Annotated in this window: 53 protein-coding genes (1 of these 53 running past the window's edge); 22 read left to right on the top strand and 31 right to left on the bottom strand. The window is 54.1% G+C overall.

Annotated features, from left to right (window positions below; all coding sequences use genetic code 11):
- A protein-coding gene (gene msbA, locus F3J38_RS24330; protein ID WP_167143155.1) for a lipid A ABC transporter ATP-binding protein/permease MsbA crosses the window boundary here: on the top strand, nt 1-845 show its 3' portion. It extends 913 nt beyond the left edge of the window; 845 of the gene's 1758 nt are visible here — the last part of the coding sequence; the start codon falls outside the window, past its left edge; the stop codon is at nt 843-845.
- 283 nt (nt 846-1128) lie between these two features.
- On the opposite strand, the gene F3J38_RS24325 is transcribed toward msbA, so the two are convergent.
- Complete coding sequence (locus F3J38_RS24325; protein WP_167143152.1) at nt 1129-1731, bottom strand: LysE family translocator; 603 nt, start codon at nt 1729-1731, stop codon at nt 1129-1131.
- Nucleotides 1732-1791: 60 nt separating this feature from the next.
- Here F3J38_RS24325 and F3J38_RS24320 point away from each other — a divergent pair, with 60 nt between their 5' ends.
- The 3 genes from F3J38_RS24320 to F3J38_RS24310 all read left to right on the top strand — a co-directional run bounded on the left by F3J38_RS24320 (nt 1792) and on the right by F3J38_RS24310 (nt 3960).
- Nucleotides 1792-2808, top strand: coding sequence for a hydrolase (locus tag F3J38_RS24320; protein ID WP_167143150.1), 1017 nt, complete (start codon nt 1792-1794; stop codon nt 2806-2808).
- 2 nt (nt 2809-2810) lie between these two features.
- Nucleotides 2811-3029: a YheU family protein gene (locus F3J38_RS24315; RefSeq protein ID WP_167143147.1), complete on the top strand. Its 219-nt coding sequence runs from the start codon at nt 2811-2813 to the stop codon at nt 3027-3029.
- A 61-nt stretch (nt 3030-3090) separates the two neighbouring features.
- Nucleotides 3091-3960: a phosphoribulokinase gene (locus F3J38_RS24310; protein WP_167143144.1), complete on the top strand. Its 870-nt coding sequence runs from the start codon at nt 3091-3093 to the stop codon at nt 3958-3960.
- 44 nt (nt 3961-4004) lie between these two features.
- Here F3J38_RS24310 and F3J38_RS24305 read toward each other — a convergent pair whose 3' ends face one another.
- Complete coding sequence (locus tag F3J38_RS24305) at nt 4005-4409, bottom strand: OsmC family protein (RefSeq protein ID WP_167143141.1); 405 nt, start codon at nt 4407-4409, stop codon at nt 4005-4007.
- A 303-nt stretch (nt 4410-4712) separates the two neighbouring features.
- On the opposite strand from F3J38_RS24305, the gene crp reads away from it, so the two are divergent.
- The gene (gene crp, locus F3J38_RS24300; protein WP_000242758.1) at nt 4713-5345 is read left to right on the top strand and encodes a cAMP-activated global transcriptional regulator CRP; all 633 of its coding nucleotides are present in this window, start codon (nt 4713-4715) and stop codon (nt 5343-5345) included.
- A gap of 58 nt (nt 5346-5403) precedes the next feature.
- Nucleotides 5404-7479: a YccS/YhfK family putative transporter gene (locus F3J38_RS24295; RefSeq protein ID WP_167143138.1), complete on the top strand. Its 2076-nt coding sequence runs from the start codon at nt 5404-5406 to the stop codon at nt 7477-7479.
- Here F3J38_RS24295 and argD read toward each other — a convergent pair whose 3' ends face one another.
- The 5 genes from argD to ppiA form a co-directional block, all read right to left on the bottom strand.
- On the bottom strand, nt 7480-8700 hold the full coding sequence (gene argD, locus F3J38_RS24290; protein WP_167143135.1) for a bifunctional acetylornithine/succinyldiaminopimelate transaminase: 1221 nt from the start codon (nt 8698-8700) through the stop codon (nt 7480-7482).
- Nucleotides 8701-8787: 87 nt separating this feature from the next.
- Nucleotides 8788-9363: an aminodeoxychorismate synthase component II gene (locus tag F3J38_RS24285; protein WP_167143132.1), complete on the bottom strand. Its 576-nt coding sequence runs from the start codon at nt 9361-9363 to the stop codon at nt 8788-8790.
- Nucleotides 9364-9404: 41 nt separating this feature from the next.
- Nucleotides 9405-9998 carry a putative adenosine monophosphate-protein transferase Fic gene (locus F3J38_RS24280; protein WP_167143129.1) on the bottom strand — a complete coding sequence of 198 codons (594 nt, stop codon included), beginning with the start codon at nt 9996-9998 and terminating at the stop codon, nt 9405-9407.
- A complete protein-coding gene (locus F3J38_RS24275) occupies nt 9988-10152 on the bottom strand; it encodes a YhfG family protein (protein WP_167143127.1) in 165 nt (54 codons plus the stop codon). The genes F3J38_RS24280 and F3J38_RS24275 overlap by 11 nt, the downstream gene beginning before the upstream one ends.
- 98 nt (nt 10153-10250) lie before the next feature.
- On the bottom strand, nt 10251-10823 hold the full coding sequence (gene ppiA / locus F3J38_RS24270) for a peptidylprolyl isomerase A (protein WP_167143123.1): 573 nt from the start codon (nt 10821-10823) through the stop codon (nt 10251-10253).
- 262 nt (nt 10824-11085) lie between these two features.
- On the opposite strand from ppiA, the gene tsgA reads away from it, so the two are divergent.
- Nucleotides 11086-12264 carry an MFS transporter TsgA gene (tsgA, locus tag F3J38_RS24265; protein ID WP_167143120.1) on the top strand — a complete coding sequence of 393 codons (1179 nt, stop codon included), beginning with the start codon at nt 11086-11088 and terminating at the stop codon, nt 12262-12264.
- A 33-nt stretch (nt 12265-12297) separates the two neighbouring features.
- Here the strand turns inward: tsgA and F3J38_RS24260 are convergent, their stop codons facing one another.
- Nucleotides 12298-13581, bottom strand: a complete 1284-nt coding sequence (locus F3J38_RS24260; protein WP_167143117.1) for a cytosine deaminase — start codon at nt 13579-13581, stop codon at nt 12298-12300.
- A gap of 298 nt (nt 13582-13879) precedes the next feature.
- Between F3J38_RS24260 and nirB the strand changes: the two genes are divergently transcribed.
- From nirB to cysG, 3 genes are all read left to right on the top strand, one after another.
- Entirely contained in the window at nt 13880-16420 is a 2541-nt protein-coding gene (gene nirB / locus F3J38_RS24255) for a nitrite reductase large subunit NirB (protein ID WP_167143114.1), read from the top strand.
- Nucleotides 16417-16743, top strand: a complete 327-nt coding sequence (nirD, locus tag F3J38_RS24250) for a nitrite reductase small subunit NirD (protein ID WP_167143111.1) — start codon at nt 16417-16419, stop codon at nt 16741-16743. The genes nirB and nirD overlap by 4 nt, the downstream gene beginning before the upstream one ends.
- A gap of 111 nt (nt 16744-16854) precedes the next feature.
- Nucleotides 16855-18219 (top strand): siroheme synthase CysG, encoded by a 1365-nt coding sequence (cysG, locus tag F3J38_RS24245; RefSeq protein WP_167143108.1) that lies wholly within the window; start codon nt 16855-16857, stop codon nt 18217-18219.
- A 56-nt stretch (nt 18220-18275) separates the two neighbouring features.
- On the opposite strand, the gene trpS is transcribed toward cysG, so the two are convergent.
- The 12 genes from trpS to pilM form a co-directional block, all read right to left on the bottom strand.
- Complete coding sequence (gene trpS, locus F3J38_RS24240) at nt 18276-19280, bottom strand: tryptophan--tRNA ligase (RefSeq protein ID WP_167143105.1); 1005 nt, start codon at nt 19278-19280, stop codon at nt 18276-18278.
- A 15-nt stretch (nt 19281-19295) separates the two neighbouring features.
- Nucleotides 19296-19973: a phosphoglycolate phosphatase gene (locus tag F3J38_RS24235; RefSeq protein ID WP_167143102.1), complete on the bottom strand. Its 678-nt coding sequence runs from the start codon at nt 19971-19973 to the stop codon at nt 19296-19298.
- Nucleotides 19957-20640, bottom strand: a complete 684-nt coding sequence (gene rpe, locus F3J38_RS24230) for a ribulose-phosphate 3-epimerase (RefSeq protein ID WP_034819612.1) — start codon at nt 20638-20640, stop codon at nt 19957-19959. Before rpe ends, F3J38_RS24235 begins: the two co-directional genes overlap by 17 nt.
- A 65-nt stretch (nt 20641-20705) precedes the next feature.
- Nucleotides 20706-21518: an adenine-specific DNA-methyltransferase gene (gene dam, locus F3J38_RS24225; protein WP_167143099.1), complete on the bottom strand. Its 813-nt coding sequence runs from the start codon at nt 21516-21518 to the stop codon at nt 20706-20708.
- Between the two features lie 96 nt (nt 21519-21614).
- Nucleotides 21615-22673, bottom strand: a complete 1059-nt coding sequence (locus tag F3J38_RS24220) for an SPOR domain-containing protein (RefSeq protein WP_167143096.1) — start codon at nt 22671-22673, stop codon at nt 21615-21617.
- A gap of 59 nt (nt 22674-22732) precedes the next feature.
- Nucleotides 22733-23821, bottom strand: coding sequence for a 3-dehydroquinate synthase (aroB, locus tag F3J38_RS24215; protein WP_167143093.1), 1089 nt, complete (start codon nt 23819-23821; stop codon nt 22733-22735).
- Between the two features lie 39 nt (nt 23822-23860).
- Nucleotides 23861-24382, bottom strand: coding sequence for a shikimate kinase AroK (gene aroK, locus F3J38_RS24210; RefSeq protein WP_039380929.1), 522 nt, complete (start codon nt 24380-24382; stop codon nt 23861-23863).
- A gap of 481 nt (nt 24383-24863) precedes the next feature.
- Nucleotides 24864-26123 (bottom strand): DNA uptake porin HofQ, encoded by a 1260-nt coding sequence (hofQ, locus tag F3J38_RS24205; protein ID WP_167143091.1) that lies wholly within the window; start codon nt 26121-26123, stop codon nt 24864-24866.
- Complete coding sequence (locus tag F3J38_RS24200; RefSeq protein ID WP_167143088.1) at nt 26065-26445, bottom strand: HofP DNA utilization family protein; 381 nt, start codon at nt 26443-26445, stop codon at nt 26065-26067. Before F3J38_RS24200 ends, hofQ begins: the two co-directional genes overlap by 59 nt.
- A complete protein-coding gene (locus F3J38_RS24195) occupies nt 26435-26929 on the bottom strand; it encodes a HofO family protein (RefSeq protein ID WP_167143085.1) in 495 nt (164 codons plus the stop codon). Before F3J38_RS24195 ends, F3J38_RS24200 begins: the two co-directional genes overlap by 11 nt.
- Complete coding sequence (locus F3J38_RS24190; RefSeq protein ID WP_240156071.1) at nt 26922-27467, bottom strand: PilN domain-containing protein; 546 nt, start codon at nt 27465-27467, stop codon at nt 26922-26924. The genes F3J38_RS24195 and F3J38_RS24190 overlap by 8 nt, the downstream gene beginning before the upstream one ends.
- Nucleotides 27464-28273 (bottom strand): type IV pilus biogenesis protein PilM, encoded by an 810-nt coding sequence (gene pilM / locus F3J38_RS24185; RefSeq protein ID WP_167143082.1) that lies wholly within the window; start codon nt 28271-28273, stop codon nt 27464-27466. Before pilM ends, F3J38_RS24190 begins: the two co-directional genes overlap by 4 nt.
- 177 nt (nt 28274-28450) lie before the next feature.
- Here pilM and mrcA point away from each other — a divergent pair, with 177 nt between their 5' ends.
- Nucleotides 28451-31000: a peptidoglycan glycosyltransferase/peptidoglycan DD-transpeptidase MrcA gene (gene mrcA / locus F3J38_RS24180; protein ID WP_167143078.1), complete on the top strand. Its 2550-nt coding sequence runs from the start codon at nt 28451-28453 to the stop codon at nt 30998-31000.
- 48 nt (nt 31001-31048) lie between these two features.
- On the opposite strand, the gene nudE is transcribed toward mrcA, so the two are convergent.
- Nucleotides 31049-31615, bottom strand: coding sequence for an ADP compounds hydrolase NudE (nudE, locus tag F3J38_RS24175; protein WP_167143076.1), 567 nt, complete (start codon nt 31613-31615; stop codon nt 31049-31051).
- Nucleotides 31616-32012: 397 nt separating this feature from the next.
- Here nudE and F3J38_RS24170 point away from each other — a divergent pair, with 397 nt between their 5' ends.
- The 5 genes from F3J38_RS24170 (at nt 32013) to pckA (ending at nt 38076) form a co-directional block, all read left to right on the top strand.
- Nucleotides 32013-34154, top strand: coding sequence for an intracellular growth attenuator family protein (locus F3J38_RS24170; protein WP_167143073.1), 2142 nt, complete (start codon nt 32013-32015; stop codon nt 34152-34154).
- 57 nt (nt 34155-34211) lie between these two features.
- Complete coding sequence (yrfG, locus tag F3J38_RS24165; protein WP_205298393.1) at nt 34212-34907, top strand: GMP/IMP nucleotidase; 696 nt, start codon at nt 34212-34214, stop codon at nt 34905-34907.
- Nucleotides 34888-35289 (top strand): ribosome-associated heat shock protein Hsp15, encoded by a 402-nt coding sequence (hslR, locus tag F3J38_RS24160; RefSeq protein WP_167143071.1) that lies wholly within the window; start codon nt 34888-34890, stop codon nt 35287-35289. Before yrfG ends, hslR begins: the two co-directional genes overlap by 20 nt.
- A 25-nt stretch (nt 35290-35314) precedes the next feature.
- A complete protein-coding gene (gene hslO, locus F3J38_RS24155) occupies nt 35315-36187 on the top strand; it encodes an Hsp33 family molecular chaperone HslO (RefSeq protein WP_167143068.1) in 873 nt (290 codons plus the stop codon).
- Between the two features lie 269 nt (nt 36188-36456).
- Nucleotides 36457-38076 carry a phosphoenolpyruvate carboxykinase (ATP) gene (gene pckA / locus F3J38_RS24150; RefSeq protein WP_167143065.1) on the top strand — a complete coding sequence of 540 codons (1620 nt, stop codon included), beginning with the start codon at nt 36457-36459 and terminating at the stop codon, nt 38074-38076.
- Between the two features lie 96 nt (nt 38077-38172).
- Here the strand turns inward: pckA and envZ are convergent, their stop codons facing one another.
- Together envZ and ompR are read right to left on the bottom strand one after the other, a co-directional pair.
- A complete protein-coding gene (gene envZ / locus F3J38_RS24145) occupies nt 38173-39540 on the bottom strand; it encodes a two-component system sensor histidine kinase EnvZ (RefSeq protein ID WP_167143062.1) in 1368 nt (455 codons plus the stop codon).
- Nucleotides 39537-40256 (bottom strand): osmolarity response regulator transcription factor OmpR, encoded by a 720-nt coding sequence (ompR, locus tag F3J38_RS24140; RefSeq protein WP_001157751.1) that lies wholly within the window; start codon nt 40254-40256, stop codon nt 39537-39539. Before ompR ends, envZ begins: the two co-directional genes overlap by 4 nt.
- A gap of 513 nt (nt 40257-40769) precedes the next feature.
- On the opposite strand from ompR, the gene yjbE reads away from it, so the two are divergent.
- A complete protein-coding gene (gene yjbE, locus F3J38_RS24135; protein ID WP_167143059.1) occupies nt 40770-41012 on the top strand; it encodes an exopolysaccharide production protein YjbE in 243 nt (80 codons plus the stop codon).
- 122 nt (nt 41013-41134) lie between these two features.
- Here yjbE and greB read toward each other — a convergent pair whose 3' ends face one another.
- Nucleotides 41135-41623 (bottom strand): transcription elongation factor GreB, encoded by a 489-nt coding sequence (gene greB / locus F3J38_RS24130; protein ID WP_167143057.1) that lies wholly within the window; start codon nt 41621-41623, stop codon nt 41135-41137.
- Nucleotides 41624-41828: 205 nt separating this feature from the next.
- Between greB and F3J38_RS24125 the strand changes: the two genes are divergently transcribed.
- Both F3J38_RS24125 and F3J38_RS24120 read left to right on the top strand, forming a co-directional pair.
- The gene (locus tag F3J38_RS24125; RefSeq protein WP_167143258.1) at nt 41829-44159 is read left to right on the top strand and encodes a Tex family protein; all 2331 of its coding nucleotides are present in this window, start codon (nt 41829-41831) and stop codon (nt 44157-44159) included.
- A gap of 468 nt (nt 44160-44627) precedes the next feature.
- Nucleotides 44628-46316, top strand: coding sequence for an alpha-amylase family glycosyl hydrolase (locus F3J38_RS24120; protein ID WP_167143054.1), 1689 nt, complete (start codon nt 44628-44630; stop codon nt 46314-46316).
- Here the strand turns inward: F3J38_RS24120 and F3J38_RS24115 are convergent, their stop codons facing one another.
- Both F3J38_RS24115 and bioH read right to left on the bottom strand, forming a co-directional pair.
- On the bottom strand, nt 46317-46586 hold the full coding sequence (locus tag F3J38_RS24115) for a YdgH/BhsA/McbA family protein (RefSeq protein ID WP_167143051.1): 270 nt from the start codon (nt 46584-46586) through the stop codon (nt 46317-46319). It abuts the gene before it with no gap.
- Nucleotides 46587-46748: 162 nt separating this feature from the next.
- Complete coding sequence (bioH, locus tag F3J38_RS24110) at nt 46749-47513, bottom strand: pimeloyl-ACP methyl ester esterase BioH (protein ID WP_167143048.1); 765 nt, start codon at nt 47511-47513, stop codon at nt 46749-46751.
- Nucleotides 47514-47548: 35 nt separating this feature from the next.
- On the opposite strand from bioH, the gene gntX reads away from it, so the two are divergent.
- Both gntX and nfuA read left to right on the top strand, forming a co-directional pair.
- The gene (gene gntX, locus F3J38_RS24105) at nt 47549-48226 is read left to right on the top strand and encodes a DNA utilization protein GntX (protein WP_167143045.1); all 678 of its coding nucleotides are present in this window, start codon (nt 47549-47551) and stop codon (nt 48224-48226) included.
- 58 nt (nt 48227-48284) lie between these two features.
- A complete protein-coding gene (gene nfuA, locus F3J38_RS24100) occupies nt 48285-48860 on the top strand; it encodes a Fe-S biogenesis protein NfuA (protein WP_167143042.1) in 576 nt (191 codons plus the stop codon).
- Between the two features lie 37 nt (nt 48861-48897).
- Here nfuA and malQ read toward each other — a convergent pair whose 3' ends face one another.
- The 5 genes from malQ to glpE form a co-directional block, all read right to left on the bottom strand.
- On the bottom strand, nt 48898-50943 hold the full coding sequence (gene malQ / locus F3J38_RS24095) for a 4-alpha-glucanotransferase (RefSeq protein WP_167143039.1): 2046 nt from the start codon (nt 50941-50943) through the stop codon (nt 48898-48900).
- 247 nt (nt 50944-51190) lie between these two features.
- Entirely contained in the window at nt 51191-53596 is a 2406-nt protein-coding gene (gene malP, locus F3J38_RS24090; protein ID WP_167143036.1) for a maltodextrin phosphorylase, read from the bottom strand.
- A 189-nt stretch (nt 53597-53785) separates the two neighbouring features.
- Nucleotides 53786-54544 (bottom strand): DeoR/GlpR family transcriptional regulator, encoded by a 759-nt coding sequence (locus F3J38_RS24085; protein ID WP_167143033.1) that lies wholly within the window; start codon nt 54542-54544, stop codon nt 53786-53788.
- Nucleotides 54545-54584: 40 nt separating this feature from the next.
- A complete protein-coding gene (glpG, locus tag F3J38_RS24080; protein ID WP_167143031.1) occupies nt 54585-55409 on the bottom strand; it encodes a rhomboid family intramembrane serine protease GlpG in 825 nt (274 codons plus the stop codon).
- Between the two features lie 32 nt (nt 55410-55441).
- Entirely contained in the window at nt 55442-55768 is a 327-nt protein-coding gene (glpE, locus tag F3J38_RS24075) for a thiosulfate sulfurtransferase GlpE (RefSeq protein WP_205298392.1), read from the bottom strand.
- 228 nt (nt 55769-55996) lie between these two features.
- Between glpE and glpD the strand changes: the two genes are divergently transcribed.
- Entirely contained in the window at nt 55997-57505 is a 1509-nt protein-coding gene (glpD, locus tag F3J38_RS24070; RefSeq protein WP_167143025.1) for a glycerol-3-phosphate dehydrogenase, read from the top strand.
- Nucleotides 57506-57671: the final 166 nt, after the last annotated feature.

Below are 57671 nucleotides of genomic sequence, written 5' to 3'. Positions count from 1 at the left end.
TTAACGCGGGTTTTCAGCAGGGAATGACAGCATGCCATTCACTTTTCAGCCTTCTCGATATGCCAAAAGAGCGGGATGAGGGCACTCTTACTGGCGAAGGTATAAAGGGAGAAATTGAATTTCGTAACGTCAGCTTTCGGTACGAAAACTCAGAGGACTATGCCTTGCGCAACGTGAGCTTTAGAGTGCCGGCAGGTAAAACAGTTGCTCTTGTAGGTCGCTCGGGTTCCGGCAAATCGACTATGGTTAGCCTCATCCCGCGGTTTTATGACGATTACGAAGGTGAGATTCTGCTTGATGGACAGGAGCTTCGAAGCTATCGGCTGAAATCGTTGCGGGAAAAAATATCTCTTGTGTCTCAACACGTTCATCTTTTTGATGCCAGTCTGGCAGATAATATCGCCTATGCCTGCCCGGAACACACTACCCGAGAAGAGATCAGGGACGCGGCTTCTCGTGCATACGCAGATGTGTTCATCGATAAGATGCCCGATGGGCTGGATACATTAGCAGGTGAAAATGGCGTACAGCTTTCAGGCGGCCAGCGTCAAAGAATAGCCATAGCACGTGCTTTATTGAAGAAAACGCCTCTTCTCATCCTGGATGAAGCCACCTCTGCGCTGGACAACGAATCTGAGCACGCCATTAAAATGTCACTGGATGATATTAAGCAGCAATGCACAGTGCTGATTATTGCCCACAGGCTCTCAACCATTGAGGCTTGTGATGAAATCATTGTTATGGATGATGGCAGAATCAGTGAGCGCGGGCATCATAAGGAGCTTCTGCAACAAACAGGTTTGTACAGCAAGCTGCATGAGATGCAATTCGCTGCCCAACAATAGCTCACAAGTACTTAGGTGATTTAATATACACTTCCTGGCCATCATCCCTTCAGCCTTGAGGGGATAGCGCTAAAACTTGGCACAGCGGGTGAAGGTATTTCCAACTGAAGCGCACAACAAACTAAAACTTGATGTCAGATACGTTGAAGTCCGCTTTGCTTTGGTGGAATTCTTACAATCGTAAGAATTCCACCACTTATCCATTTCTCAAAGCGCAATCGAACCAGGCTGGCGGACAACATGCTGCCTTCATCATGTGCGCCTTTAAGATAATTAAGTTATCTCAACGCCAGATCAGCAGCACACAGGCCGCTGTGAGCGCACCCATCGCCAGGTTGAAGATTTTCCATGCGCGCGGACTGCGCAGCAAGCGGCCAATCAACGAACCAAAGCCCATCCAGATCACCCCGGATACCACGTTGACCAATGCCATGCCGATGCTGATAGCGATCACCGAATGCAGGTAAGCATCGCCCGCGAGGCTAAAGCTGGCCACCGCGCCCAACGCCATCAGCCAGGCTTTCGGGTTGATCAGTTGCAGCAATCCCCCTTGCCAGAAGGGCATCTGCTTCACGGTTTCATCCTCCGTTTCCAACTTCTCGTACTCGGCGGTGGCGATTTTCCACGCCAGCCATAGCAAGTAGAGGCTACCAGCAATTTTTAATACCAGATGCAGAGAGGGATAAAGCAAGATGAGGCTACCGATGCCAAATGCCACCATCAGCAACATGACTTGCATACCAATCATGATACCAATGAGCAAAGGTAGGGTCCGCAGGAAGCCAAAATTAGCACCTGAGGCGGTAAGTAACATATTATTGGGGCCTGGCGTGATGGCAGCGACCCAAAGAAAGCCCAACATTGATAAAAAAAGACTCAGTTCCATGTATATTCGGGTGCTCCTCACCCAGTAAAGCGGACAACCCATCGAAGCTATCAGCGACTTATGCATCAGACAAGCCTTTACCCAAGCTATTTTGATCGCCCTAACGGCGAGCGCTTTAAACCGCTGCGCGGATTCAGTAATGCGCATCTGCAAACATTGCTGCCGCGCATACTGCGTCGGCGCGTAACCCTGCGTCCGCACTGGCAGCGACTTGACCTGCCGGACGGCGATTTTGTCGATCTCGCGTGGAGCGAAGACCCCGCGCAGGCACGCCATAAGCCGCGTATGGTGATGTTTCATGGCCTGGAAGGCAGCTTCCGCAGCCCGTATGCGCATGGTCTGATGCAGGCGTGTCAGGCGCGTGGCTGGCTGGCGGTTGTCATGCATTTCCGTGGCTGCAGTGGCGAACCCAATCGCCTGGAGCGTATCTATCATTCCGGTGAAACCGAAGACGCGACCTTTTTCTTGCACTGGCTGCAACGCGAATGGGGCACGGTGCCGACTGCCGCAGTGGGCGTTTCACTCGGCGGCAATATGCTTGCCTATTTATTGGGCATGCAGGGGAATGATGTGCCGGTGGATGCAGCCGTCGCGATTTCGGCACCCTTTGCGCTCGAACCCTGCAGTGAAAAGCTCGATGCCGGCTTCTCTCGGTTCTATCAGCACTATTTGCTGACCAAGCTAAAACAGAATGCCACGCGCAAACTGCTGGCCTGGCCTGGCACGCTGCCGGTGGAGCTGAGTCAGCTGCGGGCATTTCGCCGTATTCGTGAGTTTGATGATGCGATTACTGCACGCGCGCACGGTTTTCTGGATGCCAACGACTATTATCGACGTGCCAGCGCCATGCCCTTGCTCACGGGCGTGCGCAAACCGTTTCTGATCATCCATGCGAAAGACGATCCCTTTATGACCGATGCGGTGATCCCGCAGCCCGAACAACTGTCGCCTTCAATTGAGTATCAGCTCACACAGCAAGGCGGTCACGTCGGCTTTGTGGGCGGTACGCTGAGGAAGCCGAAAATGTGGCTGGAACAACGTGTACCTGACTGGCTCTCAACCTATCTGGATGTGTGATAGTGATTATTCCCTGGCAAGAACTTGAAGTGACAACGCTGGAAAACCTGATTGAAAGTTTTGTACTGCGAGAAGGCACCGACTATGGCGAGCAAGAACGCAGCCTGGCGCAGAAAGTGGCGGACGTGCGCCGCCAGCTGGAGCGCGGTGAGGTGGTCTTGGTGTGGTCGGAACTGCATGAATCCGTGAATATCATGCCAAAAGGTGACTTTCGCGGTTAATGCACCGCGCGGCATTTCGTGGTAACAATGCTCATCGCCGGACTTCACAGGGAGCGCTGTTATGTCAGCCAGGCATCCAATTATTGCCGTCACCGGTTCCAGCGGTGCCGGAACCACTACCACCAGCCTCGCCTTCCGTAAAATCTTCCAGCAGCTGGATCTGCATGCTGCGGAAGTAGAAGGCGACAGCTTCCATCGCTACACCCGTCCAGAAATGGACATGGCGATCCGTAAAGCACGCGATCTGGGTCGCCACATCAGCTACTTTGGCCCAGAAGCCAATGACTTTGGCTTGTTAGAGCAAACTTTTAAACACTACGGAAAAACCGGGCTGGGTGAGTCGCGCAAATATCTGCACACTTACGACGAAGCGGTGCCGTGGAATCAGGTGCCTGGCACTTTCACCCCCTGGCAGCCACTGCCGGAAAACACCGATGTGCTGTTCTATGAGGGATTGCACGGTGGCGTCGTGACGCAGCAGCATAACGTGGCGGAGCATGTGGATCTGCTGGTCGGCGTGGTGCCGATTGTCAATCTGGAGTGGATTCAAAAGCTGGTGCGCGACACCAGCGAACGCGGTCATTCACGCGAAGCGGTGATGGACTCGGTCGTGCGTTCGATGGAAGATTACATCAACTTCATCACGCCACAGTTTTCCCGCACCCACATTAACTTCCAGCGCGTACCGACGGTAGACACCTCCAACCCGTTTGCCGCACGTGAGATTCCCTCGCTCGATGAAAGTTTTGTGGTGATTCACTTCCGTGGGCTGGAAGGCATTGCCTACCCTTATCTGCTGGCAATGATTCAGGGCTCGTTCATTTCACACATGAACACGCTGGTGGTACCGGGCGGCAAAATGGGACTGGCAATGGAGTTGATCATGACGCCGCTGGTGCAGCGTCTGATAGAAGGTAAACGGATTGAATAATCCAGATTTTCTTCAGCAGCGGCCATAGGGCCGCTGCGCTGTTTTTACAGCTCGACCACCTCATAGCTGTGCGTCATTTCCACCCCTTTGCCCAGCATAATTGCCACTGAACAATACTTCTCAGCGGATAAATCGACGGCACGCGCCACCGCTTTATCGCTCAGCGCTTTGCCGCTGACAATAAAATGTAAGTTGATATGGGTAAAAATACGTGGCGCTTCTTCACGACGTTCAGAGGTCAGTTTCACCTCGCAGTCGGCCACGTCGTTACGGCCTTTTTGCAGGATGGTGACCACGTCAATCGCACTGCAGCCGCCCGCTGCCATCAGCACCATCTCCATGGGGCTCGGCGCTTTGTCGCCGGAATTGCCGTCCATTAATACCTGATGACCGGATGAGGATTCTCCGAGAAAGGTCAGCCCTTCCACCCATTTCACTCGTGCTTGCATTATTCTTTCTCCTGAAGTGGCTGTTTTGCCGCCAGAGTACGCTTTCACTTGATAAACAGCAATCCAGACTCTTCCGCCTGTTGCTGAAGCGAGACAACAGAAGACAGCTTGCAAAAGCTGTGCTACAAACAGTGCTGAAAATATTTTCGTCATCACAGACGAAGGCGGGAAGAATCAAAAGCGTAGCTTAAGAATCACCCGGAAATAATTTTCCTTTACTGGAAACGCTCGACGATTACACCGCCTGACAGGGAAAACTGCCCCCTGTGTTTTGGGCACGATTACAACAGAGGATAATAGCGAATGGTTCTCGGCAAACCGCAAACAGACCCTACACTCGAATGGTTCCTGTCCCATTGCCATATTCACAAATATCCATCCAAAAGCACGCTCATCCATCAGGGTGAGAAAGCGGAAACGCTGTACTACATCGTGAAAGGTTCCGTTGCGGTTCTGATCAAAGATGAAGAAGGCAAAGAGATGATCCTCTCCTATCTCAACCAAGGAGATTTCATCGGCGAACTCGGCCTGTTTGAAGAAGGTCAGGAACGTAGTGCCTGGGTACGTGCGAAAACTGCCTGCGAAGTGGCTGAAATTTCCTACAAAAAATTCCGTCAGCTGATTCAGGTAAACCCGGATATTTTAATGCGACTTTCGTCGCAAATGGCGCGTCGTCTGCAAGTCACCTCCGAGAAAGTGGGCAACCTTGCCTTCCTCGATGTGACGGGCCGCATCGCGCAGACACTGCTTAATCTGGCCAAACAGCCAGATGCGATGACTCACCCCGACGGGATGCAGATTAAAATCACCCGTCAGGAGATTGGTCAGATCGTGGGTTGCTCACGCGAAACCGTGGGTCGTATCCTGAAAATGCTGGAAGATCAGAACCTGATCTCCGCACACGGTAAAACCATCGTCGTCTACGGCACCCGCTAATTTCTTATCACCCACGGCGTGATGGCAACATTGCGCCGTTTTTGTTTGCGATGAGCTGATGTGGCGCCGAATCATCTATCATCCTGAGGTCAACTACGCGCTGCGGCAAACGCTAGTGCTGTGCCTGCCTGTGGCTCTTGGCTGGCTATTTGGCGATCTGCAAAAAGGTCTGTTGTTCTCTTTGGTCCCAGCCTGTTGCAACATGGCGGGCCTAGATACACCGCATAAACGCTTCTTCAAACGTCTGATTGTGGGTGGCTCACTGTTTGCTACCGGCAGTTTCCTCATCCAGTTCCTGACCGACTACCAGATTCCGCTACCGCTGATCCTGTTTGTGTTGCCGCTGCTGATTGGTGTCACGGGGGAGATCAGTCCACTGCACGGGCGTCTACTGCCTGCAACCCTGGTCGCGGCCATCTTTAGCCTGAGCCTGGTAGGACGCATGCCCCTGTGGGCGCCGCCCCTGCTGTATATCGGCGGCACGCTGTGGTACGGCTTGTTTAACTGGTTCTGGTTTTGGCTGTGGAAAGAGCAGCCAATGCGCGAAACCCTCAGCCTGCTTTATCGCGAGTTGGCGGATTATTGCGATGCCAAATACACGCTGCTCACCCAGCTCACCGATCCGGAAAAGGCGCTTCCGCCGCTACTGGCGCGTCAGCAAAAAGCGGTCGATCTGATCACCACCTGCTATCAGCAAATGCATATGCTCTCTGCCAGCCGCGATAACAGCCACAAGCGCCTGACGCGGGCATTTCAGGTAGCGCTGGATTTGCAGGAGCACATCTCCGTGAGCTTGCACCAGCCGGAAGAAGTGCAAAAGCTGGTCGAGCAGAGTCACGCTGAAGCGGTCATCCGCTGGAACGCCAAAACCATCTCTGCTCGCTTGCGTCTGCTGGCGGATGCCATTCTCTATCATCAGTTGCCCGATCGCTTTCACATGGAGAAGCAGCTAGGCGCGCTGGAAAAGATTGCGCGTCAAAACCCTGATAACCCGGTAGGGAACTTCTGTTACTACCACTTCAGCCGTATCGCTCGCGTGCTGCGCACGCAAAAGCCGTTATACACGCGTGACCTGATGGCCGACCGCCAGCGCCGTCTCCCCGTGTTTCCCGCGCTGCGCAGCTATCTCTCCCTCAAGTCAGCCGCGTTGCGTACTGCCGCCCGCATCTCGGTGATGCTGATGTTCGGCAGCGCGCTGGCGTTGTTCTTTAATATTCCTAAGCCCTACTGGATTCTGATGACCATCATGTTCGTCAGCCAGAATGGCTACAGCGCGACGCGCGTGCGCATTCAGCACCGTGCGTTGGGAACCTTCGCCGGTTTGCTGATTGCGGCCGCCTCGCTGCGCCTGGCGGTACCCGAATCGGCCACCCTGCTGTTTATGCTGGCCATCACCCTCGCAAGCTATCTGGTGACACGCAAATATTATGGCTGGTCGATGATCGGCTTCACCGTTACCGCCGTTTATTCCCTGCAACTGCTGTCTTTGAACGGCGCCCAGTTCTTGCTGCCACGCATGATGGACACGCTGATGGGCTGTCTGATCGCCTTTGCCGGGATGATTTGGCTGTGGCCACAGTGGCAAAGCGGATTACTGCGCAGTAACGCGCACGATGCGCTGGAAGCGTATCAGGAAGCATTGAGGATGCTGTTAGGACCTGAGCAATCGCCTGAAAAGCTGGCCTATCAACGTATCAAGGTTAACCAGGCGCACAATGCGCTGTTCAACTCACTCAATCAGGCCTCAAGCGAACCGGGGTTTGATGCGCAATACCTGAAAGATATGCGCATGTGGGTAACACACAGCCAGTTTATTGTGGAGCACCTCAATGCCATGACCATTCTGGCGCGTGAGCACACCATGTTGACCCCCAAACTGGCGGAGCGTTATCTGCAATCCTGTGAAATTGCGCTGCAGCGCTGTCAGCAGCGACTGGCGTACGATGGGCCAGGTAATGACAGCAACATTTTGGAAGCGCCGGAGAATCTTAATGAGGGGCCGGTAACGATTGTCGAGCAGCATGTGAAGCGTATCTTGCAGCACCTGAACGTCATGCACACCATCTCTTCACTGGCCTGGAGCCAGCGCCCCCATCATGGTCGCTGGCTCAAGGCATTACGTCCGAAGGGCTGATTACGCCGCCAGGACCTTCTGGATAGCGGTAGCGAAACGCGCCATGCCTTCTTCGATGTCAGTAGGTTCAATCACCAGCGACGGCACAAAGCGAATCACATCGGTGCCCGCGGTCAGGATCATCAATCCCTCAGCCGCCGAGGCATTCAGAATATCGCGCGCTTTGCTAGCGTGCTGCGGCTTCAGCGCGGCACCAATCAGCAAGCCTTTACCGCGAATCTCACTGAACAGATCGAATTTGCTGTTGATCGCCTGCAACGCCTCAACGAACTGCTGACGACGGGCATCAACCCCGCTCAGCACTTCTGGGGTGTTGATGATATCCAACGCCGTTTCAGCAATGGCACAGGCCAGCGGGTTACCGCCATAGGTGGTGCCATGCACGCCGGGCGCCATCACGGAAGAAATTTCGTTGGTGGTCAGCATGGCGCTCACCGGGAAACCGCCACCCAGTGCTTTCGCCGTGGTGATGATGTCTGGCTTGATACCATAGTGTTCGTAGGCGAACAGCTTACCGCTACGGCCCATACCGCTCTGCACTTCATCGAGCACCAGTAGCGCGTTGTGCTCATCGCACAGCGCACGCAGACCCTGCATAAATTCCTGAGTGGCTGCCGTCACACCGCCTTCACCCTGAATCGGCTCGACCACGATGGCGCAGGTGTGGTCATCAATCACCGCTTTCACCGCATCCAAATCGTTAAACGGCACATGCACAATATCGGCAGGCTTTGGACCAAAACCGTCAGAGTACTTCGGCTGGCCACCGACGGAAACGGTAAACAAGGTACGACCGTGGAACGCGTTATGGAAGGCGATGATTTTGCTTTTAAATGGACTGTGTTTTTTGCAAGCGTAATAGCGCGCCAGCTTGAATGCCGCTTCGTTGGCTTCGGCACCGGAGTTACCAAAGAACACCCGATCAGCAAAGGTTGCAGCAATCAGCTTACTGGCCAGGCGCAGCGCTGGTTCATTGGTAAACACGTTGCTGGTATGCCACAGAGTTTCACCCTGGCTTTTCAGCGTTTCCACCAGCGCCGGATGGCAATGACCCAAAGCAGTCACCGCGATACCGCCGGAAAAGTCGATATACTCTTTGCCCTGCTGATCCCAGACTCGGCTACCTTTGCCTTTAACCGGCACAAACTGCGCAGGTGCATAAACAGGCAAAATTACGTTATCGAACGTTTCCCGGGTTACCGCTAGTTTTTCCGCTGCCATTGCCGACCTCATTGGGTTATTTATTTAGCTGAAGTGAAATTATAATCACAAAATATGCATAAAAAATCACACGAAGGCAAACATAAGTTACGTATTCAGGAAATTCGCCAGCAGCTGATGTCCCTGCTCGCTAAGAATGCTCTCCGGATGGAACTGTACCCCTTCTAAGGGCAGCGTACGGTGGCGGAAGCCCATGATCTCATCCGGCTCACCATTACGCAGGCTCCAGGCGGTGACTTCGAACTCAGCAGGCAGCGTATCGCGCGCCACAATCAATGAATGGTAGCGCGTCACGGTGAGAGGATTATTAAGGTCACGAAACACACCTTGATCAGTGTGCTGGATAAGGGAAGTTTTACCGTGCATCACCTGCCGCGCACGTATCACCTGTGCGCCGTACGCTTGAGCAATCGCCTGGTGGCCCAGACAAACGCCGAGGATCGGCAAGCGTCCGGCAAAATGGCGGATGGCATCCAGTGAAATACCGGATTGATCCGGCGTGCAAGGTCCCGGCGAAATCACCAGATGCGTCAGCGGCAATGCCTCCATCTCCGCAAGAGTGATAGCGTCATTGCGCACCACGCGCACATCCGCGCCCAGTTCACAGAAGTACTGGTAGAGATTCCAGGTAAAGGAGTCGTAGTTATCAATCAGCAGCAGCATAATGCCCTCAGGCCAGTAAAACCGCCGCTATTCTACGCATTTTAGCGCGCAGGGCTCACCACTTTCGCAAACTGCGCCGTTAGCGGCGCCAAATCCCCCGCCACGCCGGCAAACAGCGCGTTACGCCAGTTATCGCGATCCAGCTTATCCCATGCCAACAGATAACCTGCATGGATGGCGAGTTGTTCGAAGAAGATGCGCTGCGCCCGACCGTTGCCTGCGCGGAAAGGGTGCAAGACGAAGATCTCACAGTAGTAGTGCGCCAGCCGCGCCACAAAATCATCGTGTGGCAGATGCGCCAGATGTTGTTCATCCTCCAGCGCGCTCATCAGCGCGTTGCCCTCTTTTTCGATATATTCACAGTGGCAATAGGGGGTCTCATCACGCCAGATGTCGATACTGCGTACCTCACCGGCCCAGCTATAAACATCCTGGAACAACGTGCGGTGAATATGGCATAACCACGGCATCCCTGTGCCAGACGGACCCAGTTCCAGCGTCGCCAGGCGTGCTGCACTAAAGGCCAGCTCGGCCTTACTCAACTGCGCTTGATCATGAATATCGAGGCGGTTTTTCAGCACCGTATCGTTTTGCCATAAGTAAGGATCGCGCACCGCCAGGCTGTTATCCGCCATATTGCCTCCTCAGCGACGCGAGACGCTCGTCGGCCTGCTCCATGATGATATCGCTGGGTGTATAGCCCGCCAGGCGACAGCTGGCCTGATAACTGGCGGCACGGTGCTGCTGCCACAAGGTGGCTTTCTGTTTCTCGGTGAGTTTGCTGGTCATAGGGCCTCCGGCAAGCCATTTGCCCTAAGTATAAGAGCTAATTTGGGCTTTGCCGGAGAGCAGAAGAACGCGCCAGCGAGCAGCGGCGCGTTAAACCATTAAGGCAGGACTTTCGCAGAAAGGATAACAATCGGTTTTGACGGCACATTTTGGTACGGGCCGACATCTTTGGTTGGCACCTGAGCAATCTTGTCGATCACATCCTGGCCTTTCACAACTTTACCAAATACCGCATAGCCAAAGTCACGCTGGCCGTGATCAAGGAAGGCGTTGTCAGCCACATTGAGGAAGAACTGGCTGGTCGCGCTATCTTTATCAGCAGTGCGCGCCATTGAAATGGTGCCACGCAGGTTACGCAAACCGTTGTCGGCTTCGTTCTTGATAGGTGCATTGGTCTGCTTCTGCTGCATGTCCGCAGTGAAGCCGCCGCCCTGAATCATAAAGCCAGGGATAACACGATGGAAAATGGTGTTGTTGTAGAAACCGTTGTTGACGTAATCAACAAAGTTTTTCACCGAGACTGGGGCTTTCTGATTGTTCAGTTCGAGTTCGATATTGCCCGCAGAGGTGGTGAGCAGCACATGAGTATCCCCTTTGGCTGCCAGAGCGGTAGCGGATACAGAAGAGAGCGCTAACAGGGCGACTGCCGCTGTCAAAGTACGTTTAAACATGAAAGATTCCTTACCATGAAGTGCAAGCTCAAAAACGAGATCGATTGTAAAGAGCAAGTTATACAAGAGCCAGCGTTTTACCGATATTTACGCTGATGTTGCGATTGTCATACTTTTTGGGACGCGCAATCATTTGCGTGACGAAAATCACACTATTAATGAAATATTTCGCGCTCGTTACACTCGTTGTTTATTAAGATCACAGTTGCATTTACAATTCATGACACTTTTTGCCAATCCCGGCGCTTCACAGGTTCAGAACATGACAAACCGTAATCGCATTGGCCTTACCTGGATCAGCTTTTTCTCCTACGCGCTCACCGGCGCGCTGGTGATCGTTACCGGTATGGTACTGGATAATATTGCCCAGTATTTCCAGCTGCCCATTTCAGAAATGAGCAACACCTTCACCTTCCTGAATGCCGGTATCCTGGTCGCGGTATTCCTTAACGCCTGGCTGATGGTGATTGTGCCGTTGAAACGCCAGCTGATCTTTGGCTTTATGCTGATGATCCTCGCGGTGGCAGGCCTGATGACCAGCCATAATCTGAGCGTCTTCTCGCTGTGCATGTTTGTGCTCGGTGTGGTCAGCGGTATCACCATGTCGATCGGTACCTTCCTGATTACGCATTTGTATGATGGCCGCCAGCGTGGTTCACGCCTGCTGTTTACCGACTCGTTCTTCAGTATGGCGGGGACCATTTTCCCAATCATCGCTGGCGTGCTGCTGGCTCGCGCCCTGCCTTGGTACTGGGTGTATGCCTGCATCGGCGTGATTTATCTGGCGATCTTCGTGCTAACGCTGTTTGTTGAATTCCCGGAACTGAAAAGTGAAGCGGCGGTTCAAGGCGGCGAGAAAGAGAAATGGGGTATTGGCGTGCTATTCCTGTCGATTGCCGCGCTCTGCTACATCCTTGGCCAACTTGGCTTTATCTCTTGGGTGCCGGAATACGCAACGAAATCAATGGGCATGGACATTAGCGCTGCCGGCCAGCTGGTGGGTAACTTCTGGACCGCCTACATGGTCGGTATGTGGGTGTTCAGCTTCCTGCTGCGCTTCTTCGATCTGCAACGCATCCTGATGGTGCTGGCGGCTTTGGCGACCGGCTTAATGTACTGGTTTGTTACCACCAACGACGCCAGCATGTTGCACTGGATCATCATGATTCTTGGCTTCAGCTCCAGCGCCATTTACACCACCATCATCACGCTCGGTTCGCTGCAAACTAAAGTTTCTTCGCCGAAACTGGTCAACTTTATCCTGACCTGCGGCACTGTTGGCACCATGCTGACCTTCGTGGTCACCGGCCCGATTGTGGCTAAAGGTGGCGCGCATGCAGCACTCTCTACCGCTAACGGTCTCTATGCCGTGGTGTTTGTGATGTGTGTGCTGCTTGGCTTTGTGACCAAACATCGCCAGCACGGCCATGTGACTCACTAAGAATGAGGGGCGGCCTGAGGGTCGCCCCTGCTGCTACCGTTTAAAGTTAACCGCTTCCGCTTCACCCAGGTAAATCTCACTGACCGCTGGCTGCGTGGCTGCCACTAACCTCCCCTGACGCACTGAATAGCGCACGGGCACCTGCCTTCGCACCGCATCAAATCCACTCTCAGCTGGCAGAATGATCAGGCTGGCATCATCACCCACCGCCAGGCCGTAATCCTTCAATTGCAGGGTTTTAGCGCTGTTAGTGGTAATCAGGCTTAAGCCATTATCAATCTGCTCATAGCCCATCAGCTGACACACATGCAATCCCATATGTAGCACCTGTAACATACTGGCGGTGCCGAGCGGATACCAAGGATCGAATACATCATCGTGACCAAAGCAGACGTTAATGCCGGCGTCGAGTAACTCTTTCACGCGCGTAATGCCGCGCCGTTTGGGGTAGCTATCGAAACGCCCCTGTAGATGGATATTCACCAGAGGATTGGCGACGAAGTGAATCTTTGACAGCTTCAGCAGGCGGAATAAGCGCGAGGTGTAGGCGTTGTTATAGGAGTGCATTGCGGTGGTGTGGCTGGCGGTGACGCGTTCGCCATTACCGTCACGATGCGCCAGTGCCGCCACGGTTTCGACAAAGCGCGACTGCTCATCATCGATCTCATCACAATGAACATCCACCATTCGGTCATAGCGATTGGCGAGCGCAAAGGCTTTATGCAGTGATTCCACGCCGTATTCACGCGTGAATTCGAAATGAGGGATAGCACCGACCACGTCGGCACCCAGCCGCAACGCCTCTTCCAACAGTGCTTCCCCATTGGGATAAGAGAGGATCCCCTCTTGCGGGAAGGCGACGATTTGGATGTCGATCCACGGCGACATCTCTGCCTTCACTTCCAGCATGGCTTTCAACGCGGTGAGGGTGGGATCGGAGACATCGACGTGGGTGCGCACATGCTGAATGCCATTGGCGATTTGCCATTTCAACGTCTGCCGCGCCCGCTGTTTGACATCCTCATGGCTAAGTAGCGCTTTGCGTTCCGCCCAACGCTCAATCCCTTCAAACAGCGTACCCGACTGGTTCCAGGCGGGCTGCCCGGCGGTTTGTGTGGTGTCGAGATGGATGTGCGGTTCGATAAAAGGGGCACTTGCCAGTCCGCCTTCGGCATCCAACGCGTCATCCTGCTGCGTGATTTGCGGTGGCTGGGGACGTAATGCCGTTATTTTGCCGCCGTTGATTTCCATCTGCCACAGACCCTGCTGGCCCGCCAGACGCAGGTTGTTGATCCACTTCAGTGACCGGTTTGCCATGCCTTCCTCCTGTTTCAAAGCAACAAGTTAAGCTAGCACGAAAATCCGTCCGTCAGCCTCATAGGTTTTTGGACTGCCAAAATGACCATCCGAAAACTTCCTCTGCTCAGTTTGTTGGAGCGAAACTAATAGCGACCGACTCTGCACAATATCCAACCAAATAAGCCACTTATCATTTTCTTTCAAAATCAATTGCATACCTCTAAATGGGTATATGGCCGTGCGCTTGATATGCATCAATAAGCGCCTGATACAGCGCGCTATCGTAATCGCAGATACCGCAATTTTTGAGGCAAGCATGAGCAAGCACAGTGTCGTGATTATTGGCAACGGCATGGTCGGCCACCGCTTTATAGAAGAACTGATCGACAAAGCCGAACCCGGCCAATTCGCCCTTACTGTCTTTTGTGAAGAACCCCGTGTCGCCTATGACCGCGTCCACCTTTCCGCCTACTTCTCCCATCACACCGCCGAAGAGCTGTCGTTGGTGCGGCCAGGATATTACGAAAAACATCAGGTGAATCTGCTGATTGGCGAACGCGCTATCACCATCAATCGCGATGAAAAACTGATCCACTCGAACACCGGTCGCGCGGTGCACTACGACACATTGATTTTTGCTACTGGCTCTTATCCATGGATCCCGCCCATCAAAGGCTCGGAAGGCACTGACTGTTTTGTCTATCGCACCATCGAAGATCTCAATGCCATTGAAGCCTGCGCGCGCCGCAGCAAACGGGGTGCCGTGATTGGCGGCGGCCTGCTTGGTCTGGAAGCAGCAGGGGCGTTAAAAAATCTCGGCATAGAAACCCATGTGATTGAGTTTGCGCCTGGATTAATGGCAGAACAGCTGGATGTGCAAGGTGGCGAACAGCTGCGCCGGAAAATCGAACAGATGGGTGTGCGGGTACATACCAGCAAAAACACCCAGCAGATTGTGCATCATGCCAAAGGCGGAAAAACGCTGGAATTCGCCGATGGCAGCGCGCTGGACGTGGATTTTATCGTGTTCTCCACCGGCATTCGCCCGCAAGACAAGCTGGCAAAACAGTGCGGGCTCGCGATCGGACAACGCGGTGGTGTCGCGATTAACGACCACTGCCAAACCAGTGATGCCGCGATTTATGCGATTGGTGAATGCGCCGCGTGGCAGAACCGTCTTTTCGGCTTGGTCGCGCCAGGCTACAAAATGGCCCAAGTCGCCAGCGATGCGCTGGTGGGGCGTGAAAGCGCCTTCACGGGTGCCGATATGAGCGCCAAACTCAAGCTACTGGGCGTGGATGTCGGTGGCATTGGCGATGCGCAGGGCCGCACGCCGGGAGCGCGCAGCTACATGTGGCTCGACGAGCATAAACACATCTACAAACGTCTCATCGTCAGTGAAGACAACCGCACCTTGCTCGGCGCGGTGTTAGTGGGCGACACCAGCGACTACGGCAATCTGCTACAGTTGGCGCTGAACAACATCACCCTGCCAGAGAATCCGGAAATGCTGATTCTCCCCGCTGGCAGCGGTGAAAAACCGGTATTAGGCGTGGATTCCCTGCCGGACACTGCGCAAATCTGTTCCTGCTTCGACGTCAGCAAAGGCGATATCGTCAAAGCGGTGCAAGGTGGCTGCCACAGGGTAGCGATGCTGAAAAGCGAAACCCGCGCCGGAACCGGCTGTGGCGGCTGTATCCCACTGATTACTCAAGTGCTGAATGCGGAATTGAGTCGCCAGGGTATCGAAGTCAACAATCACCTGTGCGAACACTTCCCTTATTCACGTCAGGAGCTGTATCACCTGATTCGTGTTGAAGAGATTAAATCCTTTGATGCGCTGCTGGCGAAATACGGCCAGGGCTATGGTTGTGAAGTGTGCAAACCGACCGTAGGTTCGCTGCTGGCTTCTTGCTGGAACGAATATGTGCTCAAACCACAGCTCGCGCCGCTGCAGGATAGCAACGATCTGTTCCTCGGCAATATCCAGAAAGATGGCACCTACTCCGTCATCCCGCGCTCACCCGGCGGCGAAATCACGCCTGAAGGCTTGATGGCCGTGGGTGCCGTGGCCCGTCAGTACAACCTCTACACCAAAATCACCGGATCGCAGCGTATTGGTCTGTTCGGCGCACAGCGCGATGACCTGCCCGCCATCTGGGCCCAACTGATAGATGCTGGATTTGAAACCGGCCAAGCCTATGCCAAGGCGTTACGCATGGCGAAAACCTGCGTCGGCAGCACCTGGTGTCGCTACGGCGTGGGCGACAGCCTTGGCTTTGGTATTGAGCTGGAGAACCGCTACAAAGGCATCCGTACCCCGCACAAAATGAAGTTTGGCGTCTCGGGCTGTACCCGCGAATGTGCCGAAGCGCAAGGTAAGGACGTTGGTATCATCGCCACCGAAAAAGGCTGGAATCTGTATGTATGCGGCAACGGCGGTATGAAACCTCGCCACGCCGATCTGCTGGCAGCCGACCTGGATCGCGACACCCTGTTGGCCTATCTCGACCGCTTCATGATGTTCTACATCCGCACAGGTGATCGCTTGCAGCGCACCTCTCTGTGGCTGGAAAGCATGGACGGCGGCATCGACTATCTGCGCAAAGTCATTATCGACGACAAACTGGGCCTTAATGCGCAACTTGAGAGTGAACTGACGCGTCTGCGTGGAGAAGTCGAGTGCGAATGGGCCGCAGCGGTGAAAGATCCTCAGCAGCAAATCCACTTCAGCACCTTTATCAACAGCAACCAGCGTGACCCGCTGGTGCAGCATATTCACCAGCGCGATCAGCATCGCCCGGCACGTCCTGCCGAACGCATTGCGGTCACCCTGATTGAGGAGGTCGACGCATGAGCCAGTGGCATTCCGTGTGTGAACTCAACCAAATCCTGCCCGCCACCGGCGTCTGTGCGCTGGTAAAAGGCCAGCAGATTGCCATCTTCCGCCCGCGTGACGATGAGCAACTGTATGCAATCAGCAACATCGACCCTTTCGCCGAGGCCAGCGTGCTATCACGCGGCCTGATCGCGGAACACCAGCACAGCCTGTGGGTCGCCAGCCCACTGAAAAAGCAGCGCTTCCGCTTGAGTGATGGCGTCTGCCTGGAAGATGCATCGCGCTCAGTGGCGAGCTATCCAGTGCGTGTTACTGAAGGTCGGGTCGAGGTGTGCAGTTGAGAGAATGCCTTCACTTAATGGGGCTTTAGTGTGTTTAATGGCACCTTAAATACACAAATCAGTTTAGCGGTTTCAAAGCTCGCACATTGCGGGCTTTTTTGAGGATGAGTGATGGACTATTTCCCCCTGTTTTGCCGCCTGCAGGGCAAACGTTGTTTGCTGGTTGGCGGAGGTGATGTCGCAGAGCGTAAAGCACGCCTGTTGCTGGAGGCGGGTGCCGATCTGCATGTTGGTGCATTGGATTTTTCCGCTGTTTTTCAACAGTGGGCAGAACAGGGAAAGTTGCGCTTATTACCCGGCTCCTTTGAGGAGAGCTGGCTGGAAGGCTGTTGGTTGGTGATTGCTGCCACCGACGATGACGCAGTCAACCAAAAGGTAGGCGATGCCGCCGAATTGCGGCGCATCTTCTGCAATCTGGTGGATGCGCCGCAGGAGGCCAGCGCGATCATGCCGTCAATTGTCGATCGCTCACCGCTGATGATTGCCGTGTCATCCGGTGGTCGCGCGCCTGTGCTGGCTCGCCTGCTGCGCGAAAAGCTGGAAGCCATGCTGCCACAGCATCTCGGCCAACTGGCTACCCTGGCCGGCTCGCTGCGCAGCCGGGTGAAGAAAACCTTTGCTAGCATGGCGCAGCGCCGTGCTTTCTGGGAGCGCTTCTTTGCCAGCGATCGTCTGGCGCAAACGCTGGCCAATGGTGACCAGCCACGCGCCGATCATATCGTTGATACACTGTTCGATGCGCCGCTGTCACTGCAGGGTGAAGTGGTGCTGGTCGGTGCAGGGCCCGGAGATGCGGGATTACTGACGCTGAAAGGCTTGCAGTGCATCCAACAGGCCGATGTGGTGGTTTACGATCGCTTGGTCTCCGAGCCGATTCTCAATCTGGTCCGTCGTGATGCTGAGCGCATCTTCGTGGGCAAGCAGGCAGGCAATCACTGCGTGCCTCAGTCGCAAATCAACCAGCTGTTACTGGAACAAGCCCAAAGCGGCAAACGTGTGGTGCGACTTAAAGGCGGCGATCCCTTTATTTTCGGCCGTGGGGGAGAAGAATTGGAAGTGCTGGCACAGCACAACATTCCCTTTAGCGTGGTGCCGGGGATCACGGCCGCTTCCGGTTGTGCAGCCTACAGCGGCATTCCGCTCACGCACCGCGATCACGCGCAGAGCGTGCGTTTTGTCACGGGGCATCTGCAACAGCACGGTGAGATTGAATGGGGTAAATTGGCAGCGGAACAACAAACGCTGGTGTTTTACATGGGGCTCACGCAGGCACCCGAGATTCAGCGCCAGCTATTGCAGCATGGTATGAATGCCGAGACACCGGTGGCTATCGTGCAGAATGGCACCACGCCGCAGCAGCGAGTGGAAACCGCCACCTTAGTAGAACTCAGTCAACTGGCTCAGCAGTTTGCCAGCCCAGCACTGATTATTGTTGGAGACGTGGTCAGCTTACGCAGTCAGTTACGCTGGTTCTAAAATAAAAAAACGGCGAGTCATCACAACTCGCCGTCTTGGATGATGTCATTAGCTGCTTATGGCTGTACGACAAAGCCCACCGCTTCGTAGACTTTCTTCAGGGTTTCTTGCGCTTGAGCACGCGCCTTAGTGGCACCCTCACGCATCACCTGGTTGAGGAAGTCTTCGTCATTACGGAAACGATGATAGCGCTCCTGCAGCTCGGTCAGCATACCGGAAACCGCTTCGGCAACTTCGCCCTTCAGGTGGCCATACATCTTGCCTTCGAATTCCTGTTCCAGCTGCGGAATCGATTTGCCCGTCACACCAGAAAGAATATCCAGCAGGTTAGAAACACCGGCTTTCTCTTTGATGTCGTAACGCACTACCGGTGGCTCTGCGGAATCAGTAACTGCACGCTTAATCTTCTTCACTACTGCTTTGGTATCTTCCAACAGGCCGATCACGTTGTTACGGTTGTCGTCCGACTTTGACATCTTCTTCGTCGGTTCTAACAGCGACATCACGCGTGCGCCTGATTTTGGAATAAACGGCTCAGGAATTTTGAACACATCGCCATACAGCGCATTGAAACGGCCCGCGATATCACGACTCAGTTCCAGATGCTGTTTCTGATCTTCGCCCACCGGTACCTGGTTGGTTTGATACAGCAGAATGTCTGCTGCCATCAAGACAGGGTAATCGAACAAACCTGCCGTGATGTTTTCTGAGTAACGCGCAGACTTGTCTTTGAACTGCGTCATGCGGCTCAGCTCACCGAAATAGGTATAGCAGTTCAGAACCCAGCTCAGCTGCGCATGTTCTGGCACGTGCGACTGAACAAAGATGGTACTTTTGGCTGGATCAATACCGCAGGCAAGGTACAGCGCCAGCGTATCTAACGTGGCTTTGCGCAGTGCGACAGGGTCCTGACGAACGGTAATGGCGTGCAGATCGACGATGCAGTAAATGCAGTGGAAATCATCCTGCATCTGCACCCACTGACGCAGCGCACCCATATAGTTGCCAATGGTCAGTTCACCGGAAGGCTGGGCGCCGCTGAAAACGATGGGTTTGCTCATGTTATATCCTGATAATTACAGCCCGAGAGCGGGCAAAAGTTCGCTAAAAGTATCGAGAGTTAAATCGGGTTGGCAGGCGGCAATCGGTTCGCCATAGTTGTAGCCGAAGGTCATGCCGATATTCGGTACGCCTGCAGCCTGAGCTGCATGAATATCATTGCGAGAATCGCCGACAAACAGTAATTCTTTTTGCAGCACGCCAAAGTGCCCCAGAACAAGGAAGATCGCTGCGGGATGCGGCTTTTTCACCACCACATCATCACCGCCAATAATCAGCGTGAAGTAGTCGGCAATGCCCAACGACTGCAGTAAAGGCGCGACAAAGGGCGTCGGCTTATTGGTCACAATCGCCATCGGCAGGCCTTTCGCATGCAACGTAGCCAGCGTCTCTTTCACCTGTGGGAACAGGGTGCTGCCCGCTTCCACCGTTTCGGCGTAATACTTGTCAAACAGGCTGCGCGCATCACGTTGTTCTTCGGCGTGAGGTTCGCGTCCTAGCGCCCATGTTAGCGCGCGAGTCATCATGACATCCGCACCATTGCCAATCCACGTGGAAGCCAGCGCGACGCCCGGCGGCGGCAACTGCAAATCACCTAAGGCATGATCAATCGCCTGTGCCAGACCCGGTGCGCTGTCGACCAACGTGCCATCAAGGTCAAAAGCCAGGGCGCGGATATCAGTGAAATGAGCCATTAACTTTCTCCAGTTCGCCACGCATTTCGTCGATCACTTTTTTGTAATCGGGATGGCCAAAGATGGCTGAACCGGCAACAAACATATCGGCACCCGCTGCCGCGATCTGACCGATGTTATCGATCTTCACACCGCCATCGACTTCCAGACGAATATCGTAGCCGCTCTGGTCGATAAGGCGACGAGCCTGACGCAGTTTATCCAGCGTACCAGGAATGAAGGATTGGCCACCAAAGCCAGGGTTCACTGACATCAACAAAATGATGTCGAGTTTATCCATCACATAATCGAGGTAATCGAGTGGCGTCGCAGGGTTAAAGACCAAGCCCGCTTTGCAGCCATGCTCTTTGATCAGTTGCAGCGTGCGATCAACGTGCTCGCTGGCTTCAGGATGGAAGGTAATGTAGGTCGCACCAGCTTTGGCAAATTCTGGGATCAGCGCATCGACTGGCTTAACCATCAGATGCACATCAATAGGTGCCGTGATGCCGTAGTCGCGCAGCGCTTTCAGCACCATCGGACCCATGGTCAGATTGGGAACATAGTGGTTGTCCATCACGTCGAAATGAACCACATCACCCCCTGCCGCCAGGGCTTTCGCCGTATCCTCACCCAGACGGGCGAAATCAGCAGCAAGAATTGAAGGGGCCAGTAAAAATTGTTTCATCCGATTCTCCCAATTTTGTGCGCCAGCCTGAGCTGACGTAATGCGTTGGTCGCGGACGAAACAGGCTAGCGGAAAAGCGCCAGCAGTTCGTCAACCTGAGTGCGACCACTTATGCTTCGGCTGATGGAACGCCGGGCTTTGACTACATTTAACACCGCATTCTGATACCACTCGCGAGTGAGCAGCGTATCGTGGTTGGAAATCAGCACCGGTATTCCGTTTTCCTGCGCCAACTTGTTGGCAAGCTCCGCCAGATGCTGCTGCTCACGCAGGCTGAAGCTGTTGGTGTGGTAAGCGGTAAAATTCGCCGTCGCCGACAAGGGCGCATAGGGCGGATCGCAATAAACCACTGAGCCAGCAGGGGCGTTGTTCAGAGTAACATCGTACGATTCACAGACAAAGGTCGCTTTTTGCGCCCGTTCGGCAAACCACAGCAGTTCTGCTTCAGGAAAGTAAGGTTTGCGGTAACGACCAAAAGGCACATTAAACTCACCGCGCAAATTGTAGCGGCAAAGACCGTTATAGCCGTGGCGGTTGAGATAAAGAAACAGCAAGGCACGCTGATACTCATCCGTGCTGGCATTAAAGGCCAGACGCTGCGCGTAGTAGGTCTCCGCCATGTTCCCCTCAGGGGTAAACAACAGGCGCGCATCTTCAATAAATGCGTTAGTGCGGGTTTTAACGATGTTGTAGAGATTGATCAGATCACCGTTAATGTCCGCCAGGTGATAGCGGTCATAATCAGTGTTAAGGAATACGGAACCGGCACCGACAAAGGGTTCGATTAAACAATCACCTTGTGGCAAATGACGACGGATATCGTCAAGCAGCGGGTATTTCCCTCCGGCCCATTTAAGGAAAGCGCGATTTTTCTTCATGCTGTCGTGGTTATTACATCTTAATTATTGGCTGTGGTGGAACCGACAGCAGCTCTGCGCTTTAAACGGGGCCGCGCTAACGCAGCCCCACATCAGTTACTGACTTTCTTTTTTCACCTGACTCAACGGTTTGACCCATGGATTCGCCGCACGCACTTCAGCTGGCAAGGAAGCCACCGCGCGTTTGGCATCTGCTGGGGTGGCATAAGCACCGCTCACCAACACATACCATGGCTGGCCGTTACGTGTGGTTTTATACACGTGATAACCGCTCAGATTCTGTTTTTTCGCCCACGCATTCAGGCTCTCTTCTTTCGAAGCACCACTCAACTGCAGCGTGTAACTGCCGCCGGTAGGCAATGACTTGCTGGCTCCGCTGTTGCTGGCGCTAACAGGCGCATTATGCGCTGCCGTGGTGTGCGTTTTGTTCTCTTTCGCTACCGGTGCCGGTTTAGTAGTGGTCGGCGCTTTATGTGTCGTGCTGTTGTGCGACTCACGCACGCCGTTGCTGCTGGCGCGCGCAGGTGTTTCAGAACGCATGGCTGGCGGTGTTATCGCCTTACCATTTCCGCTGACTGTCGCCGGGGCGGTTGGCAATGACGTGTTGCCCTGTGCACCCTGTGCGGCGTTATCCACCTGGCCTTGCTGATTGTTCAACGCATTGTTGAGATCGCCTGGCAGGGTGACGCGTTGCTGATTCGCTGGCGTCTCAACAGGCGCAGCCTGAGTCGGTGTGGAGGAAACGGCTGGCATTGAAATCGAATTGGAATCACTACCCGTCGCTGCTTGATTACCAGCAGGTTGAGCACCCGCAGGCGTTTGTGGCGCGTTTCCATCCGCAGTAGGCGCTGCGTTTTGCTGGCCGCTCATAGACGTCGAACCGGAAAGGTCGATGCTCTTTTCACTGCCACCGGAGGCCGGCGCGGCGGTGCCATTATTGGCCGTCGCTGCGGGTTTCTTCTCATCAGGGCCAGTTAACGCGGAACCGATGCCCAGCACCACCAAGAGCAGGACCAGAATACCGATGCCCATCATCATATGCTGACGCGATACCGGCACTTTCGCTTTCGGGGCAGAAGACTGTTTGCGAGGCCGCGTTGGACGGCGGTCACTGGCATCAGGTTTTAACTCGTCTTCCGGTTTGAACTCATCCATCTCGCCTCCTCCGTAAGCGGCACGCTAGCACGCACCGCATCACCACTCACTACTTTTAATCAGGGTTTCTGGCAATCATTAATTGCAGCCAGCACCATATCATGGGCGACACCTGCACGCACTTCAGAGCGGCCAATTGCGAGAGGCAGCACCAAACGCATTTCACCTGCCAGCACTTTTTTGTCGCGCATCATGTGCGGTAAGTACTCTTCAGCCTTCATGCTTGAAGGGCCATGGACGGGTAAACCCGCACGCAGTAACAGCGCAATGATACGATCAGTATCCGCTGACGAGAACTGTCCCAGGCGCTCAGCCGTTCGTGCGGCCATCACCATGCCCGCAGCGATCGCTTCACCATGTAGCCAGTTGCCGTAGCCCATGTGCGCTTCAATTGCATGGCCAAAAGTATGGCCCAGATTGAGCAGCGCGCGCAGACCCATCTCACGTTCGTCGGCGGCAACCACTTCGGCTTTGAGTTCACAGCAGCGCCGAATGCAGTACGCCATCGCTTTCTCATCCAGCGCCAGCAGTGCATCAAGATTCTGCTCCAGCCACTGGAAGAAATCGCCATCGAGGATAATGCCATACTTGATCACTTCCGCCAGACCCGACGCTAATTCACGCGCCGGTAGCGTGGCCAGGCAATCGGTATCCACGACCACTGACGCAGGCTGGTAGAAGGCACCAATCATATTTTTGCCAAGCGGATGATTGACGGCCGTTTTGCCGCCAACGGAGGAATCAACCTGAGAGAGCAATGTGGTAGGCACCTGGATAAAGCGCACGCCACGCTGATAGCTCGCGGCAGCAAATCCCGTCAGATCGCCAATCACACCGCCGCCAAGAGCGATCAGTGTGGTATCACGACCATGGGGTTTCTGCAGCAGCGCAGTGAAGACCTCGTCCATCACGGCCAGCGTCTTATACTTTTCGCCATCAGGTAAAATCACCTGATCCACTTTCACGCCCGCCTGACTCAACAAGGTAGAGAGCTTGTCAAGATAAAGCGGGGCAAGCGTCTCGTTGGTCACCAGCATGGCATTGTCGCCTGCTTTTAGCGGCCAAAAAGAAGCCGGATCATTAAACAGTCCGGCAGCGACAGTGATGGGGTAACTGCGATCCCCGAGTGAGACAGTGATCTTCTCCATGATGACCGATACCTATTGCTGAGCCCTCAGGACACTGGATTAATTTTTTTCCAGCATGTTGATGATCTGATTGGCGACAACTTTTGCACTTTGATCGTCAGTGCGAATGGTGACGTCAGCGATCTCTTCATAAAGCGGATTGCGTTCGTCAGCGAGCGCTTCCAGAACTTCACGCGGCGGCTCATCAACCTGCAACAGCGGACGTTTTTTATCACGCTGAGTGCGAGCAAGCTGTTTTTCGATGGTCGTTTCAAGATAGACAACCACGCCGCGGGCGGAGAGACGATTGCGAGTTTCACGGGATTTAACAGACCCACCCCCCGTAGCCAGGACAATGCCTTGCTTCTCGGTGAGTTCATTGATGATCTTCTCTTCGCGATCGCGGAAACCGGCTTCGCCTTCCACATCAAATACCCAGCCTACATCCGCTCCGGTACGTCGCTCAATTTCCTGATCGGAATCGAAGAATTCCATATTGAGTTGCTGAGCTAACTGACGACCAATAGTGCTTTTGCCGGCACCCATCGGCCCAACCAGAAAGATATTGCGTTTCTCTGCCATTTTATCGGTATTACTAAGAATTCGTTGATGATACCCCGCGTTCAGCGCGTGCTGGCGGGACAGGAACTGAGACCTCATGAGCATTAACAAGAGTCAGACGGAAAATTATCTCAACACTCATGGCCGTTTGGCAACCGAATAAATTGCCCCCGGCGACCTATTAACAGGACCGGTCTGTGGTTCGCGAGACGGTAACGCCCCTCCTTTTTTCCCTCACACTTCAAGCTACAAGCGCGCTGGCTGCATTTGTGCATTCCTGAAACTGACGCTTGTCAGGTGAGGAATTCACGTTTTTGCCCGCGCGATTTAACTCGATTTTTTTAGGGAAAACATATTCTGACGTCAGTATCGCTTGTGACTGACGCCCATCGGAAGGTTATCCTGCCGCGTTCCGTTACACCGTTTTAAAAATCGCTAAACCTTGTAAGCTAATTCCTGCCCTGCGTCAACGCAGTTGGCATTTCAGAGCGAATTTTCCGCTTTATCCACTCGTAAGCGCTGCTTCCCTGACCAGTCGGGGGGTAATAAAGATCACCAACTCTTTCTTTTTCTGCTCTTCCGTTTGCTGTCGGAACAAATTTCCTAGCAAAGGAACATCGCCTAGCCCCGGCACGCGTTTTTCACCCTGCGTGCGCTGCTGCTGGAAAATACCGCCCAGAGCCAGGGTTTCCCCATCACGCAGCGTGACCTGAGTTTCAATTTCCTGTTTATCGATGCTCAGAACCTTATTCTCGCCCACGCTTAAGCTGCGTCCTGGCATATTTTGACTGAGACGCAGCTTGAGCTGGATACGCCCATTGCCCAGCACAACCGGTGTGACTTCCATGCCCAATACAGCTTCTTTAAATTCAATCGCTGTCGCGCCGCTGTTGCCTGATTTCACTTCATAAGGAATTTCGGTGCCTTGCTTGATAGAGGCGGTCTGTTGATTGGAGGTAAACAAGCGCGGGCTGGCGATGATTTCGATCTGGTTCTCTTGCTCCAGTGCGCTGAGTTCAAGATTGAGCAACTCACCACTGATCTGCCCCAGCGTCACTCCCACACGCAGAGCCGGATTTTCCACCATCAGTGGGATCGCCAACTGCGGATTGCGTAGCGAAGCGACCACGCTCTGCGCAGGAGAAGTGCTCCAGTTAACGCCCAGTTCGCGAAGATGCTCTTCATGGATAGTGATGATGTGTGCTGCCAGCTCAACCTGCTCAAGCGGCCTGTCCAGCGCTGTAAGCCAACGCGTGGTGTCGTGCAACGCTTTAGCCGTGTCACGCAGTAGCAAGCTGTTAGTACGGTTATCGACCGTCACGCTCCCACGCGCCGTCAGCAAAGAACGTTCGCTCTGCAAACTTCGGTAGACATCGCTGGCACTCGCGTAATGCAGCGTCACCCGATGTTGCTCAAGCGGCACCTGCTGCTCCCTCTCCTCATTTTCAGCCTTGGATTGCTGCACCTGCATCTGCTGCCAGCTTTCTGGATAGACCAACAGTACGCCCTCTTCCTGGACAAGGGTGAGATTCGCCAGCCGCGCCACCAGTGCCAAGGCACGCTCGCCATCGATCTCATCAAGGCGTAGCGATAGCCGTCCTTCAACCCCCGGCGCAATCAGCAAATTGGTCTGCTGATAATCTGCCAGCGCCTGCAAAATACGCTCTACTGGCGCATCATCAAATACCAGACTTAAGCGATCGTTACTGGCCTTCAGCGGAACGCTGAGGCACAGGCAGAAGATGAGTATCATCCTTTTCATAAAATCCTCCTTTTATTACCCAGGTAATCTGCTGTGGCGGGCAACTCTGTGTCGTACGTAATATCAGGCTTCTTGCCGTGAGTTCCGCCACCTGCCAAGGGGAATGCGGCAACATTGCCAGTGAAGTGAGGCGATGGCTTTTACCCTGCGGTGACACTAGCCAGGCGACATAGTGCATTGATGACCCCACAATCCCCTGCAGACGCCAGCCATCGGGTGCGGCAACCTGTGGCTGACATACGCCTTCTGCCAGTGGCTGAAAAGGATCGCGCGCCAACGCCAGACTGCTGCACAACAACAGCAACCATGCACTACTCCGCATCTTCATCCTCCAGCCACAACATCGTCTTTAACACTCCCTGCTCAGCACTTAACTCAAAACGCTCAGGCACAGATAAGTGGGCAAGTGCCAGTTCACCAAACAATGGCAGAAATTGTGGCCAATGGACCCGCAGTTGCAGCTGCTGTGGTTGACTACCCGGCTGCCAGTTTTCCAATTGTGTGCCGCGTGCAGTCACCAAATTTTCAAGCGTATGCCGCATCGTGCTTTCACTTGCTGGGCGCAATAGCTGTGCAATTTCGATTTCAAGTGTCTCAATGGAGGGGCGCGCCACTAGCTGATTCTGGCGATGTTGCAGTTGCTGCTCCATGTCCTCTTGCTCTTGCTTCTGTAAATCAAGCCGCTGCTGCTGAGGGCGTAACAGTGCGAACCACGCCAGCGTAAGCAGCAGGAATGACATCATCATCAAACACGCGATGCGCTTTGGCAGTGACAGGGCCAGCCAGCGTAGCAGTGCTTCATTCATCAGCCATCTCCTGCAAACGGGCCTGCAGTACAAAGCGATAATCTCCACCCGCCTGGCGTTGCACGCTGCCGGGCTTGACGCTGGCAAACAGTGACTGCGTGACCAGCTGCTGACGAAAATCCCGAACCGCCAGCATGCTCTGAGCTTGCCCTTCAAACAGCAGCACCCGCTGCCGGCGCTCAACGCGCTTCAACCACAATGCATCCGGCATCAGCGTAGGGAGTTGCTTCCAAAATTGCTGCCAGCGGCGATGCTCCTGGCGTTTTTGTTGCACAACGCGCTGCGCCTGTAGCAACCCATCACGTTGTTGAAGCAGTGCGTGTTGTAAGGTCAGTTGCTGTTGCAGCATGTCGCGCATCTGACTGGCGCTTATCAGCCTTACCTGCTGCTGAAGGTATTGCTCATCAGCCCGCCACCACAGCACCATGACAATTAACCCGGTTGTCACCAGTGTGCCCCCTAGTAGCGAGAAGCTCTGCTGACAGCGCCGCTGCCACTGCTGGATGCGCCAAGGCAATAAATTGACGGCGAACATCATGCATCCTCTGGGCGCAGAGCCAAGCCGAGTGCGATGGAAAACTCACCTTCGTCGGCAGGAAGCGGCGGCTGCCGATACTGTAATAATGAAAGAGGGAGGCAGCGCATCACGCCAGGCTCTGAAAGCCTTTGCGGTGCGGTACAAAAAATAGCGGACGCCTGTGGAAAGGTTTCGCGCAATTGTGCAAGCGTCAACGGCTCGGTTCCCGCACCTGAGGTGGTTTGCTCCCCCGTCAGTGTCCAGAGCCAGTGATCGCACAGCGGATGAATCAACAACCGGTTTTGCTGCCGTGGCATACGCATAGCAATCTGCGTTAGCGCCAGGCTGCTCAATTCAAATACGTCAGGCCGCAGACCGGACGCTTGCAACGGTGCCAGCCACTGCGCGATGACTTCGCGCCGCGCTGCGGTGATACAAAGCTGTGAAGCATCCCCCGCGGCACGGTAGTCAATGGAGAGTGAGGCCGGTTCGACAGGAAATAAACGCTGTGCCGATGAGGCCACGTAGCGACGCATGGCCGGTTCACTGAGTGAGGATTCCGGCAGTGGCAACGTGCGCTGTAATACCAACTGCGGCGGCAATCCAACGCGAAGTGAATAGCGTTTCGGCAGGTGACGTTGCCAGCGCGCTAACATCTCCTGTAACAGTGGCGTGGTTTGCAACACGCCGTTGCGTAACGTATCGTGCGGCAGCGGTTGCTGCCACCAATGTCGTAACTGCCAACCATGACGTCGGCGTTCAATGCCAAGGGCACAGAGTTGCCCGTTTTGGATATCCAATCCGATTTGCCAGCGTTGAAAAGCCATGTGCGCGATCTCCTTATCTCTAAAGGGAAAAAGGACGTTTGCCCGGGATATTTCGAGGGGCTATCAGCGCTACGGCCACTTGAAGTATGACGGGTATATCAAAGCGTCAGGCTTGCCTTTATACTACCGCGCGATTGTTTATAAACTGCCCAAACGACAACAGATGGGAATTCTCAGGTGAAGTTCGTAAAGTATTTATTGATTCTTGCAGTGTGTTGCATCTTGCTGGGAACCGGCACGGTCTATGGCTTGTACAAATACATTGAGCCACAGCTGCCTGATGTGAACACATTGAAAGACGTGCGTCTGCAAACGCCGATGCAGGTTTACAGCGCTGAGGGCGAATTGATCGCCCAATATGGTGAGAAACGCCGCGTGCCGCTCACACTGCAACAGATGCCGCCTGAGCTGATCAAAGCGTTCATTGCGACCGAAGACAGCCGTTTCTACGAGCACCATGGTGTTGATCCTGTGGGGATCTTCCGTGCCGCTAGTATTGCTCTGGTGTCTGGCCATGCCTCGCAGGGTGCGAGTACCATTACTCAGCAGCTGGCGCGTAACTTCTTCCTCAGCCCTGAACGCACTCTCATGCGTAAGATTAAGGAAGCCTTCCTTGCCATTCGCATTGAACAGCTTCTGACTAAAGATGAAATTCTTGAGCTGTATCTCAACAAAATCTATCTCGGCTATCGCGCGTATGGCGTGGGTGCAGCGGCACAGGTCTACTTTGGTAAACCTGTTGACCAGCTCTCGCTGAGTGAGATGGCGATGATTGCCGGTTTGCCTAAAGCACCGTCAACGTTCAACCCGCTTTATTCCCATGCACGTGCCCTGGCGCGTCGTAATGTGGTGCTGGCGCGTATGCTCGACCAGAACTACATCACGCAGCAACAGTACGATGAAGCTCGCAACACACCGTTGGTGGCTGCCTATCACGGCCCAGAAATTGCCTTCTCTGCCCCGTATCTGAGTGAAATGGTGCGTCAGGAGATGGTCAAACGCTACGGTGATGGCGCGTATGAAGATGGCTACAAAGTCTACACCACCGTCACGCGTCGTCTGCAAGAAGCGGCACAGCAGGCGGTTCGTAACAACGTTATGGCTTATGACATGCGCCATGGCTACCGCGGACCCACCAACGTGCTGTGGAAAGTCGGTGAAGCCAGCTGGGACAAGAGCCGCATTCAGAATGCGTTGAAAGACTTGCCAACCTACGGTCCGCTTAATGCTGCCGTGGTGACCAGCGCCAGTGCCGATGAAGCCACCGCCATGATGAAAGACGGGAGCAGCGTATCGCTGAGCCTGGCGGGTGTGCGCTGGGCAAGGCCGTATAAATCTGACACCCTGCAAGGCCCAACGCCGCGCAGCGTGACGCAAGTCCTGCAAGCGGGCCAACAGATTTGGGTGCGCAAAGTGGACAATGACTGGTGGTTAGGTCAGGTACCGCTGGTGAACTCTGCCCTGGTGTCACTGAATCCAGAAGATGGTGCGGTGCGTGCTTTGGTGGGAGGTTTCGACTTCAATCAGAGTATGTTTAACCGTGCGACTCAGGCACTGCGCCAGGTCGGCTCGAACATCAAACCTTTCCTGTACACCGCAGCCATGGACCGTGGTTTGACGCTGGCTTCTATCCTCAACGATGTACCGATTTCACGCTGGGATGCAGGTGCCGGTGCTGACTGGCGTCCGAAGAACTCCCCTCCGACCTACGCGGGGCCAATCCGTTTGCGTCAGGGTTTGGGTGAGTCGAAAAACGTGGTGATGGTGCGTGCGATGCGCGCGATGGGCGTGGATTATGCCGCAGAGTATCTGCAGCGCTTCGGCTTCCCAGCGCAGAATATTATCCATACCGAATCACTGGCATTGGGTGCTGCCTCGTTTACGCCCATGCAGGTGGTGCGTGGCTATGCGGTGATGGCAAACGGCGGGTTCCTAGTGGATCCCTACTTCATCACCAAGATTGAGAACGAACAGGGTGGTGTGGTATTCGAAGATAAACCGAAGATTGCTTGTCCGCAGTGCAATCTGCCGGTGATCTACGGTGAAACGAAAAAGTCTGTGGCGTTAAATGAAGAGAGCGTGGAAAACGTCGCGACCTCTGATCAATCGCAAAATCAGACTGTGCCACAGCCAGAATTGGAGCAAGTCCCCGCTCAACCGCAGCCCGCTGGCGATCAGCAGTACGCACCGCATGTGATCAACACACCGCTGTCGTTCCTGATTAAAAGTGCCCTGAACTCTAACGTCTTCGGTGAACCGGGCTGGATGGGAACGGGCTGGCGTGCAGGCCGTGATTTGAAACGTAACGATATCGGCGGAAAAACCGGTACGACCAATAGCTCGAAAGATGCGTGGTTCTCAGGATACGGTCCGGGTGTCGTCACCTCTGTGTGGATTGGTTTCGATGACTCACGAGCACTGGGCCGCTCGACCATGTCAGGTGTGATTCCGGATCAAATCTCCGGCTATGAAGGTGGCGCGAAGAGTGCGCAACCTGCATGGGATGAGTACATGAAATCCGCGCTGGATGGCGTACCTGTTCAGCCACTGACCCCGCCAGATGGTGTGGTCACCGTGACCATTGACCGTGGTACCGGCAAGCTAGCGAACGGCGGTGGCAACACCCGCCAGGAGTATTTCATCAATGGCACACAGCCTACGGAGTACTCGGTGCATGATGTCGGCACCACCCTGATGGACAATGGCCAAAGCCACGAGTTGTTCTAAACAAAAACGCCGGCAGATTTGCCGGCGTTTTTTATTATCCTGCAAAAATTAGTAGCTTAAACGTCCCTGCTTCACTAACCACTCGCGCACCAAAAACAGCGCACTGACATTGCGTGCTTCGCGGAAATCCGGTTCATCCAGCAACGCCAGCAGGTTATTCAGCGGCCAACGACGCACAATCAGCGGCTCGGGCTCATCCCCTTCAAGCTTCTCCTCGTACAAGCCTTCTGCCACCACAATGTTCATCTTGCTGGAGAAGTAAGACGGCGCCATAGTGAGTTTGCCTAGCGCTTCCAGATGCCTTGCGCCAAACCCCGCTTCCTCTTTCAACTCTCGGTCTGCTGCCTCAAAGGCACTTTCGCCTGGGTCGATCAATCCTTTAGGGAAACCGAGCTCGTAACTTTCCAGGCCAACGGCATATTCCTGAATCAGAATCACATCGTCACCGATAATCGGCACAATCATGACGGCTTCACGGTCGGAAGGCTTCATCCGTTCATAAACGCGGCGTGCACCGTTACTGAAAGCGAGATCAACCGCTTCAATGGTGAACAGACGGGAGCGGGCTACCGCTTCCACGTTGAGGATGTCAGGTTTTATCAGTGGAGTTTTCATATCAGCCTCAAACTTTGCACAGCCTTGTGAAACGCGATGACGCCAGCATACCGAAGCATGAGGCAATGTGCGACACGCAGCAGAAGGAAAGCATGGTGACACATATTTGCTTACCGCTGCTAACAACTTATTGTTATCTCTACACTTAAAACTTCACAATAAGTCAACGGTGTTTTGGTAAATTCAGAAAATACCGATATTTAATTGAGTGCCTCCCGGGTAACCTCCCGTGGAGGAATAATCTAACAAATTATAATTCAATGATTTTGCGCGTTATTTTATCTGAGTTTTTTCTTGTCAGAATGACTTCTGCTCGCCAAAATTGACTTGTATTGATGGTTTTACCGGGAGTACATCGTAAACGTGAAGGCAGTTTTTTGGCTGGATTGAGCAAAGCATGAGCACTTTTATCATCATTCTGGCTGTCATGCTAACCTGCTCATTAGTAGCAGGAGTGGGTTATTGGTACGCTATGCGGCATCGTCCGCCGTTGGCGAAACCACTGCCGTTCATCAGTCCCCCCTGCCGCAAACTTACCGATGAAGAACGCCTCGCCGTTGAAAAATACATTGCGTCACTGGCCAAACAGCGACAGCACAGTGATGCGCGCTCTGCAAAGAAGTCACGTGAGCCTGAAGCGCTGACACTGACAGCGCAAAGCAACAATGTTTATCCCGTCACACGATCTATCACCCGTTATGGCCTCTCTACCGATGATGCCCACCAATGGCGCTATTACCTCGATGAAGTGGAAGTCCACCTTCCCCCGTTGTGGGAACAGTACATCGCTGAAGAGAACTATGTTGAGCTGATTCGTACCCAGACCTTACCGCTGGTGATCTCACTCAACGGCCACTCACTGGTCAATTATGCCATTGAGCAGCCTGCTCTGCCGCCACTGGTGCGGTCGATGTCAACCAACGCCTCCATCCGTAAAGAAGAGAGTGAAAATGTCGAGCTATTACAGGTGCGCAAAGAGACACCTGAAGAGTATCGGCTCTCAAGGACAGATGGCACACGCGAAGCCGTAGCCATCTGCTTTGCCTTCCTGCTCTTTTTCTTAAGCCTGGTGTTGCCTGGTAGCTTGATGGTGTGGATTGCCCTGCCCGCTTGTTTAGTGATCGCCACCAGCCTGTGGTTCCTTTACCGTTTTCCCGGCGAGAAAGGATTACGTGATGTGCACTGCCTGCGCGGTGCGCCTAAACGCTGGGGCCTGTTTGGTGAATCCAACCAGGAACAGAGCAATATCTCACTCGGCATCATTGATTTAATCTATCCAGCGCATTGGCAGCCCTACGTGGCACATGATTTAGGCCAAGTGACCGATGTCGATATTTACCTTAATCGGCAGGTGGTGCGTCAGGGCAGATTCCTCTCCTTGCATGACGAGGTACGTAACTTCCCGGTACAGCGCTGGCGCAAAAATCTGGTATTGGCATGTGGCTCACTGCTGGTGTTGGTGATGCTATTTACCTGGATCCCACTCGGGATGCCGATCAAGCTCAGTCTTGCGTGGGTAAAAGGCACGGAAAGCATTGAAGTCAGCAGTGTTGATAAGCTCAGCGCACTGCCGTTGCATATTGGTGACAGCCTGAAAGTCAGCGGTACCGGCATGTGTTCCGTACCCGGTAATTATCAGAGCAACCGAAGCTATACCTATATGCCGTTCGACTGCTCAGCCATTTACTGGAATAACTCACCTCCCCTGCCGCAGCCCCAGTCGGACATTATCGACAAAGCCGCTGCGCTGCTGGATACCACCACACGTCAGCTGCACCCGGAAACCAATACCGATCCTAAACTCAACCCGCAGTTAGCCTCGGCGATTCAGAAGTCAGGCATGATTCTGCTGGATGATTTCTCGGATCTGGTACTGAAAACGCAGGATTTATGTAGCCAGCAACAGGATTGCGTGCGGTTGAAAAATGCCCTGGTGAATCTTGGCAATGCCAAGGATTGGGATTCGCTGATCCACAGAGCCGACTCCGGCAAGCTTAACGGCATGAATGTTCTGTTACGTCCGGTGAGCGCGGAAGCGCTGGAGAACCTGGTCAATACGGCGACATCAACCTTCTTCTCGCGCGAAACGCGTCGTGCGGCAGAAACCTTAAACAGCCCACCGCCAGGGGGTTTTCTGATCATCAGCGATGAAGGCCGCCAAATGGTGACACAGCCGCAACCTTCTGTGTCGCTATTCGATCTTGATGCCCCTTCCCAGTGGCGTGAGTTGCAACGCATCTCCGGCATGCTGCTGCATACTCCATTCGCTGCGAATGGCATCATCACCAGCATCACCACGGATGCGAACGGTACACGTCACATTGCGCTGCATAATGAACCGGATGCCATGGCACAGTGGCGCTATCTGGGCACGGCATTACTGATGCTGGTACTGATTCTCTGCGGCGCCACCAATGGCTTGCTGGCACTGCGCCGGATTCATCGTAATCGCCTGCGGATGGTGGAGATTCAGCAATATTATGATAAGTGCTTCAACCATAACCTGAGCACTATGCAGAGCGTGCGCTCCCTGTTCTGAGCCTTTCCCTTCTGTGCTACCCTGTCGCCCTGTTTTTTAGGGTGGGGGTTTATACCGATGACGCTTAACTGGTCTGAGATCGATACCGTGCTGCTGGATATGGACGGCACGCTGCTTGATCTCGCCTTCGATCGCCATTTCTGGCTGGAGCACGTTCCAGAGACCCTGAGTCGCGAGCGCGATATCACCCTAGCTGAAGCGCACCAGTTGATACAGCAAAAATATCAAGCCGTGGCGCATACGCTAAACTGGTATTGTCTTGATTACTGGTCGCGAGAGCTGGCACTGGATATTCGCGTCATGACGTGGGAAAAGCGCCACCGCGCGGCAATGCGTGATGATACGCTTCCTCTGTTGCAGACGCTGCGGGCTGCGGGCAAACGCACTATCTTGCTGACCAACGCACATCCGTACAATCTCGATGTAAAGCTGGAGCAGACGGGATTGGCTGCCCACCTTGATTTATTACTTTCCACCCATACCTTTGGGTATCCGAAAGAGGATCCACGTCTCTGGCAGGCGGTTCAGCAGCACACCGCATTCGATAGCGCACGAACGCTGTTCATTGATGATAGCGAACCGATCCTCGATGCAGCCGCACGCTGGGGCATTCGCTGGTGTTTAGGCGTCAGTAATCCGGATTCCGGTCGGCCCGATCAATCTTTCCAGCGTCATGCTGCGGTGCGAGACTATCGCCAGTTGTGTGAGACGCTGCGTCAAAGCAGGAGCCGCAATGAAAGAGAAAATCAGTGAAAGCGTCCGCCTCGACAAATGGCTGTGGGCCGCGCGTTTTTATAAAACCCGCGCACTGGCTCGCGAAATGATTGAAGGCGGTAAAGTGCACTACAACGGCCAACGCAGCAAACCGAGTAAAATCGTGGAACTGCAAGCCGAGCTGACCCTGCGACAAGGCAACGACGAGCGCACAGTGATTATCACGGCCATTGGTGAGCAACGTCGTCCCGCCAGTGAGGCGCAGGAAATGTATGCAGAGACTGCCGCCAGTATTGAGAAGCGTGAGAAAACCGCGCTGGCACGCAAGATGAATGCCCTTACGATGCCGCATCCCGATCGCCGTCCGGATAAAAAAGAGCGCCGCGATCTGATGAAATTTAAATTGTCGGGCGATGAATAACCGTCGCCCTAACGAGAGAAACACTATGTCTGTTCAAGATCAACTGCACCGTTACCTGTTTGAAAATGTCGCCGTACGTGGCGAGCTGGTTAACGTCTCTGAAACCTGGCGCGAGATTGTCAAAAATCACGACTACGCTGAGCCGGTTAAAATCCTGCTGGGCGAGTTGTTGGTTGCCACCAGCCTGTTGACCGCTACGTTGAAATTTGACGGCGATATCACTGTACAGCTTCAGGGCGATGGCCCGTTGACGCTCGCGGTGATTAACGGCAACAACAAACAGGAGTTACGTGGCGTAGCGCGCGTGAAAGAGGACGCCGAAATTGCACCGGGCAGCAGTCTGAAAGAGATGGTCGGCAACGGTTATCTGGTGATCACTATCTCGCCAGAAAAAGGGGAGCGTTACCAGGGTGTCGTCGGGCTGGAAGCAGATACGCTGGCCGGTTGCCTGGAAGATTACTTTATGCGTTCTGAACAGCTGCCAACGCGCCTGTTTATTCGCACCAGCGACAAAGGCGCCGCCGGTATTCTGCTGCAAGTGCTGCCTGCACAAGAGCCAAGCCAGGATGATTTCAACCATCTGGCGACACTGACCGAAACCGTGAAAAGTGAAGAGTTGATCGAATTACCGGCAACCGATGTGCTGTGGCGCCTCTATCACCAGGAAGAGGCCACGGTATTTGATCCCACCCCAGTCAGCTTTAAGTGCACGTGCTCACGCGAGCGTTGTGGTGAAGTGCTGAACACCTTGCCAGTAGAAGAAGTGGACGAAATCCTCGCAGAGGACGGTAAAATCGATATGCATTGTGATTACTGCGGTTCTCACTATGTGTACGATGCAGTGGATATTGCTGCCATTCGTAGCGCTCCTACCAGCAACAGCGATCAAGTGCATTAATTCCCTTACGGGCGGCTATGCCGCCCGTATTCCTGTCAGGAGTTAACCCATCACTTTCCTTCGAAGATTAACGAATTTACGCTGACTTTAGTTTCTTAACTGGCAGATTCCTCTGCTTGTCACGTTCCAGCTCGCATTTTTAACTCCATGAACTTTCCTGCCCAATTCAGACGTGTACACTGCGCGCGATCTGCCTTGCCCAGTTAAGCGCGGCAAGACGCAGCATTCCTCATAAAATGCTATGAAGCACCGATTTAAGGAGCAGCCACATGCGCGTTAACGGCCTGACATCGCAAGACCTCGCCGCTTTGGGCATTAGCGGTACCACCGAAGTGGTGTACAACCCTGACTTTGAGACGTTATTTCAGGAAGAAACCCGCCCAGAACTGGAGGGTTACGCGCGAGGTACTCTGACGCAGAGCGGTGCCATCGCCGTGGATACCGGCATCTTTACGGGCCGCTCGCCAAAAGATAAGTACATTGTGCGTGACGACACCACGCGTGACACCCTGTGGTGGAATGACGTTGGCAACGGCAAGAACGACAACCAGCCGCTGTCTCAGGAAACCTGGCAGGCGCTAAAAGATCGCTGTACTGAACAACTCTCCGGCAAACGTCTGTTTGTGATTGATGCCTTCTGCGGTGCGAATCCAGACACCCGCCTGAGCGTCCGCTTTGTCATGGAAGTGGCATGGCAGGCACACTTCGTCAAAAACATGTTTATCCGTCCAAGCGAAGCGGAGCTGGCCTCATTCGCACCGGATTTTGTGGTGATGAACGCGGCGCAATGCACCAATCCAGACTGGCAAGCACAGGGTTTACACTCTGAGAACTTTGTCGCTTTTAACCTGACCGAACGCATGCAGCTGATTGGCGGCACCTGGTACGGCGGTGAGATGAAGAAAGGCTTGTTCGCCATCATGAACTACCTGCTGCCGCTAAAAGGTATCGCTTCCATGCACTGCTCGGCTAACGTCGGCAAAGCTGGTGATGTCGCCGTATTCTTCGGCCTGTCGGGCACGGGTAAAACCACGCTTTCCACCGATCCTGACCGCCAGTTGATTGGCGACGACGAACACGGCTGGGACGATGATGGTGTCTTCAACTTTGAAGGTGGCTGCTACGCCAAAACCATCAACCTGTCTGAGAAAGCCGAGCCCGAGATTTACCGCGCGATCCGCCGTGATGCGCTGCTGGAGAACGTCGTGGTCCGCGAAGATGGCAGCGTAGACTATGCTGATGCCAGCAAGACCGAAAATACCCGCGTCTCCTATCCGATTGAGCACATCGACAACATTGTTCAACCGATCTCTAAAGCGGGCCATGCTAAGCGCGTCATATTCCTGACGGCGGATGCTTTTGGCGTCCTGCCACCTGTTTCCCGTTTAACACCAGAACAGACGCAGTATCACTTCCTGTCAGGTTTTACCGCTAAACTGGCCGGTACTGAACGTGGCGTGACGCAGCCAACCCCCACCTTCTCCGCCTGCTTTGGCGCTGCATTCCTGACGCTGCATCCCACGCAATATTCCGACGTGTTGGTGAAGCGTATGGAAGCAGCAGACGCAAAAGCCTATTTGGTGAACACGGGTTGGAATGGCAGCGGCAAACGTATTTCGCTGCAAGATACGCGCGCGATAATTAATGCGATTTTGGCGGGTGAGTTGGATGATGTAGAAACAGAAACACTGCCGGTGTTCAATCTGCAGATACCGACCACGCTGGCGCAGGTGGATGACGTGATTCTCGATCCACGTCGAAGCTGGACGGATGAAGCCGCATGGCAAGAGGCCGCACGAGGCCTGGCACAACGTTTTATCACTAACTTCGAGAAATATACCGATAACGATGCAGGTAAAGCGCTGATTCAGGCTGGCCCGCAGTTGTGATGTGAATAAGCCGCCAAATGGCGGCTTATGAGTGACCTATGCGTTAGCGCGATTTATCGTGCAAACCTGAGCACAGATACGCAATCAATTACGCTGCTACGTTCTTTCACTGTGATTGCTAAGGATTAATGCCGTACCGTTATTCTCGGGAATCGGTAACCATGCACGAATACGCAAACCTCCGCGTTCGCTGTCACCAATCTCCAACGAGCCTTCATGCGCATCAATAATTCGCTGTACAATCGCCAAGCCTAAACCGGTTCCGCTGGTACTGCGTGCGCTATCACCGCGAACAAAAGGCTGGAAAAGATGTTGAAGTTGGTCTGGCTTAATACCTGGACCATCATCTTCCACCTGGAACCAAGCGCGGTTGAGCTCCTGGCCACTGCTGACTTTGATCCAGCCATTGCCATAGCGCGCCGCGTTCACCACCAGATTTGCCACCGCGCGTTTAATCGACAGTGGGTTGATATCCAGCATTAACTCTTCTTCCATGACCGCGTTTTCAATCTCGCGCTCGTAGCCGCTCTCTGCCGCCACCACTTCACCCAGCACGCTGTTCAGATCGGCGCGCTCGGTCTGCATCTCCTGGCCGGTTCGCAGATAATCGATAAACTGCTCGATAATCGCATTGCACTCTTCGATATCTTTGTTGATCGACTCAGCCAGATAGCCATCCTGTTCGCTCATCATCTCAGTAGCAAGACGGATGCGCGTCAACGGCGTGCGCAAATCGTGGCTGACACCGGCCATCAACAGTGTGCGGTCATCCGCAAGCTGTTTTACCCCCGCAGCCATCTGATTAAAAGCGCGCGTCACTGAACGCACTTCCGATGCGCCATATTCGCGCAATGGCGGAGGGATGATGCCTTTACCGACCTGCAGCGCTGCATGCTCCAGGTCGACCAGGGGTCGGTTCTGGATACGGATAAACAGCCAAGCCCCCCCTATCGCCAACAACATAATGGCCAGGGTATAGCGGAACAGCGGCGAGAAGTCGCCTTGATGGATCTCTGTCAGAGGTACGCGCACCCAGATGTCTGGCGACAACCAGGTTTTTAACCATACCACTGGCGAATTCTTATTGACCTCGACCCGCACATCCGTCGGACCGCCAAGCTGTTGCGCCATCTGCTCGCTGAGAAATTCGTAATGCTGCGCCCAGCGTAACCCGCTCTCTTCTGCCGCGGCGTTGGTGTACAACGAAATACCCAACTCACGATAAATTTCGCGACGGAATGCCGGTGGAACTTCCAGCTGCGTTCCATCTTCCAGTTGCAGCCGATCGGTCATCAGCATACGCACTTCGTAAGCGAGAACTTTATTGAACTGCTGCAAGCTAGGAAGAATGGCGAAATTCAGCACCACCAGATAGGTCGTTACCAAGCTGACGAACAGCAAGGTAACGATCAACAACAAGGTGCGGGCAAACGAACTGCGAGGAGAGAAGCGCAATCGCCTCATGCTTTACTGCCGTCCGGAACGAACACATAGCCCAGACCCCATACGGTCTGAATGTAGCGTGGGTGTGCAGGATCTTCTTCGACCATACGACGCAGACGTGAAATCTGCACGTCGATAGAACGCTCCATCGCACTATACTCACGCCCACGTGCCAGGTTCATCAGCTTATCGCGTGATAACGGCTCACGTGGATGGCTGACCAGCGCTTTCAGCACCGCGAACTCACCACTGGTCAGTGGCATAGGCTCATCTTCACGGAACATCTCACGGGTACCGAGGTTCAGCTTGAACTTACCAAAAGCAATAACCGCTTCTTCCTGTGAAGGTGCACCCGGCAGTTCATTCGCCTGGCGACGCAGCACTGCGCGAATACGCGCCAGCAATTCACGTGGGTTAAACGGTTTAGGAATGTAGTCATCGGCACCGATTTCCAGCCCAACGATACGATCCACTTCTTCACCCTTCGCGGTGACCATAATGATCGGCATTGGGTTGCTCTGGCTGCGTAAACGACGGCAAATGGACAAGCCATCTTCGCCCGGCAGCATTAAATCAAGCACCATCAAATGGAATGATTCACGAGTCAGCAGACGATCCATCTGCTCGGCGTTGGCGACACTGCGCACCTGAAAGCCCTGTTCGGTGAGATAGCGTTCGAGCAGTGCGCGCAGACGCATATCATCATCGACGACCAGAATTTTGTAGTTCTCTTGCATGTTCAACTCCCAAAGGCGCCATTGCCTGAGCCAATATTGTGTAAAAAAGATGCCCACATGTGACAGTCATTAATGGTTTATATTCTAGCCGAAATTGTTACAAAGCATATTAAACAGCAGCTTATATTTAATTTTAACCCTGAAATGCGCTCCGTCTCGCGCTTTTTATCTGTGCTTTCCAGCCGCTTAGCGCTTATCCGAAAATTTCCGCGATTTTCTGTTCGAATCTGGATCACATTGCGTTGAGCCATCGAATTCCCGGTGATATCGGTCCATTTGACTTAAGTCAGTAGCGAACTATCGCTCAATTGCGCATGCGTTGCAGCATAATATCTGGCTGTTTTTGCTTTCCACTCCTGACTGCTCTCGGAACATTCCCTTGACGATGCCCAATAAGGCCAACCTAAAATAAAGTCTGATTTATCAGAGAGTAAACATCTCTTTTTTCTTGGAACTGAATCTCAGAAACTGCATGAAATCTTGCTGAACTGACGTGTATTTGGAGAGAGAGAGATGAAAAAAACGATGGTCTTGCTGAGTGCGCTGGTTCTGGCCAGCTTCTCTCAGGTGCAAGCGGCCACCAGCGCGGGCGAAGCGGCTGGGGCACAAGCCTCAACGACCGCTAAAGGCAACTCAGACGCCGTTGGTGTTGGTGCGGTGGGCGCACTGCTTGGAATCGCATTAGCGACCATGGGTGGCGGAGACAAAGGCACGAGCAGTACCTCCACAACCACGGCAACCACGCCCGGTAAATAACTGTACGATTCAGGCGCGGCAAGGCTGCGGCGCTTCCCCCTTTTACTGCCAGCCCCTTTCGCCACCGGAGAATAAGTTGCACCCAAGGCTTTTTTACCCAAGCCATTATTCTCCGCTTCTTTTTACTCTGGGGTCTTCACGTACTCGATGCGGTTAACAAACCAGATTTTCTGCCCTTCTGGCGTATTGACGACAACCTCGTCATCCACCTCTTTTTTAATCAAGGCACGCGCCATTGGCGAATCGATCGAAATGTACTCTTTTACCGCCTCGCCGTAGATTTCATCCGGCCCGACGATGCGAAAGCGCTTTGCATCACCCTGCTCATTCTCCACTTCAACCCAGGCGCCAAAGAACACTTTGCCTTCTTGTTGCGGGGCATAATCAACAATTTTGAGGTCGGCAAGACACTTACGCAGATAGCGCACGCGCCGGTCTATCTGACGCAGCAGACGCTTGTTGTAGGTGTAATCGGCGTTTTCTGAGCGGTCACCCAGGCTCGCGGCCCAGGACACAATTTTAGTGATTTCCGGACGCTTTTCGTTCCACAAATGGTCGTGCTCAGCACGTAATTTGTTGTAGCCCTCACGGGTAATCAGTTGGGTTTTCATCGCGTCTACTCGTGGTCACAGCGTTTCAGTACGGTAAAGAAGCGCCAACAATAAGCGACAGCTCTTCCTTCAGCAAGGTGCGTCCCACAATGTGCGTGCTGCATTCAGAAAAAGACGGATTCACCTGTCCCCGGCTGGCAATTTGCTGCCTCAATCCGTATAACTGTCCCCTATTTCTAACCCTGTGTAAGCATTGTTAATGATGATGAAAGATTCACTGAGCCAGATTATCGCAAGTGAGCTGAAGGCACGCGCCGACCAGGTTGACGCTGCCGTTCGCTTGCTGGATGAAGGGAACACCGTGCCGTTTATCGCACGTTATCGTAAGGAAGTGACCGGTGGGCTGGACGATACCCAGTTGCGTCAACTGGAAAGCCGCCTGGGCTACCTGCGCGAGCTGGAAGATCGCCGCCAGTCGATTCTGAAATCCATCGATGAACAGGGAAAACTCACTCCTGAACTCGCCAACGCTATCAACAGCACGCTGAACAAAACCGAGCTGGAAGATCTTTACCTGCCTTATAAGCAGAAGCGCCGTACGCGTGGCCAAATCGCCATTGAAGCGGGGCTGGAGTCTCTGGCCGACACCTTGTGGCAAGATCCCTCACAAGACCCTGAGCAGTTGGCAGCAGGCTACGTCGATGCTGATAAAGGTGTCGCGGATGTCCGCGCTGCACTTGATGGCGCACGTTACATCCTGATGGAACGCTTTGCCGAAGACGCCACCCTGCTGGCGAAAGTACGTGATTATCTGTGGAAGAATGCGCATGTCGTATCCCGCGTGGTGGAAGGCAAAGAGGAAGAAGGCGCGAAATTCCGCGACTACTTCGATCACCATGAAGCCTTGAGCAGTGTCCCCTCACATCGTGCCTTAGCCATGTTCCGTGGCCGTAATGAAGGTGTGCTGCAACTGTCGCTGAATGCCGATCCGCAGTTTGAAGAAGCGCCACGCGAAAGCCATGGTGAAACCCTGATCGCCGAACATCTTCAACTGCGTCTGAACAATGCCCCAGCCGATAGCTGGCGCAAAGCCGTGGTCAGTTGGACCTGGCGTATCAAAGTCCTGCTGCACCTCGAAACGGAATTAATGGGCACCATCCGTGAACGCGCTGAAGATGAAGCCATCAATGTGTTCGCTCGTAACCTACAGGATCTGCTGATGGCCGCGCCGGCGGGCATGCGTGCCACCATGGGCCTTGATCCAGGTTTGCGTACCGGTGTGAAAGTCGCGGTGGTGGATGCCACGGGGAAACTGGTTGCGTATGACACCATCTACCCTCACACCGGTCAGGCGGCGAAAGCCGCCTCGGCGGTAGCAGCTCTGTGCATCAAACATCAGGTTGAGCTGGTCGCGATTGGTAACGGCACGGCTTCACGTGAAACCGAGCGTTTCTTCCTTGATATGCAGAAGCAGTTCCCGCAGATCAACGCGCAGAAAGTGATTGTCAGTGAGGCCGGCGCATCGGTTTACTCTGCATCAGAACTGGCAGCACTGGAATTCCCTGATCTGGATGTTTCCATTCGCGGCGCAGTCTCCATTGCACGTCGCTTACAGGATCCACTGGCAGAGCTGGTGAAAATTGATCCGAAATCCATTGGGGTGGGCCAGTATCAGCATGATGTTAGCCAAAGCCAGCTGGCGAAGAAGCTGGATGCGGTGGTTGAAGACTGCGTAAACGCCGTGGGTGTGGATCTGAATACCGCATCGGTGGCGCTGCTGACGCGTGTGGCAGGCTTAACCCGCATGATGGCCCAGAACATCGTGAGCTGGCGCGACGAGAATGGCCGCTTCCAGAACCGTCAGCAGTTGCTGAAAGTCAGCCGACTGGGGCCAAAAGCTTACGAGCAGTGCGCCGGCTTCCTGCGCATCAATCATGGTGATAACCCACTGGATGCGTCAACCGTGCATCCAGAAGCCTATCCGCTGGTCGAACGCATTCTGGCCGCCACCGAGCAGGCACTGAGCGAGCTGATGGGCAATGCCGGTGGACTGCGTGACCTCAACGCGCGCGACTTCACCGACGAGCGTTTCGGCCTGCCAACCGTCACCGATATCATCAAAGAGCTGGAGAAACCGGGTCGAGATCCCCGCCCAGAATTTAAGACCGCGCAGTTTGCCGAAGGCGTGGAAACGCTAAACGACCTGCTGCCAGGGATGATTCTGGAAGGCGCGGTCACCAACGTCACCAATTTTGGTGCCTTTGTGGATATCGGCGTACATCAGGATGGCTTGGTCCATATCTCCTCCCTTTCCGATAAATTCGTTGAAGACCCACATCAGGTCGTGAAAGCGGGCGATATCGTCAAAGTGAAGGTGATGGAAGTGGATATGCAGCGCAAACGTATTGCCCTCACCATGCGTTTGGATGAGCAGCCTGGTGAAAGCAATGCACGCGGCGGTAACAACCGCAGCAGCGGTAAAGAGAATGCACGTCCGGCAGCCAATAACAAAGCACGTGGCAAACCCGCTAGCGCCCCAGCAGGTAATAGCGCCATGGGTGACGCGCTCGCAGCGGCATTCGGTAAGAAACGCTAAGCTCAGTCTTGGCTCGTTTTATACCCTAAATAATTCGGGCTGCAGGAAGGCGGCAAGTGTGGGAGTCCCCAGGAGCTTACACCGGTAAGTGACCGGGGTGACCACACGCAGCCAACGCACCTGCAGTTCGAAGTATGACGGATACCCTAAATAATTCGGGCTACAGGAAGGCGGCAAGTGTGGGAGTCCCCAGGAGCTTACACCGGTAAGTGACTGGGGTGACCACACGCAGCCAACGCACCTGCAGTTCGAAGTATGACGGATACCCTAAATAATTCGGGCTGCAGGAAGGCGGCAAGTGTGGGAGTCCCCAGGAGCTTACACCGGTAAGTGACTGGGGTGACCACACGCAGCCAACGCACCTGCAGTGCGAAGTATGACGGGTATATGAGTTGATAAATCCCCTCACCCGTCTACGCTGAAAAAATCCGTGTGAAAAAATGACCTTCCGCGTGGCCCAGCGATCAAATGGACATTATCAACGCACTACTCGATGAAATTTACGAAGGCCGCTTTCCCGTCGCAGCACGTGAGCGCCTGCTTTCCCATATTCGTGCGGCGCGAGATACCGCCAAACTTCCACGCAAAGCACACTGGGATGAAAAAGATGTGGTGCTGATCAGCTATGCCGACCAGTTTCGCGAACCGGATCAACCCACCTTAGCCAGCTTCTCACGCTTTTATCAGCAGCATCTGCAATCCACATTTAATCTGGTGCATTTGCTCCCTTTCTTTCCTTACTCTTCAGACGATGGTTTTTCTGTCATTGATTATCACCAGGTTAACCCTGTCTGCGGCGACTGGCAGCACATCGCGGCACTGCACAGTGAAACCCGGCTGATGTTCGATTTTGTCTGTAATCACATGTCTGCCCACAGCCAGTGGTTCCAACACTTTCTGGCTCAAGACCCGGGCTGGGATGACTTCTTTATCAGCATGCCACCCGCCACTGACTTGAGCGCCGTGACGCGCCCGCGCACCTCGCCACTGCTGACCCCTTTCACCCTGGCAAACGGTGAAACGCGTTTTATCTGGACCACGTTCAGCGCCGACCAGATTGACCTCAACTTCGCCAACCCGGAAGTGCTAATCCGCATGGTGGATGTCTTGCTGGATTATCTGAATAAGGGGGCTGATTACGTCAGGCTCGACGCCGTCGGCTACATGTGGAAAACACCGGGTACCAACTGTATTCATCTGCCCAAAACGCACCAGCTTGTGAAACTGTTTCGCGCCGTCGCTAACGAAGTCGCGCCCGGTACGGTGATCATCACGGAAACCAACGTGCCGCACAAAGACAACATCAGTTATTTCGGCAATGGCCAGGATGAAGCGCAGATGGTGTACCAGTTCTCCTTGCCCCCACTGGTGCTGCACGCCATTCACTCTGGCTCAGCACGCGCTTTACGTCAGTGGGCCAGTACACTGGACACTCGTCACGGCGGAACGACCTTCTTTAATTTTCTCGCCTCGCACGATGGTATCGGCCTCAATCCTGCCCGCGGGATTTTATCGGAAGTGGAAATTGTGGCCCTGGTCCGTGAGTTGGCGCTTGAGGGGGCGCTGGTCTCCTACAAGAACAATCCCGATGGCACCACCAGCCCTTATGAAATCAACGTCACTTATCTCGATGCGCTGAATCATCAGAACGACGACGATGATACGCGCCTGCGTCGCTTCCTGCTGGCTCACGCTATTCTGCTCGCTTTTCCGGGCGTACCGGCCATCTATATCCAAAGCATCCTGGGCTCTCGAAACGATAACGAAGGGGTACGCGCGGCCGGACACAACCGCGCCATTAACCGCGAAAAATACAGCCTGCGTGAGATGGAAAAGTGGATCAGCGGCGATAACGCGCTACGGCAGCAGGTATTTGAACGCCTCAGTGCTTTGATTCAGCTGCGCACACGTCAGCCTGCATTTCACCCTGATAATCCGATGACGCTGTTGGAGAGCGAAAATGCACTGCTGATGCTGCGCCGATACTCACCTGACAGCGAGGCAGGGTTAGTGTGCGTCTTCAATCTCAGCAGCCGCGACGTCAGTGCGCATTTACCCGAGGCGAAGCACTTTCAGGATGTGATTAGCGGGGAAAAAATAGATGGCAGCGAGCCATTGAAGCTCGCCGCCTGGCAGTTTATGTGGTTACGCAGCTAGTTACTCGTAGACATCCGCCGTGGCGCTGAACTTGCCATGTTCACGGCCCGCAATCACCAGGAAGTATTTCCCACCTTTTTCATCGGCCGCTTTAGAGAGTTCGCGCTTGGCATCCATGGGCGAAGTGGTTTCCGCCGTAGTGGTTACCGTACCGATCTTCTTCAGATTCATTTTTTGTACTTCTTCTTTGGTCACTTCCTTTGCCGCAAATGCTGAAAATGAAACAGCACCCATCACCATTGAAGCCACAACCCATTTCATTACCTTCATAGCAGTACCCTCATGCACATTTTCCATTGTTGAGATGTAAGCAGCCGCGAAGCACATCAGATGAGAAAACGTTCTAATCACACCGCATTGCGGCGTAGCTCACGACAAAAGTATTGCTGGTTGTGACAGATTTGCCACTTGTTAAGGCAACTAACTCATAACTCACTGTGCGAAATCAATAATCTGCTGGCAAAACTCATCAGGGTGCGAGATGAAGGGCGCGTGTGCCGCTTTTTCCATCACCACGGAAGGGGAATCCGGCCAGCGGGCATCCAATGCTTCTGCCACGCGACGTGGCACTAGCCCATCGAGGTAGCCATAGATGCGTAAAAATGGCAGCGTTAACCCATCCAGTGCATCACGCAAATCATCCTGACGCAGAATCGCCAATCCCCCTTCAAGTACCGCCACCGATGGCATCGGTTGTGACAGCACCACCTCTTTCAATTGACGAGCATCCTGGCGCGCATTTTCGGTGCCCATGGTTTGTAGCGCCAGGAATCGCTCAACGGTGCGCTGAAAATCATGACTCAACTGCTGCTGGAAGCTCTCCAGCGTCTCTGGCTTAATGCCCGGCCAATCGCCTCGCGCAGTAAAACAGGGTGACGATGCAACGCTGATTAAGGCACTGACGCGTTCTGGCTGCGTTAAAGCAATGTGGCTGGCCACCAATCCACCTAATGACCATCCCAGTAAATATGCTCGCTCAGGCAGGTGGGGAAGCAGTTGCTGTGCCATTTCGGGCAAGGTCAGCGCGCCAAAACCCTGGCTGCGTCCAAAGCCGGGCAAATCCACCAGATGCAGACGAAAATGTGGGCGGAGTCGAGGAACAATGTTTTGCCATACTTCAGCGTTTAATCCCCATCCGTGCAGCAGCACAAGATCGTAATCACCCTCGCCTATGGTGTGCCAGTAAAGCGAACTCATCGGTTACACTCCCGAAAAGAGTAAAAGAGGCCGCTATGCTATCAATCCCTGCCCTGTGTTGGCTATGCCGCTTGCCGCTCCAGATTGCCGGACATGGCTTATGCAGCCGCTGTGCCGCATTGATCCCGCGCCTTCCACCACTCTGCCCATGCTGTGCATTACCGGCCAGTGGTGCTGCACTTTGCGGGCGCTGCCTCCGCCATCCACCGCCGTGGCAAAGCATGACCTGTGTTAGCGATTACCGCCCTCCCATTAGCGACTGGGTCTTGCAGCTGAAATTTTCTCGCGCAACCGCACTCAGAGTGATGCTCGCGCGGCTACTTTTGTTAAAATTATTAACAAATCGGCGCGATAACCGCCTGCCGCGCATAGATTTAGTGTTGAGCGTACCGCTGCATCGCCATCGCGCATGGCGGCGCGGGTACAATCAGGCAGAACTCATCGCAAAACCCCTGGCTCGCTGGCTAGGTTGTGAGTATCGCGAGGGTGTACGACGTCGAAGGCAGGGTGCGATTCAGCATGCTTTAGCGGCCGCAGCGCGTAAAAAGAACCTGCGCGGCGCTTTTCACCTTGAAATGTCGGTGCTTGGGCGTCATATCTTACTCATCGACGATGTGGTCACCACAGGAAGTACCGTGAGTGAAATCAGCCGCATTTTGCTGGCGCAAGGCGCGGCCAGCGTACATATTGGCTGCCTGTGCCGTACCTTGTAGAGCGTCGGCGTTGGGCGTATTATAACCAAGTAATTTAGTCAACTATTGAGCAATCGCCATGATCGTTATTACTGATGCAGCACAAGAGCACTTCTCAAAATTGCTGTCAAAACAAGAAGATGGCACCCAAATTCGCGTATTCGTCATCAACCCGGGTACGCCAACCGCTGAATGTGGCGTCTCTTACTGCCCGCCGGATGCTGTAGAAGCCACTGATACCGAATTTAAGTTTGAAAAGCTCTCCGCTTACGTGGATGAACTGAGCGCACCTTATCTGGAAGATGCGGAAATTGATTTTGTCACTGATAACCTCGGTTCCCAGCTGACGCTGAAAGCGCCTAACGCGAAGATGCGTAAAGTGTCTGACGACGCCCCAATGGTTGAGCGCGTAGAGTATCTGCTGCAAGCACAGATCAACCCTCAGTTGGCAGGTCACGGTGGGCGCGTGTCGCTGATGGAAATCACCGATGACGGTTACGCCATTCTGCAGTTTGGCGGCGGCTGTAACGGCTGTTCGATGATTGACGTAACGCTGAAAGATGGCATTGAGAAAGAGCTGCTGGCAGCCTTCCCTGAGCTGAAAGGTGTACGCGATCTGACCGAGCATCAGCGCGGCGAGCACTCTTACTACTGATTTATGCAGCGGCAGCCTACCCGAGCTGCCGCTTGTTTTATCCCTCTTTGCGCCCCTTGCTCACCGCTTTTAACACCTGCTTCACCGTTTTGTCGGCGAACATCGCTTCCAGCGTGACGTCCAGCTTACGCCGCCAGTTAGGGTATTCATCCACCGTGCCAGGCACATTGACGGGTGAGGTCATCCCCAGCCAATCTTCGGGCTGCAACCCAAGCAGCGCACTTTCCGTCTGAGCAAGAAAACGGTGCATAGCCAAATTTAACTTCGGTGTCATCGGCTGTTTCTGCACAGGCTTAGCATCGCGTGCAGGCATCGCCCCCGCCTGCTGAAGCGCATCCAGTAACGCCTGCTTCTGGGTATCCCGCTGCTGCTGCAACGATTGCAACACGCTACCGCGGTAGATACCGAGTTGTTCTCCCAGTGCCAAATCGCCTGCCTGCCAGAATCCACTCAGCGTCGGTAAGTCATGAGTACTGGCGCTGGCTATCGACTGGCGTGGATAAGCGGTAGGTTGGCGATAGCGGCCATCGCGCTCCTGTTCAAAAAACAGGACTTTCCACGAGAAGATACCGTAACTGCGCATCATGCGCACAATGATCGGTGGTACGGTCCCAAGATCCTCGCCGATCACCATGCAGCGATGACGCTGACTTTCCAACGCCAGAATCGCCATCAACTCCTCCACGGGATACGAGACGTAAGCCCCCTTCTCTGCGCCTTCACCGTAGGGAATCCACCACAAACGCAGCAGCGCCATCACATGGTCAATACGCAATGCGCCGCAGTCACGCATATTAGCCCGCAGCAAATCAATAAACGGCTGATAACCTCGCGCGCGCAGCACATGCGGATCGAGCGGTGGCAGAGCCCAGTTTTGCCCCAGCGGACCAAGCCGGTCAGGCGGTGCACCTACGGAAGCCCCCAGCTTATACAACTGCGGGTCTTGCCAGGTTTCTGCACTGTGCTGAGCGACCCCCACGGCCAGATCGCGGTAAAGGCCTACCGCCATGCCCAACTGCTGGCTGCGCTGCCAGCAGGCCGCAAACTGCTGCTGCGCCAGCCACTGCAACCAGCTCCAGAACTGAATTTCCTCCTCATGTTCAGAACACCACTGCTGTACCTCTGGTAGATGGGCATTGCGCCAGCTTTCTGGCCAGTTTTGCCAACCCCATTCGTCAGGATGGTCAGCTGCGCGTTCAGCGAGAATGCCGTCAAAAGCCGCCTGATATCGCAGATGATCGCCACCCTCTACCACAAATTGTTGGAAATCAGCATCGGGCTGACAGGCTTGCCATGCAAAGCGCAGCGCCGTGATTTTGAGGGTCGCCACCGCGATATAATCTACCCATTCACTGTCGCGCGCCTTCTGCAACGCCTTACGCGTTTTGGCGAGTTGCCACCAGCGCTGTGCCTCATGGCTTTGCTCAAAGGCCGCAACCTGATGGATGTCGATATACAGCACATTGAGCCAGCGCCTGGAGGTGGGACTGTACGGGCTGGCGTATTGGGGTTGTGCGGGATAAAGCGCATGCAATGGATTCAGGCCAACGAAATCGCCGCCGTTGGCCGCAATGTGCGCCACCATCTGCTGCAAATCGCCAAAGTCACCGATACCCCAATTGCGGTCGGATCGCAGCGTGTAAAGCTGCACCAGTGCCCCCCAACGCTTCTCGCCCTGTTCGAGCGGTTGTGGCAGGTAACAGCGGCGTGGTGCAATGATAATGCGCGTTTGCCACTGCTTACGCCCCTGATACAAGGTGAACAGGTGATAACCCTGCGGCAAACGTGGCGGGAGAGCTAACGATTCTCCGCCCTGAATGATACCGCTGAATGCTTTGCCCTGTTCTGACTGAAGTTGCCAGCGAAACTCGCCTTTGCCTTGGGGTAGCAGATGGCGCTGGCGACCCGGCGTGAACACCTGCACCGGCGGTAACGGCGGAGCTTTGCCTTCCGGTGTCTCCATCACCGCCAGCAGCGCGCGCTTGGTATCGTCGCTGATACTTTCCGGCTCACCTTTGGCATTGATAAATTCCACGGCGATACCTGCGGCAAGCGCCGCCTGATCGAGTTTGCTCAGCGTCATCGCGTCTCCTTGAATGCGGTGCGCATCAATGCGCACCCTACGAAAATCGTATCGAACAAAAGAGGTAGGCCATTAATGGCGTAATGCCGCTCACTTAAGCCAATGAGTGCGTATTTGACCAAGTACGCATGAATGCGAACCCTATCGAACAATGCAAGGGCGCCGTTAATGGCACACCGAACAATGTAGGGTCGCCATTAATGGCGACCGAAACGCAAGCACTATGCCCTTTATAGCAACCTGAAAATTACCGAGCAGCCTGCCAAATACGCTGCTGGTAATCGCGAATGGATCGATCCGAACTAAATCGCCCGGTGCGCGCAGTGTTTAGGATGGCGGCCTTAGTCCAGGCTTCAGGATTCTTCCACAGCGCCTCTACCTGCTGCTGTGCTGCGATATAGGCATCAAAATCTGCCAGAACTAACCAGGGATCGCCGTTTTTCGTCAGGCTGTCGAGCAGCAAATCAAACGCATGCTTGTCGCCATCGCTAAACTTGCCCTTCTCCATATCCTTCAACAAGCTATCCAGATATTTGTTCTGTTTGCGCAGCTTTTTCGGGCTGTAACCTTCCGCTTTGAGCGCCTTCACCTCATCCACGGTATTGCCGAAGATGAAGATATTCTTTTCACCCACGGCATCGGCGATCTCGACGTTGGCACCATCCAGCGTACCGATGGTCAGCGCGCCGTTAAGCGCCAGCTTCATATTACCGGTACCAGACGCCTCATACCCGGCGGTGGAGATCTGCTCTGAGAGATCGGCGGCGGGAATCATCAACTCTGCCGCGGTAATGCGGTAATCCGGGATAAAGACCACCTTTAGCCGATCGCCAACTTTCGGGTCGTTATTGATCACCTCCGCCACTTTATTGATGGCGTAGATAATGTTTTTGGCGAGGTAATAGCCTGGAGCCGCTTTCGCACCAAACAGGAACACGCGCGGTACGAAGTCAGGATTTTTCGGGTCTTCTCGCAGTTGGCGATAACAGTGCAGCATATGTAGCAGGCTGAGATGCTGGCGCTTGTACTCGTGCAGACGCTTAATCTGCACGTCAAACAGCGCATCAGGGTTCACATCAATTCCGGTGACACGCTTGATGTATACCGTCAAACGCAGCTTGTTCTGCTGTTTAATGGTCCGGAACTGCTGGCGGAACGCCTTTTTGCGCGCATAGGGTGCCAGCCACTCCAGCGCGTCAAGATCGTTGGCCCATTCAACTTGTAGCGTCTCATCAATCAGGTTCGACAACAGCGGATTACACTGCTTGAGCCAGCGACGTGGCGTGATGCCGTTAGTGACATTGTGGAATTTGTTTGGCCAGAGTAAGTGATACTCCGGAAACAGATCTTTCACCACCAGCTCGGAGTGCAGCGCCGCCACACCGTTAACGGCAAAGCAGCTCACCACACACAAATTCGCCATACGCACTTGTCCGTCGGCGACCACAGCCAGCTTTTGCCATACTGCGCGATCGCCTGGCCACTGCTTTTTCACCACTTTTTTCAGGCGCTGGTTAATCTCACGAATAATGAGCATATGGCGCGGCAGCAGGCTGCGTACCAACTGTTCATCCCAACGCTCCAGCGCTTCCGGCATCAAGGTGTGGTTGGTGTAAGCGAAGACGCGGCTAGTGATCTGCCAGGCCTCATCCCAGCCCAATTGATGCTCATCCAGTAAAATACGCAGCATTTCTGGGATGGCGATAGTGGGATGGGTGTCATTGAGTTGAATCACTTCGAAATCAGGCAGGCTGTGAATGGAGCGTCCAGCAAGATGATGGCGACGCAGAATATCGCCCACCGCGCAGGCACACTGGAAATACTGCTGCATTAAGCGCAGCCGCTTACCTTCCGCGTGATTGTCATTGGGATAGAGCACTTTGGTTAATTTATCAGCGTCGATGCCTGGCTGCTCGGCCTGGAGGAATTGGCCGTTATTGAACAGCGTAAGATCAAACGGATGTGTGCTACTGGCCTTCCACAAGCGCAGCGGTAGCGTGACGCCATTACGATAGCCCACCACGGGCAGATCCCAGGCTTCACCTTTTAACTGGAATTTAGGCCGCCAGAGTAGCGTGCCATCGTCATTTTTCTTCACCTTGCCGCCGATGCCGACCTGCACATCTTGCGCGGCGTTGTGACGAAACCACGGGTAACTGTCGCGCTGCCAGTCATCGGGCGCTTCTTTTTGCTGGCCGTCCTCAAAGGTTTGGCGGAACAAACCGTATTGATAATTGAGGCCATGGCCCATGCCTGCCTGTCCAACCGTCGCCATTGAATCCAGATAGCAAGCGGCTAAACGCCCTAGCCCGCCATTGCCGAGCGCAGGGTCGGTTTCCTCTTCCAGCAGCTCGCTGAGTTCTACCTGATGCTCCGCCAGTGCGGCCTGCACGTCGTTGTACCAACCGAGATTGAGTAAATTGTTGCCGGTGAGCCGGCCAATCAGAAACTCCATCGACAGATAGTTTACGTGGCGCTGTCCCATGCGTGGCGCGACAGGAGGTTGCGTGGCGAGCATTTCAGCCATTACGCTGCTTAACGCCTGCCACCATTGGTGCGGTGTCATTTGTTGAGCGGAGGTCAGTCCAAGGTGCTGCCATTGGCGGGTAAGTGCGGCGTCGAAACGTGTTTTATTGAATTTTTGCTGCGACATATCAATCCCTTCGAGTCCGTTAACGGTAAAGTCGGGCGAGCGCATAACCAGAAAGGATAAGTAAAGCCGGGGGCGGAGAAAAAAGCGACAGAGAAATGCGGGTGCAGTGAAAAAAATCGAGACCAGTACATGCAAGATTTGTAGCGGCGCGGTTTATCGCGCAACGCACTGCGCCGCTACGGTTGGCAATCAGCAGAGTTCGAGGTGAACCTCATGCTGTTCAATCACCTTCAACACGCTGGCTGGTGGCGTTTTGTCGGTATACATGTAGTCAATCAGACTCATGTTGCCGAGGTTCACCATGGCATTACGACCAAACTTCGAATGGTCTACCACCAACATCACACAACGCGAGTTTTCAATAATGGCGCGTTTAGTACGGACTTCGTGGTAATCGAACTCCAGCAGCGAACCATCCATGTCGATGCCGCTGATACCGAGAATGCCGTAATCGAGGCGGAACTGAGAGATGAAGTCGAGCGTGGCTTCTCCCATGATACCGCCATCACGCGTACGCACTTCCCCACCCGCGATGATCACGCGGAAATCGGGCTTCGCCATCAGCAGAATCGCGACGTTCAGGTTGTTGGTGACCACGCGCAGATTGTTGTGATTAAGCAGCGCATGTGCCACCGCTTCGGGCGTCGTGCCAATATCGATAAACAGCGTGGCACCATCTGGGATTTGGCTCGCCACACGTTCAGCAATGCGCGCTTTTTCAGCCGACCACATCATTTTACGGTCTTGCCATGCGGTGTTTTCGGAGCTGGAAGGCAGCGCCGCCCCGCCATGATGACGCTGAATCTTGTTTTGATCGGCCAGATCGTTGAGATCGCGCCGGATAGTTTGCGGGCTCACTTCAAAGTGATCCACTAACTCTTCTGTGCTGACATATCCCTGACGCCGGACCAGATCGATAATAGCGTCATGACGTTGCGTCTGCTTCACATCACTCTCCTCGGCTCAAAGCCGTTTTCTTTTTTTCTGTCTAGCGACGCGCGATGTTGCGCGTATCAACAAACGCCATGGCGAGACCCACCAACAACCCCGTCACGTGGGCTGCGTTGGCAATCGACAGGCCAAATGCGCCGTACCAGCCAATAATGAGCCATACAATAGCGAAGCCCATCAATCCGCGCTCCAGATAAATACCACTTTCGGGATCGCGCTCGCCTCTCAGCCAGCAATAACCCATCAATGCGTAGACGACACCCGACAATCCCCCGAACAGCACCCCGCTGAACTTCGCCTGCATCCAGCCACTCAGGAGCGCGGAAATGAGCATAATCACAAACAGCTTACCGCTGCCGATACGCTTCTCCACTGCGCCGCCGAGATACCACCACCACATCAGATTGAAGAGAATATGCAGCAGTGAGAAATGCAGCAGCGCATGGCTAAACCAGCGCCACACCTGGAAATATTGCGAAGAATCAGCGGGCCACGCCAGCCAATCGAGTGCCACATCATCGCCAACAATCTGCATCATGATGAAAACCGCCACGCAGGCGATCATGATGGTCATGGTGAGCGGGCCTGCGCGTTCACGAATATTCGCCCAGATATTACTGCGCTCGTAGCGCAAGCCACTGTCAGTACTGCCGGTGTGCCAACTGGCCGCCTGATAACGCGGATGGTTGGGATCGCGAATGAACTGTGCGAGTTCGTTTTCAACCATTGAAAGCTGCGTTTCATCATCCAGCATAATGACATAGTGGCTTTCGCGCTCAATACGCAGCGTGACGCCACGTGTGGCCATATAGTCCACAAATGCCTGTGCCATGCGGGGATGGTTAAACTGGGTAATGCGCATCGTGCGTGCTCTCCTTCCTTTTAGGGACCGGCTCAGACGCTGCCAGTCGCAACCTGCGCTGGAAACGCACTACGCCAGGCGTCGAAACCACCATCAATGCTATAGGCAGCGCTGAAACCCTGCCCCAGCAGGAACTGGGCCGCACCTTTGCTACTGTTTCCGTGGTAGCACATCACCAGCACGGGTAAATCATGATTAGCCTGCGCGATAAAGTCGGCAAGGTTGTCGTTAGACAAGTGTAACGAGCCCGCCGCGTGCCCCATCGCGAAGCTTTGTGGGTCGCGGATGTCCACCAGCTGTGCGCCTTGTGCCAGGTGCTCGTTAGCTTGCTGAACCGTAATACATTCGAAGGTTTCCATGGTGTCTCTCATCACGTCGTCACAATTAGCGCCTAGTTTAACCTGAGAATCCGTTGCCATAACCTGACAAAAGTTATGGCTATGGATTTTTTTTCCTGCAGGAATGTTAGCTGTATCACGCAAAAATGTTTTTATTGAGTTAAGCGCTGGCATCAATGTTGGTTTCCGATTATTATTACGCTCGAAAACGAACATTTTAGAACTATTCCGAACATCGGAGGAGATGACGTGGAAACCAAAGACCTGATCGTGATCGGCGGCGGCATTAACGGAGCCGGCATTGCAGTGGACGCTGCAGGACGCGGACTGTCAGTGCTAATGCTGGAGGCGCGGGATTTGGCCTGTGCAACCTCCTCCAATAGCTCAAAACTGATCCACGGTGGCCTGCGCTACCTGGAACACTACGAATTCCGCTTGGTGGGCGAAGCGCTGGCTGAACGTGAAGTGCTGCTGAAAATGGCGCCTCATATTGCCTTCCCGATGCGCTTCCGCTTGCCGCACCGCCCGCATTTGCGTCCAGCGTGGATGATTCGTCTTGGCCTGTTTATGTACGATCGCCTGGGTAAACGCACTACATTGCCAGGCAGTAAAGGCCTGCGTTTTGGCGCGGAATCGGCCTTGAAACCTGAAATCACGCGCGGATTCGAATATTCCGACTGCTGGGTGGACGATGCGCGCATGGTTGTGCTGAATGCCCAAGAAGTGGTGAAACAAGGTGGCGAAGTCCGCACCCGCACCCGCGTCAATCGCGCATGGCGTGAAGGCGGCCTGTGGATGGTGGAAGCCGAAGACATCGATACTGGCAAAATCTACACCTGGCGCGCCAAAGGCCTGGTCAACGCCGCTGGCCCCTGGGTGAAGCAGTTGTTTGACGATGGTCTGAAACTGAAATCACCTTATGGCATTCGCTTGATCAAAGGCAGCCACATTGTGGTACCGCGCGTACACCGTGAAAAACAGGCTTATATCCTGCAGAACGAAGATAACCGTATCGTGTTTGTGATTCCGTGGATGGACGAGTTCTCCATCATCGGCACCACCGACGTGGAGTACAAAGGCGATCCGAAAGATGTGAAGATCGATGACAACGAAATCAGCTATCTGCTGAAGGTGTTTAACGGACACTTCAAACAGCAACTGAGCAAAGAGGACATCGTCTGGACTTACTCTGGCGTGCGTCCGCTGTGTGATGATGAATCGGATTCACCACAAGCGATCACTCGTGATTACACACTGGATGTCCATGATGACAACGGTCAGGCTCCGCTGCTGTCGGTGTTTGGCGGCAAGTTGACGACCTACCGTAAACTGGCAGAACATGCGCTGGAAAAACTGGCCAAGTATTATCCGAACGCCGGTCCAGCCTGGACGAAATCAGCGGTACTGCCGGGCGGTGATTTCTCCGGCACACGTGAAGATTACGCAGCAGGCTTACGCCGTCGCTATCCGTTTATCAGCGAAGGCATGGCGCGTCACTTTGCCCGTACCTACGGCAGCCGTACAGAAGTGCTGCTGGAAGGCGCGCAGAGCATCGAAGATTTGGGCGAGAACTTCGGTCACGAGTTCTATGAAGCCGAATTGCGCTACCTGGTGAAAAACGAGTGGGTGCGGGAATTGGATGATGCAATCTGGCGTCGTACTAAACAGGGTATGTGGTTAACGGAAGCCGAGCAGGCGCGCATTCGCGAATGGCTGGCGGTGAACGGTCAGAAACCGGCGCTGTCACTGGCATCGTGATTTATCGTTAATATAAAGGCCGTTGTCCTGGATGGGACAGCGGCCTTAATGAGATGGTCACCTCCACCCTGTCGGGCGCTATGCTGACAGGGTGTTTTTCTTTCTGAAGGGGATCATCATGCAAAACGTATCGCTCATTGGTATCGATCTCGGCAAGCACTCATTC

Origin of the sequence: Candidatus Pantoea formicae (assembly GCF_011752625.1) — a bacterium.
GTDB classification, from domain to species: domain Bacteria; phylum Pseudomonadota; class Gammaproteobacteria; order Enterobacterales; family Enterobacteriaceae; genus Pantoea; species Pantoea formicae.
This window is presented reverse-complemented; position numbering and strand designations above follow the sequence as displayed.

What these genes read in the sequence shown, in the direction of transcription:
- F3J38_RS24325 (WP_167143152.1), bottom strand. Translation starts at nt 1,731, where the DNA reads ATGGAACTGAGTCTTTTTTTATCAATGTTGGGCTTTCTTTGGGTCGCT.
- F3J38_RS24320 (WP_167143150.1), top strand. Translation starts at nt 1,792, where the DNA reads ATGCATCAGACAAGCCTTTACCCAAGCTATTTTGATCGCCCTAACGGC.
- F3J38_RS24310 (WP_167143144.1), top strand. Translation starts at nt 3,091, where the DNA reads ATGTCAGCCAGGCATCCAATTATTGCCGTCACCGGTTCCAGCGGTGCC.
- F3J38_RS24305 (WP_167143141.1), bottom strand. Translation starts at nt 4,409, where the DNA reads ATGCAAGCACGAGTGAAATGGGTGGAAGGGCTGACCTTTCTCGGAGAA.
- crp (WP_000242758.1), top strand. Translation starts at nt 4,713, where the DNA reads ATGGTTCTCGGCAAACCGCAAACAGACCCTACACTCGAATGGTTCCTG.
- F3J38_RS24295 (WP_167143138.1), top strand. Translation starts at nt 5,404, where the DNA reads ATGTGGCGCCGAATCATCTATCATCCTGAGGTCAACTACGCGCTGCGG.
- argD (WP_167143135.1), bottom strand. Translation starts at nt 8,700, where the DNA reads ATGGCAGCGGAAAAACTAGCGGTAACCCGGGAAACGTTCGATAACGTA.
- F3J38_RS24285 (WP_167143132.1), bottom strand. Translation starts at nt 9,363, where the DNA reads ATGCTGCTGCTGATTGATAACTACGACTCCTTTACCTGGAATCTCTAC.
- F3J38_RS24280 (WP_167143129.1), bottom strand. Translation starts at nt 9,998, where the DNA reads ATGGCGGATAACAGCCTGGCGGTGCGCGATCCTTACTTATGGCAAAAC.
- F3J38_RS24275 (WP_167143127.1), bottom strand. Translation starts at nt 10,152, where the DNA reads ATGACCAGCAAACTCACCGAGAAACAGAAAGCCACCTTGTGGCAGCAG.
- ppiA (WP_167143123.1), bottom strand. Translation starts at nt 10,823, where the DNA reads ATGTTTAAACGTACTTTGACAGCGGCAGTCGCCCTGTTAGCGCTCTCT.
- tsgA (WP_167143120.1), top strand. Translation starts at nt 11,086, where the DNA reads ATGACAAACCGTAATCGCATTGGCCTTACCTGGATCAGCTTTTTCTCC.
- F3J38_RS24260 (WP_167143117.1), bottom strand. Translation starts at nt 13,581, where the DNA reads ATGGCAAACCGGTCACTGAAGTGGATCAACAACCTGCGTCTGGCGGGC.
- nirB (WP_167143114.1), top strand. Translation starts at nt 13,880, where the DNA reads ATGAGCAAGCACAGTGTCGTGATTATTGGCAACGGCATGGTCGGCCAC.
- nirD (WP_167143111.1), top strand. Translation starts at nt 16,417, where the DNA reads ATGAGCCAGTGGCATTCCGTGTGTGAACTCAACCAAATCCTGCCCGCC.
- cysG (WP_167143108.1), top strand. Translation starts at nt 16,855, where the DNA reads ATGGACTATTTCCCCCTGTTTTGCCGCCTGCAGGGCAAACGTTGTTTG.
- trpS (WP_167143105.1), bottom strand. Translation starts at nt 19,280, where the DNA reads ATGAGCAAACCCATCGTTTTCAGCGGCGCCCAGCCTTCCGGTGAACTG.
- F3J38_RS24235 (WP_167143102.1), bottom strand. Translation starts at nt 19,973, where the DNA reads ATGGCTCATTTCACTGATATCCGCGCCCTGGCTTTTGACCTTGATGGC.
- rpe (WP_034819612.1), bottom strand. Translation starts at nt 20,640, where the DNA reads ATGAAACAATTTTTACTGGCCCCTTCAATTCTTGCTGCTGATTTCGCC.
- dam (WP_167143099.1), bottom strand. Translation starts at nt 21,518, where the DNA reads ATGAAGAAAAATCGCGCTTTCCTTAAATGGGCCGGAGGGAAATACCCG.
- F3J38_RS24220 (WP_167143096.1), bottom strand. Translation starts at nt 22,673, where the DNA reads ATGGATGAGTTCAAACCGGAAGACGAGTTAAAACCTGATGCCAGTGAC.
- aroB (WP_167143093.1), bottom strand. Translation starts at nt 23,821, where the DNA reads ATGGAGAAGATCACTGTCTCACTCGGGGATCGCAGTTACCCCATCACT.
- aroK (WP_039380929.1), bottom strand. Translation starts at nt 24,382, where the DNA reads ATGGCAGAGAAACGCAATATCTTTCTGGTTGGGCCGATGGGTGCCGGC.
- hofQ (WP_167143091.1), bottom strand. Translation starts at nt 26,123, where the DNA reads ATGAAAAGGATGATACTCATCTTCTGCCTGTGCCTCAGCGTTCCGCTG.
- F3J38_RS24200 (WP_167143088.1), bottom strand. Translation starts at nt 26,445, where the DNA reads ATGCGGAGTAGTGCATGGTTGCTGTTGTTGTGCAGCAGTCTGGCGTTG.
- F3J38_RS24195 (WP_167143085.1), bottom strand. Translation starts at nt 26,929, where the DNA reads ATGAATGAAGCACTGCTACGCTGGCTGGCCCTGTCACTGCCAAAGCGC.
- F3J38_RS24190 (WP_240156071.1), bottom strand. Translation starts at nt 27,467, where the DNA reads ATGATGTTCGCCGTCAATTTATTGCCTTGGCGCATCCAGCAGTGGCAG.
- pilM (WP_167143082.1), bottom strand. Translation starts at nt 28,273, where the DNA reads ATGGCTTTTCAACGCTGGCAAATCGGATTGGATATCCAAAACGGGCAA.
- nudE (WP_167143076.1), bottom strand. Translation starts at nt 31,615, where the DNA reads ATGAAAACTCCACTGATAAAACCTGACATCCTCAACGTGGAAGCGGTA.
- F3J38_RS24170 (WP_167143073.1), top strand. Translation starts at nt 32,013, where the DNA reads ATGAGCACTTTTATCATCATTCTGGCTGTCATGCTAACCTGCTCATTA.
- yrfG (WP_205298393.1), top strand. Translation starts at nt 34,212, where the DNA reads ATGACGCTTAACTGGTCTGAGATCGATACCGTGCTGCTGGATATGGAC.
- hslR (WP_167143071.1), top strand. Translation starts at nt 34,888, where the DNA reads ATGAAAGAGAAAATCAGTGAAAGCGTCCGCCTCGACAAATGGCTGTGG.
- hslO (WP_167143068.1), top strand. Translation starts at nt 35,315, where the DNA reads ATGTCTGTTCAAGATCAACTGCACCGTTACCTGTTTGAAAATGTCGCC.
- pckA (WP_167143065.1), top strand. Translation starts at nt 36,457, where the DNA reads ATGCGCGTTAACGGCCTGACATCGCAAGACCTCGCCGCTTTGGGCATT.
- envZ (WP_167143062.1), bottom strand. Translation starts at nt 39,540, where the DNA reads ATGAGGCGATTGCGCTTCTCTCCTCGCAGTTCGTTTGCCCGCACCTTG.
- ompR (WP_001157751.1), bottom strand. Translation starts at nt 40,256, where the DNA reads ATGCAAGAGAACTACAAAATTCTGGTCGTCGATGATGATATGCGTCTG.
- yjbE (WP_167143059.1), top strand. Translation starts at nt 40,770, where the DNA reads ATGAAAAAAACGATGGTCTTGCTGAGTGCGCTGGTTCTGGCCAGCTTC.
- greB (WP_167143057.1), bottom strand. Translation starts at nt 41,623, where the DNA reads ATGAAAACCCAACTGATTACCCGTGAGGGCTACAACAAATTACGTGCT.
- F3J38_RS24125 (WP_167143258.1), top strand. Translation starts at nt 41,829, where the DNA reads ATGAAAGATTCACTGAGCCAGATTATCGCAAGTGAGCTGAAGGCACGC.
- F3J38_RS24120 (WP_167143054.1), top strand. Translation starts at nt 44,628, where the DNA reads ATGGACATTATCAACGCACTACTCGATGAAATTTACGAAGGCCGCTTT.
- F3J38_RS24115 (WP_167143051.1), bottom strand. Translation starts at nt 46,586, where the DNA reads ATGAAGGTAATGAAATGGGTTGTGGCTTCAATGGTGATGGGTGCTGTT.
- bioH (WP_167143048.1), bottom strand. Translation starts at nt 47,513, where the DNA reads ATGAGTTCGCTTTACTGGCACACCATAGGCGAGGGTGATTACGATCTT.
- gntX (WP_167143045.1), top strand. Translation starts at nt 47,549, where the DNA reads ATGCTATCAATCCCTGCCCTGTGTTGGCTATGCCGCTTGCCGCTCCAG.
- nfuA (WP_167143042.1), top strand. Translation starts at nt 48,285, where the DNA reads ATGATCGTTATTACTGATGCAGCACAAGAGCACTTCTCAAAATTGCTG.
- malQ (WP_167143039.1), bottom strand. Translation starts at nt 50,943, where the DNA reads ATGACGCTGAGCAAACTCGATCAGGCGGCGCTTGCCGCAGGTATCGCC.
- malP (WP_167143036.1), bottom strand. Translation starts at nt 53,596, where the DNA reads ATGTCGCAGCAAAAATTCAATAAAACACGTTTCGACGCCGCACTTACC.
- glpG (WP_167143031.1), bottom strand. Translation starts at nt 55,409, where the DNA reads ATGCGCATTACCCAGTTTAACCATCCCCGCATGGCACAGGCATTTGTG.
- glpE (WP_205298392.1), bottom strand. Translation starts at nt 55,768, where the DNA reads ATGGAAACCTTCGAATGTATTACGGTTCAGCAAGCTAACGAGCACCTG.